The sequence below is a fragment of the Nocardioides sp. cx-169 genome, from assembly GCF_021083605.1.
Classification (GTDB): Bacteria; Actinomycetota; Actinomycetes; order Propionibacteriales; family Nocardioidaceae; genus Nocardioides.
Window position 1 is genome coordinate 393,845 of sequence record NZ_JAJNRO010000004.1, and the last position, 54,275, is coordinate 448,119.

63 protein-coding genes and 1 other RNA gene (2 of these 64 running past the window's edge) are annotated in these 54,275 nt (G+C 71.9%); 48 read left to right on the top strand and 16 right to left on the bottom strand.

Features of this window, described 5'->3' with window-relative positions:
• Positions 1 to 348: the 5' portion of a pyruvate carboxylase gene (locus tag LRP67_RS07610; protein WP_231269573.1), read on the bottom strand. 3,039 nt of this gene lie to the left of the window's left edge; 348 of the gene's 3,387 nt are visible here — the first part of the coding sequence; its start codon is at positions 346 to 348; its stop codon lies beyond the left edge, outside the window.
• A gap of 139 nt (positions 349 to 487) precedes the next feature.
• Between LRP67_RS07610 and prfB the strand changes: the two genes are divergently transcribed.
• Positions 488 to 1,606 (top strand): peptide chain release factor 2, encoded by a 1,119-nt coding sequence (gene prfB / locus LRP67_RS07615; protein WP_231269574.1) that lies wholly within the window; start codon positions 488 to 490, stop codon positions 1,604 to 1,606.
• Here the strand turns inward: prfB and LRP67_RS07620 are convergent.
• Positions 1,603 to 2,235, bottom strand: a complete 633-nt coding sequence (locus LRP67_RS07620) for a hypothetical protein (protein WP_231269575.1) — start codon at positions 2,233 to 2,235, stop codon at positions 1,603 to 1,605. The genes prfB and LRP67_RS07620 overlap by 4 nt on opposite strands.
• 114 nt (positions 2,236 to 2,349) lie before the next feature.
• On the opposite strand from LRP67_RS07620, the gene ftsE reads away from it, so the two are divergent.
• From ftsE to LRP67_RS07685, 13 genes are all read left to right on the top strand, one after another.
• Positions 2,350 to 3,042, top strand: coding sequence for a cell division ATP-binding protein FtsE (ftsE, locus tag LRP67_RS07625; RefSeq protein ID WP_231269576.1), 693 nt, complete (start codon positions 2,350 to 2,352; stop codon positions 3,040 to 3,042).
• Between the two features lie 2 nt (positions 3,043 to 3,044).
• Positions 3,045 to 3,956 carry a permease-like cell division protein FtsX gene (gene ftsX / locus LRP67_RS07630; protein ID WP_231269577.1) on the top strand — a complete coding sequence of 304 codons (912 nt, stop codon included), beginning with the start codon at positions 3,045 to 3,047 and terminating at the stop codon, positions 3,954 to 3,956.
• Positions 3,957 to 4,011: 55 nt separating this feature from the next.
• Positions 4,012 to 5,280, top strand: a complete 1,269-nt coding sequence (locus LRP67_RS21810; protein WP_231269578.1) for a M23 family metallopeptidase — start codon at positions 4,012 to 4,014, stop codon at positions 5,278 to 5,280.
• A gap of 37 nt (positions 5,281 to 5,317) precedes the next feature.
• Entirely contained in the window at positions 5,318 to 5,797 is a 480-nt protein-coding gene (smpB, locus tag LRP67_RS07640) for an SsrA-binding protein SmpB (protein WP_231244723.1), read from the top strand.
• Positions 5,798 to 5,820: 23 nt separating this feature from the next.
• Positions 5,821 to 6,705 (top strand): amidohydrolase family protein, encoded by an 885-nt coding sequence (locus LRP67_RS07645; RefSeq protein WP_231269579.1) that lies wholly within the window; start codon positions 5,821 to 5,823, stop codon positions 6,703 to 6,705.
• A gap of 299 nt (positions 6,706 to 7,004) precedes the next feature.
• Positions 7,005 to 7,289 carry a hypothetical protein gene (locus LRP67_RS07650; protein ID WP_231269580.1) on the top strand — a complete coding sequence of 95 codons (285 nt, stop codon included), beginning with the start codon at positions 7,005 to 7,007 and terminating at the stop codon, positions 7,287 to 7,289.
• A gap of 5 nt (positions 7,290 to 7,294) precedes the next feature.
• Positions 7,295 to 7,930, top strand: a complete 636-nt coding sequence (locus LRP67_RS07655) for a DUF222 domain-containing protein (protein ID WP_231269581.1) — start codon at positions 7,295 to 7,297, stop codon at positions 7,928 to 7,930.
• On the top strand, positions 7,927 to 8,229 hold the full coding sequence (locus tag LRP67_RS07660; RefSeq protein ID WP_231269582.1) for an HNH endonuclease signature motif containing protein: 303 nt from the start codon (positions 7,927 to 7,929) through the stop codon (positions 8,227 to 8,229). The genes LRP67_RS07655 and LRP67_RS07660 overlap by 4 nt, the downstream gene beginning before the upstream one ends.
• 84 nt (positions 8,230 to 8,313) lie before the next feature.
• Positions 8,314 to 8,820 carry a hypothetical protein gene (locus tag LRP67_RS07665; RefSeq protein ID WP_231269583.1) on the top strand — a complete coding sequence of 169 codons (507 nt, stop codon included), beginning with the start codon at positions 8,314 to 8,316 and terminating at the stop codon, positions 8,818 to 8,820.
• A gap of 63 nt (positions 8,821 to 8,883) precedes the next feature.
• Positions 8,884 to 9,254, top strand: a transfer-messenger RNA (tmRNA) gene (ssrA, locus tag LRP67_RS07670).
• Positions 9,255 to 9,433: 179 nt separating this feature from the next.
• Entirely contained in the window at positions 9,434 to 9,655 is a 222-nt protein-coding gene (locus tag LRP67_RS07675) for a hypothetical protein (protein ID WP_231244727.1), read from the top strand.
• A 93-nt stretch (positions 9,656 to 9,748) separates the two neighbouring features.
• On the top strand, positions 9,749 to 10,213 hold the full coding sequence (locus tag LRP67_RS07680) for a GNAT family N-acetyltransferase (protein ID WP_231269584.1): 465 nt from the start codon (positions 9,749 to 9,751) through the stop codon (positions 10,211 to 10,213).
• A 187-nt stretch (positions 10,214 to 10,400) separates the two neighbouring features.
• On the top strand, positions 10,401 to 11,483 hold the full coding sequence (locus LRP67_RS07685) for an ABC transporter permease (RefSeq protein WP_231269585.1): 1,083 nt from the start codon (positions 10,401 to 10,403) through the stop codon (positions 11,481 to 11,483).
• Between the two features lie 58 nt (positions 11,484 to 11,541).
• Here the strand turns inward: LRP67_RS07685 and arsM are convergent, their stop codons facing one another.
• On the bottom strand, positions 11,542 to 12,384 hold the full coding sequence (arsM, locus tag LRP67_RS07690; RefSeq protein ID WP_231269586.1) for an arsenite methyltransferase: 843 nt from the start codon (positions 12,382 to 12,384) through the stop codon (positions 11,542 to 11,544).
• A 93-nt stretch (positions 12,385 to 12,477) separates the two neighbouring features.
• Here arsM and LRP67_RS07695 point away from each other — a divergent pair, with 93 nt between their 5' ends.
• Positions 12,478 to 12,837: a helix-turn-helix transcriptional regulator gene (locus tag LRP67_RS07695; RefSeq protein WP_231269587.1), complete on the top strand. Its 360-nt coding sequence runs from the start codon at positions 12,478 to 12,480 to the stop codon at positions 12,835 to 12,837.
• A gap of 9 nt (positions 12,838 to 12,846) precedes the next feature.
• On the opposite strand, the gene LRP67_RS07700 is transcribed toward LRP67_RS07695, so the two are convergent.
• The gene (locus tag LRP67_RS07700; protein ID WP_231269588.1) at positions 12,847 to 13,635 is read right to left on the bottom strand and encodes a DUF5995 family protein; all 789 of its coding nucleotides are present in this window, start codon (positions 13,633 to 13,635) and stop codon (positions 12,847 to 12,849) included.
• Positions 13,636 to 13,708: 73 nt separating this feature from the next.
• The gene (locus LRP67_RS07705) at positions 13,709 to 14,698 is read right to left on the bottom strand and encodes a hypothetical protein (protein ID WP_231269589.1); all 990 of its coding nucleotides are present in this window, start codon (positions 14,696 to 14,698) and stop codon (positions 13,709 to 13,711) included.
• 108 nt (positions 14,699 to 14,806) lie between these two features.
• Between LRP67_RS07705 and LRP67_RS07710 the strand changes: the two genes are divergently transcribed.
• The 5 genes from LRP67_RS07710 (at position 14,807) to LRP67_RS07730 (ending at position 22,094) form a co-directional block, all read left to right on the top strand.
• Positions 14,807 to 15,367, top strand: coding sequence for a protein-L-isoaspartate O-methyltransferase (locus LRP67_RS07710; protein ID WP_231269590.1), 561 nt, complete (start codon positions 14,807 to 14,809; stop codon positions 15,365 to 15,367).
• A 48-nt stretch (positions 15,368 to 15,415) separates the two neighbouring features.
• Positions 15,416 to 16,990: a peptide chain release factor 3 gene (locus LRP67_RS07715; RefSeq protein ID WP_231269591.1), complete on the top strand. Its 1,575-nt coding sequence runs from the start codon at positions 15,416 to 15,418 to the stop codon at positions 16,988 to 16,990.
• A 40-nt stretch (positions 16,991 to 17,030) separates the two neighbouring features.
• Entirely contained in the window at positions 17,031 to 18,716 is a 1,686-nt protein-coding gene (locus LRP67_RS07720) for a ribonuclease J (protein WP_231269592.1), read from the top strand.
• A 158-nt stretch (positions 18,717 to 18,874) separates the two neighbouring features.
• Positions 18,875 to 20,275: a M15 family metallopeptidase gene (locus tag LRP67_RS07725; RefSeq protein WP_231269593.1), complete on the top strand. Its 1,401-nt coding sequence runs from the start codon at positions 18,875 to 18,877 to the stop codon at positions 20,273 to 20,275.
• A 34-nt stretch (positions 20,276 to 20,309) separates the two neighbouring features.
• Complete coding sequence (locus tag LRP67_RS07730; RefSeq protein ID WP_231269594.1) at positions 20,310 to 22,094, top strand: ABC transporter ATP-binding protein; 1,785 nt, start codon at positions 20,310 to 20,312, stop codon at positions 22,092 to 22,094.
• On the opposite strand, the gene LRP67_RS07735 is transcribed toward LRP67_RS07730, so the two are convergent.
• Positions 22,067 to 23,305, bottom strand: a complete 1,239-nt coding sequence (locus LRP67_RS07735) for an MFS transporter (protein WP_231269595.1) — start codon at positions 23,303 to 23,305, stop codon at positions 22,067 to 22,069. The two genes, LRP67_RS07730 and LRP67_RS07735, sit on opposite strands and share 28 nt — an antisense overlap.
• 74 nt (positions 23,306 to 23,379) lie before the next feature.
• Between LRP67_RS07735 and LRP67_RS07740 the strand changes: the two genes are divergently transcribed.
• The 3 genes from LRP67_RS07740 (at position 23,380) to LRP67_RS07750 (ending at position 25,700) form a co-directional block, all read left to right on the top strand.
• Positions 23,380 to 23,802, top strand: coding sequence for an HIT family protein (locus LRP67_RS07740; protein WP_374107407.1), 423 nt, complete (start codon positions 23,380 to 23,382; stop codon positions 23,800 to 23,802).
• A gap of 35 nt (positions 23,803 to 23,837) precedes the next feature.
• The gene (locus LRP67_RS07745) at positions 23,838 to 24,605 is read left to right on the top strand and encodes an SDR family NAD(P)-dependent oxidoreductase (protein ID WP_231269597.1); all 768 of its coding nucleotides are present in this window, start codon (positions 23,838 to 23,840) and stop codon (positions 24,603 to 24,605) included.
• Between the two features lie 87 nt (positions 24,606 to 24,692).
• Positions 24,693 to 25,700, top strand: a complete 1,008-nt coding sequence (locus LRP67_RS07750; protein WP_231269598.1) for a DUF3048 domain-containing protein — start codon at positions 24,693 to 24,695, stop codon at positions 25,698 to 25,700.
• Between the two features lie 5 nt (positions 25,701 to 25,705).
• Here LRP67_RS07750 and LRP67_RS07755 read toward each other — a convergent pair whose 3' ends face one another.
• Positions 25,706 to 26,389, bottom strand: a complete 684-nt coding sequence (locus tag LRP67_RS07755; protein WP_231269599.1) for a TetR/AcrR family transcriptional regulator — start codon at positions 26,387 to 26,389, stop codon at positions 25,706 to 25,708.
• Positions 26,390 to 26,476: 87 nt separating this feature from the next.
• On the opposite strand from LRP67_RS07755, the gene LRP67_RS07760 reads away from it, so the two are divergent.
• The 8 genes from LRP67_RS07760 (at position 26,477) to LRP67_RS07795 (ending at position 34,640) form a co-directional block, all read left to right on the top strand.
• Positions 26,477 to 27,034 (top strand): YqgE/AlgH family protein, encoded by a 558-nt coding sequence (locus tag LRP67_RS07760; RefSeq protein ID WP_231269600.1) that lies wholly within the window; start codon positions 26,477 to 26,479, stop codon positions 27,032 to 27,034.
• 218 nt (positions 27,035 to 27,252) lie between these two features.
• Positions 27,253 to 27,828 (top strand): M23 family metallopeptidase, encoded by a 576-nt coding sequence (locus LRP67_RS07765; protein ID WP_231269601.1) that lies wholly within the window; start codon positions 27,253 to 27,255, stop codon positions 27,826 to 27,828.
• A gap of 63 nt (positions 27,829 to 27,891) precedes the next feature.
• Positions 27,892 to 28,140: a DUF3039 domain-containing protein gene (locus LRP67_RS07770; protein ID WP_231270008.1), complete on the top strand. Its 249-nt coding sequence runs from the start codon at positions 27,892 to 27,894 to the stop codon at positions 28,138 to 28,140.
• Positions 28,141 to 28,253: 113 nt separating this feature from the next.
• A complete protein-coding gene (locus LRP67_RS07775) occupies positions 28,254 to 29,966 on the top strand; it encodes a DEAD/DEAH box helicase (RefSeq protein ID WP_231270009.1) in 1,713 nt (570 codons plus the stop codon).
• A gap of 39 nt (positions 29,967 to 30,005) precedes the next feature.
• Positions 30,006 to 30,641, top strand: a complete 636-nt coding sequence (locus LRP67_RS07780; protein WP_231269602.1) for an IclR family transcriptional regulator — start codon at positions 30,006 to 30,008, stop codon at positions 30,639 to 30,641.
• A gap of 63 nt (positions 30,642 to 30,704) precedes the next feature.
• A complete protein-coding gene (locus LRP67_RS07785) occupies positions 30,705 to 31,565 on the top strand; it encodes an ABC transporter ATP-binding protein (protein ID WP_231269603.1) in 861 nt (286 codons plus the stop codon).
• On the top strand, positions 31,562 to 32,536 hold the full coding sequence (locus LRP67_RS07790) for an iron-siderophore ABC transporter substrate-binding protein (RefSeq protein ID WP_231269604.1): 975 nt from the start codon (positions 31,562 to 31,564) through the stop codon (positions 32,534 to 32,536). Before LRP67_RS07785 ends, LRP67_RS07790 begins: the two co-directional genes overlap by 4 nt.
• A 1-nt stretch (position 32,537) precedes the next feature.
• On the top strand, positions 32,538 to 34,640 hold the full coding sequence (locus LRP67_RS07795) for an iron ABC transporter permease (protein WP_231269605.1): 2,103 nt from the start codon (positions 32,538 to 32,540) through the stop codon (positions 34,638 to 34,640).
• A 10-nt stretch (positions 34,641 to 34,650) separates the two neighbouring features.
• On the opposite strand, the gene LRP67_RS07800 is transcribed toward LRP67_RS07795, so the two are convergent.
• Positions 34,651 to 35,109, bottom strand: coding sequence for an Lrp/AsnC family transcriptional regulator (locus LRP67_RS07800; protein ID WP_231269606.1), 459 nt, complete (start codon positions 35,107 to 35,109; stop codon positions 34,651 to 34,653).
• Between the two features lie 82 nt (positions 35,110 to 35,191).
• Here LRP67_RS07800 and hppD point away from each other — a divergent pair, with 82 nt between their 5' ends.
• Both hppD and LRP67_RS07810 read left to right on the top strand, forming a co-directional pair.
• A complete protein-coding gene (gene hppD / locus LRP67_RS07805) occupies positions 35,192 to 36,385 on the top strand; it encodes a 4-hydroxyphenylpyruvate dioxygenase (RefSeq protein WP_231269607.1) in 1,194 nt (397 codons plus the stop codon).
• A 45-nt stretch (positions 36,386 to 36,430) separates the two neighbouring features.
• The gene (locus LRP67_RS07810) at positions 36,431 to 36,961 is read left to right on the top strand and encodes a DUF1697 domain-containing protein (protein WP_231269608.1); all 531 of its coding nucleotides are present in this window, start codon (positions 36,431 to 36,433) and stop codon (positions 36,959 to 36,961) included.
• Here LRP67_RS07810 and LRP67_RS07815 read toward each other — a convergent pair.
• The 3 genes from LRP67_RS07815 to LRP67_RS07825 all read right to left on the bottom strand — a co-directional run bounded on the left by LRP67_RS07815 (position 36,933) and on the right by LRP67_RS07825 (position 39,544).
• The gene (locus LRP67_RS07815; RefSeq protein ID WP_231269609.1) at positions 36,933 to 38,171 is read right to left on the bottom strand and encodes an MFS transporter; all 1,239 of its coding nucleotides are present in this window, start codon (positions 38,169 to 38,171) and stop codon (positions 36,933 to 36,935) included. The two genes, LRP67_RS07810 and LRP67_RS07815, sit on opposite strands and share 29 nt — an antisense overlap.
• Positions 38,168 to 38,668: a transcriptional regulator gene (locus LRP67_RS07820; RefSeq protein WP_231269610.1), complete on the bottom strand. Its 501-nt coding sequence runs from the start codon at positions 38,666 to 38,668 to the stop codon at positions 38,168 to 38,170. Before LRP67_RS07820 ends, LRP67_RS07815 begins: the two co-directional genes overlap by 4 nt.
• Positions 38,669 to 38,764: 96 nt before the next feature.
• Positions 38,765 to 39,544: an enoyl-CoA hydratase-related protein gene (locus LRP67_RS07825; RefSeq protein WP_231269611.1), complete on the bottom strand. Its 780-nt coding sequence runs from the start codon at positions 39,542 to 39,544 to the stop codon at positions 38,765 to 38,767.
• Positions 39,545 to 39,569: 25 nt separating this feature from the next.
• Here LRP67_RS07825 and clpS point away from each other — a divergent pair, with 25 nt between their 5' ends.
• Genes clpS through LRP67_RS21815 form a run of 8 tightly spaced genes read left to right on the top strand, consistent with a single transcriptional unit; the run spans position 39,570 to position 44,384 of the window.
• Positions 39,570 to 39,878, top strand: a complete 309-nt coding sequence (gene clpS, locus LRP67_RS07830; protein ID WP_374107399.1) for an ATP-dependent Clp protease adapter ClpS — start codon at positions 39,570 to 39,572, stop codon at positions 39,876 to 39,878.
• 2 nt (positions 39,879 to 39,880) lie between these two features.
• Entirely contained in the window at positions 39,881 to 40,465 is a 585-nt protein-coding gene (locus LRP67_RS07835; protein WP_231269612.1) for a DUF2017 domain-containing protein, read from the top strand.
• Positions 40,466 to 40,483: 18 nt separating this feature from the next.
• On the top strand, positions 40,484 to 40,951 hold the full coding sequence (locus tag LRP67_RS07840; RefSeq protein ID WP_231269613.1) for an NUDIX domain-containing protein: 468 nt from the start codon (positions 40,484 to 40,486) through the stop codon (positions 40,949 to 40,951).
• Between the two features lie 18 nt (positions 40,952 to 40,969).
• On the top strand, positions 40,970 to 41,404 hold the full coding sequence (locus LRP67_RS07845; protein ID WP_231269614.1) for a Mov34/MPN/PAD-1 family protein: 435 nt from the start codon (positions 40,970 to 40,972) through the stop codon (positions 41,402 to 41,404).
• A gap of 34 nt (positions 41,405 to 41,438) precedes the next feature.
• Complete coding sequence (locus LRP67_RS07850) at positions 41,439 to 41,711, top strand: MoaD/ThiS family protein (RefSeq protein ID WP_231269615.1); 273 nt, start codon at positions 41,439 to 41,441, stop codon at positions 41,709 to 41,711.
• Between the two features lie 5 nt (positions 41,712 to 41,716).
• Positions 41,717 to 42,271 (top strand): NYN domain-containing protein, encoded by a 555-nt coding sequence (locus tag LRP67_RS07855; RefSeq protein ID WP_231269616.1) that lies wholly within the window; start codon positions 41,717 to 41,719, stop codon positions 42,269 to 42,271.
• A 34-nt stretch (positions 42,272 to 42,305) separates the two neighbouring features.
• Positions 42,306 to 43,253 (top strand): PLP-dependent cysteine synthase family protein, encoded by a 948-nt coding sequence (locus LRP67_RS07860; protein WP_231244762.1) that lies wholly within the window; start codon positions 42,306 to 42,308, stop codon positions 43,251 to 43,253.
• A 30-nt stretch (positions 43,254 to 43,283) separates the two neighbouring features.
• Positions 43,284 to 44,384 (top strand): DUF3152 domain-containing protein, encoded by a 1,101-nt coding sequence (locus tag LRP67_RS21815; protein ID WP_231269617.1) that lies wholly within the window; start codon positions 43,284 to 43,286, stop codon positions 44,382 to 44,384.
• Here the strand turns inward: LRP67_RS21815 and LRP67_RS07870 are convergent.
• Complete coding sequence (locus LRP67_RS07870) at positions 44,381 to 45,400, bottom strand: alkaline phosphatase family protein (RefSeq protein WP_231269618.1); 1,020 nt, start codon at positions 45,398 to 45,400, stop codon at positions 44,381 to 44,383. The genes LRP67_RS21815 and LRP67_RS07870 overlap by 4 nt on opposite strands.
• A 79-nt stretch (positions 45,401 to 45,479) precedes the next feature.
• On the opposite strand from LRP67_RS07870, the gene murI reads away from it, so the two are divergent.
• A complete protein-coding gene (gene murI / locus LRP67_RS07875) occupies positions 45,480 to 46,304 on the top strand; it encodes a glutamate racemase (protein WP_231244765.1) in 825 nt (274 codons plus the stop codon).
• Complete coding sequence (locus LRP67_RS07880) at positions 46,301 to 47,059, top strand: MBL fold metallo-hydrolase (RefSeq protein WP_231269619.1); 759 nt, start codon at positions 46,301 to 46,303, stop codon at positions 47,057 to 47,059. The genes murI and LRP67_RS07880 overlap by 4 nt, the downstream gene beginning before the upstream one ends.
• Here LRP67_RS07880 and LRP67_RS07885 read toward each other — a convergent pair.
• A complete protein-coding gene (locus LRP67_RS07885; RefSeq protein ID WP_231269620.1) occupies positions 47,047 to 47,724 on the bottom strand; it encodes a response regulator transcription factor in 678 nt (225 codons plus the stop codon). The genes LRP67_RS07880 and LRP67_RS07885 overlap by 13 nt on opposite strands.
• Positions 47,721 to 48,881 (bottom strand): sensor histidine kinase, encoded by a 1,161-nt coding sequence (locus LRP67_RS07890; protein ID WP_231269621.1) that lies wholly within the window; start codon positions 48,879 to 48,881, stop codon positions 47,721 to 47,723. Before LRP67_RS07890 ends, LRP67_RS07885 begins: the two co-directional genes overlap by 4 nt.
• A 130-nt stretch (positions 48,882 to 49,011) precedes the next feature.
• Between LRP67_RS07890 and LRP67_RS07895 the strand changes: the two genes are divergently transcribed.
• Genes LRP67_RS07895 through rdgB form a run of 4 tightly spaced genes read left to right on the top strand, consistent with a single transcriptional unit; the run spans position 49,012 to position 52,159 of the window.
• Complete coding sequence (locus tag LRP67_RS07895) at positions 49,012 to 49,941, top strand: ABC transporter ATP-binding protein (protein WP_231269622.1); 930 nt, start codon at positions 49,012 to 49,014, stop codon at positions 49,939 to 49,941.
• The gene (locus LRP67_RS07900) at positions 49,938 to 50,774 is read left to right on the top strand and encodes an ABC transporter permease (protein WP_231269623.1); all 837 of its coding nucleotides are present in this window, start codon (positions 49,938 to 49,940) and stop codon (positions 50,772 to 50,774) included. The genes LRP67_RS07895 and LRP67_RS07900 overlap by 4 nt, the downstream gene beginning before the upstream one ends.
• Positions 50,775 to 50,817: 43 nt before the next feature.
• Positions 50,818 to 51,537 (top strand): ribonuclease PH, encoded by a 720-nt coding sequence (rph, locus tag LRP67_RS07905; RefSeq protein ID WP_231269624.1) that lies wholly within the window; start codon positions 50,818 to 50,820, stop codon positions 51,535 to 51,537.
• Positions 51,538 to 51,547: 10 nt separating this feature from the next.
• Positions 51,548 to 52,159, top strand: a complete 612-nt coding sequence (rdgB, locus tag LRP67_RS07910) for an RdgB/HAM1 family non-canonical purine NTP pyrophosphatase (protein WP_231269625.1) — start codon at positions 51,548 to 51,550, stop codon at positions 52,157 to 52,159.
• On the opposite strand, the gene LRP67_RS07915 is transcribed toward rdgB, so the two are convergent.
• Positions 52,129 to 53,007, bottom strand: coding sequence for a bile acid:sodium symporter family protein (locus LRP67_RS07915; RefSeq protein ID WP_231269626.1), 879 nt, complete (start codon positions 53,005 to 53,007; stop codon positions 52,129 to 52,131). The two genes, rdgB and LRP67_RS07915, sit on opposite strands and share 31 nt — an antisense overlap.
• A gap of 59 nt (positions 53,008 to 53,066) precedes the next feature.
• On the opposite strand from LRP67_RS07915, the gene LRP67_RS07920 reads away from it, so the two are divergent.
• Positions 53,067 to 53,645 (top strand): 1-acyl-sn-glycerol-3-phosphate acyltransferase, encoded by a 579-nt coding sequence (locus LRP67_RS07920; protein ID WP_231269627.1) that lies wholly within the window; start codon positions 53,067 to 53,069, stop codon positions 53,643 to 53,645.
• On the opposite strand, the gene LRP67_RS07925 is transcribed toward LRP67_RS07920, so the two are convergent.
• On the bottom strand, positions 53,642 to 54,275 hold the 3' portion of the coding sequence (locus LRP67_RS07925) for a PT domain-containing protein (protein ID WP_231269628.1). The gene runs 584 nt beyond the window's last position; only the last 634 of its 1,218 coding nucleotides appear in the window; the start codon falls outside the window, past its right edge; the stop codon is at positions 53,642 to 53,644. The two genes, LRP67_RS07920 and LRP67_RS07925, sit on opposite strands and share 4 nt — an antisense overlap.

The window sequence follows — 54,275 nt, forward strand, 5'->3', positions numbered from 1 at the left end:
GTTGCCGGTCAGCGTCAGGACGTCGGAGGTCGGGCCGATGAACGTGATACCCGCGTTGGCGCAGGCCTCGGCCAGTGCGGGGTTCTCGCTCAGGAAGCCGTAGCCGGGGTAGACCGCGTCGGCGCCGGCCTTCACCGCGGTCGCGACGATCGTCTCGGGGTCGAGGTAGGCCCGGACCGGGTGCCCCCGCTCACCGATCTCGTAGGCCTCGTCGGCCTTGAGCCGGTGCTCGGACCAGCGGTCCTCGTAGGGGAAGACGGCGACCGTCCGGGCGCCGAGCTCGTAGGCGGCCCGGAAGGCCCGGATGGCGATCTCGCCACGGTTGGCGACCAGCACCTTGGAGAACATGGGGATCACCCTATGAGGCCCGCCCCGTCGTCGTTGTGCCGCGCGTCACCCGTGGACAGCCCGAGGCCCACGAGGGCCGAGCCGCGGCCGGAGCGAGCGTGTCGAGACCCTGCGCACCCGTGACGTAATGTTGCTCATCGTGGCAGGACCCGATTACGACTCCGAGATCAAGCAGCTCCAGGCGACGATGCACACCATCGAGCAGGTGCTCGACATCGACAACATGCGCACCGAGATCGCCGACCTCGGTGAGCAGGTCGCCGCCCCCGACCTGTGGGACGACCAGGCCAACGCGACCCGGGTCACCGGCCGGCTCTCCGCGCTGCAGGGCGAGGTGGACCGCTTCGCCGCGCTCCAGAGCCGCATCGAGGACCTCGAGATCATGGTCGAGCTGGCCACCGAGGAGGGCGACGCCGACTCGCTCGCCGACGCCGAGCGCGAGCTCGGCCGGATCCAGAAGGCCGTCGAGCGGCTCGAGGTCCGCACGCTGCTCAACGGCGAGTACGACCCGCGCGAGGCGCTGGTGAGCATCCGCGCCGGCGCCGGCGGCGTCGACGCCGCCGACTTCGCCGAGACCCTGATGCGCATGTACGTGCGTTGGGCCGAGCAGCACGACTACCCGGTGGAGGTCTACGAGACCTCCTACGCCGAGGAGGCCGGCCTGAAGTCGGCCACCTTCGCCATCCACGCGCCGTACGCCTACGGAACCCTCAGCGTCGAGGCCGGCACCCACCGGCTCGTGCGGATCAGCCCCTTCGACAACCAGGGCCGCCGCCAGACCAGCTTCGCCGCGGTCGAGGTGGTCCCCGTGCTCGAGCAGACCGACGAGATCGACGTGCCCGACGAGGAGATCCGCGTCGACGTCTACCGCTCCGGCGGCCCGGGCGGCCAGTCGGTCAACACCACCGACTCCGCGGTGCGCCTGACCCACATCCCCACCGGCACGGTGGTCTCCTGCCAGAACGAGAAGAGCCAGCTGCAGAACAAGGCCAGCGCCATGGTGGTGCTCAAGGCCAAGCTGCTCGCCCTCAAGAAGGCCGAGGAGAAGGCCCACCTCGACGGGCTGCGCGGCGACGTGCAGGCCAGCTGGGGCGACCAGATGCGCAACTACGTGCTCAACCCCTACCAGGTGGTCAAGGACCTGCGCACCGGCTACGAGGTCGGCAACCCGACCGCGGTCTTCGACGGCGACCTGGACGGCTTCCTCGAGGCCGGCATCCGCTGGCGCCGCGGTGCCGACAAGGCCGAGGCCAACTAGGAGCGGCGCTCGGCCGCACTCGCGACGGTGACGCACCAGCGGTCGGCCCGCTCCTGCAGCGCGGCGGCCGCCACGGCCGCCGGCGCCGAGAGCTCGCAGGTGAGCCAGGCGTCGCCGAACAGCCCGCGGTAGGACTGCTGCCGGGTGCCGCCCCGCTCGCACTGCAGGGCGAGCGACGGCACGCCGTACGCCGGGGCGCCCGGGACGACCCGGCAGCCCCTGGTCTTGCGGGCGGCGGCGACCAGCGTGGCTGCGGTCTCGGCCGTGACCGGGGGAGCGAAGACCCAGGCCCGGGCCACCGTGCCGTCCTCGGCGCTCCAGGTGCAGCCGTACTCATGGGCCACATCGCGGACGCCGGCGGTCAGGTCGGTGCGCTCGCCGTTGCCGTACGACGTCTCGGCGACCGGCTCCGCGCCGAGGGCCTCGCGCACGGCCTCCTCGGGCACCCGGTCGCAGAATGCCCCACGCTCGGCGGTCAGGTCCGTGGTGTCGAAGTCCGTGAGCGGCACGCTGGGTGCGCTCGTCGGGGCGTCGTCGTCCTGCGCCGGAGCGCCGACCACGACCACGCCGACCGCGACGGTGAGGGCCGTCGCGCCGAGTGCGAGCGCGAGGACGCGGGGGACGGACACGCGCCCACGATACGGATCCGCGCGCGCGCCGCGGGAGCGACCTCCGCCACACCCCTCGGAGGCCGGGAGCGGGGGTCCGGGAAACGCACCGCGGGCTCGGCTACTGTCGATTCAGTGATTCGCTTCGAGAAGGTCACCAAGACCTATCCCGGTCCGGGAAAGCCTGCCCTGGACAACGTGTCCATCAACATCGAGAAGGGCGAGTTCGTCTTCCTCGTCGGGGCCTCCGGGTCCGGCAAGTCGACCGCCCTGCGGCTGGTGCTCCGCGAGACCCGCCCCACCGCCGGTCGCGTCCACGTCGCCGGCAAGGAGGTCAACCGCCTCGCCAGCTGGAAGGTGCCGCGGCTGCGCCGTCAGATCGGCACCGTGTTCCAGGACTTCCGGCTGCTCTCCGGCAAGACCGTCGCTGAGAACGTCGCCTTCGCGCTGCAGGTGATCGGCAAGCCCAGGGACGAGATCCGCGACGTGGTGCCGCGCACCCTCGAGCTGGTCGGCCTGCAGGACAAGGCCGACCGGCTCCCCGACGAGCTGTCGGGAGGCGAGCAGCAGCGCGTCGCGATCGCCCGCGCCTTCGTCAACCGGCCGATGATCCTCATCGCCGACGAGCCCACCGGCAACCTGGACCCCACCACGTCCGCCGGGATCATGAGCCTGCTCGACCGCATCAACGCCACGGGCACCACCGTGCTCATGGCCACACACGACAACTCCGTCGTGGACCAGATGCAGAAGCGCGTCATCGAGCTCGACCACGGCCGGGTCACCCGTGACGAGGCCACCGGCTCCTACGGCACCGAGGCGGTCTGAGCATGCAGCTGCGCCACACGTTCACCGAGCTCCGCCAGAGCCTGCGCCGCAACGTCTCCATGCACATCGCGGTCGTCCTCACCCTCTTCGTGTCGCTGACCCTGGTCGGCTTCGGCGCCCTGCTCAACCAGCAGGCCGTCGCCGCCGCGGACCAGTGGGGGAGCGAGCTCCAGATCACCGTCTACCTGTGTCGCGACGGCGACGACAACCCCGCCTGCGTCTCCGAGGTCACCGAGCCGCAGAAACAGGCGATCGAGGACGTGGTCGACGAGAGCCCCGAGGTCGACAACTGGTACCTCGAGTCCAAGGAGGAGGCCTTCGAGAAGGTCAAGGACCTCTACGGCGACGAGCGGTTCGAGGGCCCCGACGCCGCGCTGACGGCCGACGACATGGCCGAGTCGATCTGGATCACGCTCAAGGACCCCGACGAGTACGAGGGCATCACGAGCCAGGTCATCGGCCTGCCCGGGGTCGCCGGCGTCCAGGACCTGCGTGAGGTCGTGGGCCCCATCCTCAGCACCATCGACTGGATCAAGTTCGCCTCGTGGGCCATCGCCGGGTTCCTGGTGTTCGCCGCGCTCCTGCTGGTCGCCAACACGATCCGGCTCGCCGCGCTCGCGCGGCGCAAGGAGATCGGCATCATGCGCCTGGTCGGCGCCTCGACGCTCTACATCGCGCTGCCGTTCCTCATGGAGGCGCTGGTGACGGCGTTCCTGGGCGTGGCGCTCGCCGCCGGCGCCCTCGCGGCGCTGGTGAAGTGGGGCATCATCGGCGGACTCAGCGGCGACCTGTCGTTCATCCCGTGGATCGGCTGGCCGGAGTACGGCGTGGCCGTCGCGGTGATCGCGATCCTGGGCCCGGTGCTCACGGTGCTGCCGACACTCCTACTGACCCGGAAATACATCAAAGTCTGACCTCGGCCGCCTACGGTTGAATCGTTCACTTCCCCGAACATCAAAGGCAATACCTGTGCGCTTCTTCCCCAGCGCCTCTCGTCAGCGCGTCGTCGTGGCCTCCGTGGCCGCCGCCGTCGCCCTGGGCGGGACGGCGGTTCCTCTGGCCAACGCCTCCGCCCACGACCCGCTCAAGGACAAGCACAAGCACGTCGAGCAGCAGATCGAGCAGGCCCACGACGATCTCGGCGAGACCAGCAAGCAGGTCCAGCGGACCACCGCGCGGCTCAACGCCGTACGCGTCCGCCTGACCGCGGCCAAGACCCACCTGGACGGCGTCCGCGTCCGCCTGGCCGAGGCCCGCGCCAAGGACGCCGAGATGCAGCTCAAGCTGGTCGCGGCCCAGGAGGCGCTCGCGCAGGCCCGCCAGGACCTGCTGGACGGCCAGGAGGCGCTGGCGACCCAGCGGGTCGAGGTCGTCAACACCGTCAACGACATCTACGAGAGCGGCGACCCACGCCTGCTCGCCTTCGCCTCGCTGATGGCCGCCAAGACCCCCGAGGACGTCGTGCGGCAGATGGGCGCCACCGACGCGATCGTCGGTCGACAGGACCGGGCCTACGCCGGCCTGCACGCCGCCGAGATCGTCCTGCAGGCCCGGGAGGACCGGGTCGAGGCGGCCAAGCTGGACATGGAGACCAAGCGCGCCGACGCCGCCACCAACCTCGCCGCCGTCCGCGAGCTGGCGGAGCAGGCGCGCGTCGCCCGGGCCAGCGTCCTCGGCCTGCTGAGGAGCAACCGCAAGGCGCGCGACGAGGCCCTGAGCGCTCGCGCCCACGACCGCCAGGTGCTGCGCGAGCTGCGCAAGCGTGAGGCCCGCATCAAGCAGCAGATCCTCGCCGCGGCCGCCCAGAGCGGCGGCAAGGGCGGCTACAGCGGGGCGACCGACGGCGTGCTGCGGGCCCCCACCAGCAGCGGCTACGTCACCTCGCCGTTCGGCTACCGCACCCACCCGATCTACGGCTACTACGGCCTGCACGACGGCACCGACTTCGGCGTCGCCTGCGGGCAGTCCATGCTCGCCGTCGCCGGCGGCACCGTGATGGACACCTACTACTCCTCGGTCTACGGCAACCGGCTCTACCTCAACCTGGGCAACTACAACGGCAAGAACCTCACCGCCGTCTACAACCACCTGTCCGGGTACCGCGCCTCCGAGGGCCAGCGGGTCAGGAGCGGCGAGGTCGTCGGCTACGCCGGCTCCACCGGCTGGTCGACCGGCTGCCACCTGCACTTCACGATCCTGGTCAACGGCGACCCGGTCGACCCGATGAAGTACCTCTGACGTCAATCGCATTGACCGGCCCTGAGAGACTGAGCAGATGCCGAAGGAGCAGGGGCGCAAGATCGTCGCGCAGAACAAGAAGGCGCGCCACGACTACCACATCGAGGACACCTTCGAGGCCGGCATGGTCCTCCAGGGCACCGAGGTGAAGTCGCTGCGGATGGGTCGTGCCTCGCTGGTCGATGGGTTCGTGGACATCGACAACCGCGAGGCGTGGCTGCACGGCGTGCACATCCCGGAGTACACCCAGGGCACCTGGACCAACCACGCCGCCCGCCGCAAGCGCAAGCTGCTGCTCAACCGGGTGGAGATCGACAAGATCGAGCGCCGCGTCAACGAGAAGGGCCTCACGGTCATCCCGCTGTCGCTGTACTTCGTCGACGGCCGCGCCAAGATCGAGATCGGCCTCGCGAAGGGCAAGAAGACCTGGGACAAGCGGCACTCCCTCGCCGAGCGCCAGGCCACCCGCGAGGTCGAGCAGGCCGTCGGCCGCCGGCTCAAGGGCATGCAGGACTGAGCGACCGGCCCACGGTGGTTGAGGTGCGAGGGGAGCGACCACCCCACCGCGACACGACCGCCGTACGCGCCTTCTGGGAGGGGCTCGGCCTCCCGGGCCTCTTCGACGTCCACGTCCACTTCCTGCCCGAGAACATCCAGCGCGCGGTCTACGCCGTCTTCGACGCCGCCGGCCCGAAGATCGGGCGGGACTGGCCGATCCGCTACCGCGTCTCGCACGAGGAGCGGATCGAGATCCTGCGCGGCTTCGGCGTACGCCGCTTCTCGACGCTGCACTACGCCCACAAGCCGGGCGTCGCGGGCTACCTCAACGACTGGTCGCGCGACTTCGCCGCCGGGGTGCCCGAGGTCCTGCGCTCGGCGACGTTCTACCCCGAGCCCGAGGCGGCGTCCTACGTCGCCGACCTGGTCGCGGGCGGCGTCGAGGTCTTCAAGGTCCACGTGCAGGTGGGGGAGTTCCACCTCGACGACCCGCTCCTCGACCCGGTGTGGGGCGCTCTCGAGGACGCCGGGACGCCGGTCGTCATCCACGCCGGCTCCGGCCCGGTCGGCAACGCCTTCACCGGCCCCGACCCGCTGCGCCCGGTGCTCGAGCGATTCCCTCGCCTGACGGCGGTCGTGGCGCACATGGGCGCGCCGGAGTATGCGGAGTTCCTGGCCCTGGCCGAGACCTACGAGCGCGTCCACCTCGACACCACCATGGTCTTCACCGAGTTCTTCGGCGCCTATCCACCCGACCTCGTCCCGCGCCTGCGCGACGTCCAGCCCAAGGTCCTGCTCGGCAGCGACTTCCCCACCATCCCCTACCCCTACGCCGAGCAGCTCGCCGGCCTGTCCCGCCTCGACCTCGGCGACGACTGGCTCCGCGACGTCTGCTGGCACAACGCCACCCGCCTCTTCGCCCGGTGACCGCATCCCTCGACCGGTCGAGGTGCCCCTTTCGGTGGTCGAGGCGTGAGGAGCGCCAGCGACGAGCCTCGAGACCTGGTGAGCCGACAAGCAGCCCTGAGTACCCCGGTCAGGTCGCCAGTCACGTCACCAGGTCTCGAGGCTCAGGCGTTGCACGCCTTCGCACCTCGACCACCGGAGGGGGGCGCCAGGGCGCCTTCGCACTCGACCACCGAGAGACGAGAAAGTTCTCAGAACCCCTGTGGACAAAGGGGATTCTCGACCCACCCACTGTCGGTGGCGGGTGCTTCAGTGGACCTATGAGCAGCCCCGCCACCCCCACCGCGAGCCACCCCGTGGCCGCCGGAGTGGCGCGGCTGCGTGAGCAGGTCGCCGACCTCAACCAGACCCCGGTGTGGTCGATGACCCCCGCCGAGACCGCCCAGGCGCTGGGCGACGCGACCCGGCTGCGCGCCCAGGCCGACGAGCTGACGCTGCGCCTGGCCGCACACGCCGAGGCCACCCAGGTCGGCACCGAGACCGGCGCGACCTCGACCGCGGTCTACTGGGCCAACACACCCACCAGACCCCACGCGACACCGTGAGCAAAATGAAGCTCGCCCAAGCCCTCGAGCGCCACGACACCGTCGCGGCCGCGCTCGCGGCCGGGGTGATCCTCACCGACCAGGCCCAGGTCGTCGTCGAGGCCGTCGACGCCCTCCCCGACGATGTGCAGCCCGAGGTCCGCGCGCAGGCCCGTGCCCACCTGCTGGCCCAGGCCGCGCACCACGACGCCAGAGCGTTGCGGATCCTGGGCAGACGGATCCTCGACGTCCTCGCCCCCGAGGTCGGCGAAGCGCAGGAGGCCAAGGCCCTCGAAGCCGAAGAACGGCGTGCCGAGCAGAAGGCCCGGCTCACGCTGCACGACGACGGCCACGGCACCACCTACGGACGGTTCCAGGTCCCCACCCATGTCGCGGACCGGTTCCGCAAGCAGCTCGGCGCGATCGCGAACCCGAAAGCCGGCGGTGACGGGTCCAGCCCGCACGGCATGGGGCTCGCCCTGATCGAGTACGTGCAGCGCTACCCGACCGACCGGCTCCCGACCTCCGGCGGAATGGACGCCACCGTCGTGGTGACCATGACCCTCGAGACCCTCCTGGGCGGGCTCAGGCGGCCCAGCTCGACACCGGGACCCGGATCAGCCCCGCCCTGGCCCGCACGCTGGCCTGCCAGGCCGGCGTGATCCCGGTGGTCCTGGGTGGCAGGTCCCAGGTCCTCGACCTCGGCCGCAAGGCCCGGTTCCACACCAAGGCCCAACGCATCGCGCTCGCGGTCCAGCACGGCGGCTGCTACGCCGAAGGCTGCGAGAGACCCTCGGCGTGGTGCGAGGCCCACCACCTCACGCCGTGGTCCGAAGGCGGCGACACCACCGTCGAGGACGGCGCCCTGCTCTGCCGACGCCACCACACCCTGGCCCACCACCCCCACTACGACATGACCCACCTCCCCGGCGGCAAGGTCGCCTTCACCAAGCGCGAGTGAGCCACGGCGCGTGCGTCACCAGTAACCCGCCCGGGCACCGATCGCCCGAGGATTGACCAACCGCCCGCAGGGCAGGATCGCGCCATGTCGATGCTTGCTCTGCTCACGCTGCTGCCGCTGCTCGTCACGGGCGTCTTCGCCGTGATCCTCGTGGTGGTCCTCACGCGCTCCCGATCCCGCCCCGCAGCCCCGGTCCTGGCGCCCGCGCCGGGCGGCGGCTTCGCGCCGGCGCCGAGCACCTGGAACGTGCAGGTGCTGGGGTCGGGGGTGATCGGCGCCATGGGCGGCGCGCTCGGCTCGACGTACGGCACTCTCGCCCTCGACGCGGGGTGGCTGACCTTCACCCCGGACGGCGCCGCGGAGCCGCAGTGGCGCGTCTCCTGCAGTGAGCTGTGGGTACGCCGCCAGGGGGTCGGACCGTTCACCGTCGCAAGCGTGCGCCTGCACGGCCCGATGGGCGAGGTCGCGTGCAACGTCAGCCGGGAGCACATCAACCGCTGGTCCGCGAACACCTTGAAGGACTTCCGCGAGTCGGGCTACGCCGCGCAGTTCCTGGCCGCGGTGCAGGCGCACGGGGCTCGAGTGGGATGAGACCGGGGAATCCCGGCTGCGGACACGGCGTTGCACCCCGTAGACTGGACAGACAACTCAAGAGGGGCTGATCGGTTTCGACTTGGGACGTTAGTTCCAGGGGAAGCGGGTCGAGGAGCCAACGTCATCTCGTAAACGATCGTTGGAAACCTATAACTGCCAACACCAATCGCAGTTCCTTCGCTCTCGCTGCCTGAGCAGTGATCGAAGCGTCAGTCCGGGCACCTGCCTCCGTCCCGGGTCCTGGCGTCATCTAGGAGGCTTGCTGCTCAATCCGCGTCGCGGAGGTTGAGCGGGACTTTTCCGTGACTGAGCCTGTCGGGGACGTGTTCGTGCGAGCCCCGGGGCCGAGAAAAGCGACATCACGAACTGCACCCGGAGAAGACCTGGTTCGACGCTCGAGGACGCGGGTTCGATTCCCGCCAGCTCCACACACACAGGGGTCTTCGCAGAATAAAGGCGAAGTCTTCGCAGAATTGCCGGTCCCGGTGGGTCACCCCGCCGAGAGCCAGCCCTCTTGAACGAGAGCCGGCCTGACATCGTCAGGCCGGCCCTCGTTAACTGTCCCTTACGCCTGTGAGTAATGACCCGGCGAAGGACTAGCATCCAGCACGTGGGTGGTTCTCCGGAGGGATTCGAATACGTCCGCCGCGCCGACGGAAGCGTGGTCATCACGCACCACGGCCGAGTGGCGGCGAAGCTGCGAGGCGGCCGCGCCGCGGAGTTCCTCGCCGAGGTCGAGGACGATCCCCAGCTGGCCATGGCCCGGTGGACCGGGAACTACCGGCACGGCAACGAGCGGGTGGCTCGCCAGCATCCCCGCAACAGGCGCTGAACGGCCGGCTCTCGTGTGGCGACCGTGGCTGCCCTCGGCTGCCCGCTGGCCGGCGTGAACGCCGTGGCGAGTGTTCGTGGCACGATCCGCGTCATGACGGAGACAGACGGGTCGACCCGCCCGATGGGCGCCGATCGCCGGTACCGCTCGAGGGTCGGCGAGGCCGACGCCGAGCTCGACCAGACGCTCTCGGACGAGCTGGACAAGGTGAATGCGCAGGCGACCCGCGGAACTGCTCCGGCGCAGGAGCTGACGATCCGGATCGACGACGAAGCCGGCAAGCTGGCAGCGGGCATGAGCGGCTGGACCTGGGGCGTCGCTGCCGGTATCGCGATGACCTGGGTGCGTGACGACACCCGTGGCGCGGGTCTCGGCGCCAGCCTGCTGGCCGAGTTCGAGGCCGCGGCTCGCGCACGGGGATGCACCCACGTCTTCGTCACCTCTTTCACGTTCCAGGCGCCGGGCTTCTACGAGCGACAGGGCTACCGCGAGATCTTCCGCTGGGAGGACGTGCCGGTCCCGGGGGCTTCCGACGTGCACTTCCGTAAGGAGCTCTGAGTCGGGATCGGCCCGACCTGAGGGTGCTGCGAATCCGGGCACTTTGCCCGGGTCTTTGGACAGGTGTCACGAGGCGGGAGCCGCCCTACAGTCGACGTCAAGGGCGCTCGGGCTCCGGCAGCTGCTTTCGCCGTACGGCATCCGCGCCACGGTCGCGCGGAGCCCGCGCAACGGCAAGGGAGACGCCATGACAGCCCCACGGACCTCGCAGGACCCCGAGCGGCCCGGTCCCGCCACCAGTGCGGCTCCGCCGTCCCTGGCGATCGACCCACGGGGCTCGATGATCCGGGCCGTGGCCTGGGTCCTCGGCGTGCTGCTCCTGCAGTTCGCGTTCATCTTCAGCTACGTCGCCGCGTTCCATGACCCCACGCCGCACCAGCTCGAGGTGAAGGTAGTCGCGCCGCCGGGGGGCAGCAGTCAGGCCCAGCAGCTGGTCGACGAGCTCAACCGGCTCTCGGGGGACCCCCTGGACGCCTCGCTCGCCGACTCGGAGTCGGAGGCCCGCGAGGACGTCCGCGACGGGGACGAGGTCGCGGCCCTGGTGCTGCGCCCGGACCAGAGCAGCGACCTGCTGTTGGTCGCCTCCGGCGGCGGCACCTCGTTGGAGGAGGCCGCGACGGAGGCCCTCACCAAGGTGGTCGCGGAGCAGCAGCGGACCGTGGAGAAGGAGGACCTGGTGCCGCTGCAGAGCGGCGACGCCCGTGGGCTCACCGGCTTCTACCTCGTGGTCGGCTGGGCGGTCGGCGCCTACCTGTTCCCCACGGTGGTCGCGCTGGCGCGCGGGGACCGGCCCCGGTCGGTACGCATCGCGGCGCTCCGGCTGGCGGCGCTGGTGCCGTACGCCCTGGCCTCCGGGTTCGGGGGCGCGCTGATCGTCGGCCCGCTGCTGGACGCCCAGACCGGCCACCTCTGGCAGCTCGGCCTGCTCGGGACCGCGGTGTCGTTCTCCATCGCCGCGCTGGCGATCGGGCTGGAGGCGCTCTTCGGGGTGATCGGGATCGGAGTGACCCTGCTGCTGATCGTGATCATCGGCAACCCGAGCGCGGGCGGGGCGTTCCAGGCGGGGGTGATGCCCACCTTCTGGCGGGTGGTCGGCGACTGGATCCCGACCGGCGCCGGCGTGGACGGGGTGCGCCAGATCGTCTACTTCGACTCCGATGCGATGACCCGGCCGCTCCTGGTCCTGGCGGCGTACGCCGTGGCGGGCATCGTCCTCACGCTGCTGGTCTCCGGGCGGGGTCGGCGCCCGGAGCTCTTGATGAGCGCCTGAGCCAGTACGTCGGCAATGTCCAGGCGCCGACCCCGGCGAGGCGCGATATCCGGGGAGCTCAGCTGGATGACGCCATGCCGACCGGCTTGCTGGCGCGGATGATCGCGCCGTGCATGCCGGGGACCGCTTCGTGGGTGAACTCGACCTCGGCGTCGACGAACCCTGCGGCGCTCAGACCCGCGAGGTACTCGGCGCGGGAGAGGGCGCCGGCGATGCAGCCGACGTACGAGCCCCGCTCGGCGCGGTCCGCGGCGGTGAGGTGGTCCTCGGCGACGACGTCGGAGATGCCGATCCGCCCGCCGGGGGCCAGGACGCGGTAGATCTCGGTGATGACCTTCGGCTTGTCGACCGAGAGATTGATGACGCAGTTGGAGATGACCACGTCGACCGACGCGTCGGGCAGTGGGACGTCCTCGATGGTGCCCTTGAGGAACTCCACGTTCGTCGCTCCGGCCTTGGCGGCGTTGGTGCGAGCCAGGTCGAGCATCTCCTCGGTCATGTCGACGCCGTAGGCGAAGCCGGTCGGCCCGACTCGGCGCGCGGAGAGCAGCACGTCGATGCCGCCGCCGGAGCCGAGGTCGAGCACGCGCTCGCCGGCGCGCAGGTCAGCGACGGCGGTCGGGTTGCCACAGCCGAGGCTGGCCGCGACCACCTCGGCCGGCAGCGCAGCCTGGTCGTCGCTGCCGTACAGCCCCGCGCCGAACGCATCCTCGACGGTCCCGTTGCCGCCGCAGCACGAGGAGGTCCCGCAGCTGTCGTCAACGGTCTGCAGCTGGTCGTTGAGGGCAGCATTGCCGGTGCCGCCGACGACCGCGGTGGCGGCTTGGGCGTAGCGGTTGCGGACCTCCTCACGTACCTGGTCGGGGGTCTGTCCGGCGGTCTGCGCGCTGCTTGCGGTCATGGCGTCTTGCTCCTCGTTGGCATCGATAGTCTTCGATGTATCGAGGCTCGTCTATCCATCGACGGTTGTCAATATGTCTGGCAGGATGGGGCCATGGCCACCCGTACAGCTCCGCCCGTCCTGGACGCGACGACCGCGGCGGCGGCATGCTGCTCGACGGTCACCGGCGGCGTGCTGGACGTGGCGGAGGCGCAGCGGCTGGCGCGTATGTTCAAGGCACTGGGTGACCCGACGCGGGTCCGCCTGTTGTCGCTGATCGCGGCCCAGCCTGATCTCGAGGCCTGCATCTGCGATCTCACCGAGCCGGTGGGGCTGTCGCAGCCGACCGTGTCCCACCACATGAAGCAGCTGGTCGATGCGGGGCTGGTCGTGCGCGAGCAGCGCGGACGCTGGGCGTTCTACCGCCTCGTCGAGGACACCCTGAGTGCCCTCAGCGGCGCGCTCAAGCCCTGACGGGTCCAGCTATGAGGCGGCGCCCGCGAGGTGGGCCGCGGTCACGGTCTGCGTGAACTCGCCGGCCGCCAGGGCCCTGATGTTAGCGGCCACGTCCGTGCGCTCGCCGTGGCGCAGCACGTGCGCGAGGACCCCGTTTCCGACGATGACGTCCGCGACCAGCGACACCTCGTGGTCGCGGTGCGCCATGAGGGCCGGCTGCTCGTGCAGGGGGAGTGGCGCGAGGGTGCAGGCGAAGCCCCACGCCAGCTCGCGGGCCCGGTCCATGCCGAAGCCGAAGATCCGCTGCTCGCGCGCCGGCATGATGTGCGTCAGCAGCGCGAACTCCGGGCTGTCCTCGCCGAGCTCGGCCTCCACGACCGGGGTGAGGCTGGCCAGGACGTCGTTGATGCGGCCGAAGTCGTCCTTCAGCGCCGGCAGTGCGGCCCCGGGACAGGTCTGCGCGGCCGCGACCCCGAGGTCGAGGGCGATGTGGGCGTTCATGCCGACCAGGAGGTGCTGCAGCACCACAGGCCGTGAGCTCGACGCCACCTCGAAGGCCTTGAGCCAGGCGCGGCTCGGCAGCTGGCCGGCGCGCCATGCGTCGTAGGCGTCGAGGAAGCGGTTGGCGAACGTCACGTCCAGACGCTCCATCCGGGGCCCGTCGTCGAACTCCCCTGCGCGCACGCCCTCGCGTACGGCGATCGTGACCCGGTTGTACAGCGCGGCGAAGTAGCCGATCCGATCCTCGCGCGCCTCGGCGTCCTTGATGATCTCCTCGAGCCGGAGGATCACTTCGTCGATGGTCTGTGCCTGCATCGCGCGACTCTCGCAGGTTCCGTGACCCTGCGCGCCGGTATGGCGAAAAGACAGCGTCCTGGTGAGCCTGTTCCTAGGTCGGCTGCCGGTAGGGGCCCGCATGGCTCGTGGGGACGGAGACGGAGCCCGTGGTGGTCGCGCCGACCTGTCGGCAGGCGCCGCGCGGCACCGCGCACGAGGTCAGCAGGAGCCGCAGACCGGCGGAGCGCTCGATGAGGACCCGGCCGCTCGCGCCCCAGCCGAGGAAGCGGAACGCCTCGTCCGCGCGCGGCTTCGGCACCGGCACCCGACGTACGACGCGTCCGTCCCTCATCGAGCGGACGGTGCCCTCGCGGCCCACCACGTAGTGCCCGTCGGGGGAGACCGCGACCGGGTCGAAGCGCGCCCGCCAGGCCGGCGTGCCGGGCCCGGAGAGGCTGGTCGGGCCGACCAGGCCCGGGCGCTTGCGGGTGCCCACGAAGACGACGTCGTGCTCGGCGGCGACCAGGGCGGTCGGTCGCTGCACGACCCGGGTCACCGCGCCGGTCTCGTCGATCACCCGGGTGCCGCGGAAACCTTCGACGTACACCTTGCCGTCGGCCACGTCGGAGATCTCGCCGAAGAGGCTCTCGTACCAGGTGTTGAGCACCACGCGTCCCCGCAGGTCGACCACGCGGACGTAGAGCGCGTCGGCCTGGTCGGTCGACGCCGTCAGGATCCGGTTGCCGTCGTCGGAGAGGGCCTCCGTCACGTACAGATCGACCCGGTTTCGCCCGGCGATCCGCCGCACCTTGCCATCGGGTCGCACCAGGCGGAACGTGCCGTCCGACGCCACGACCCAGCCGGTGCGGACCGTGCCCAGAAGGACCGGAGCCTCGCCCGCGGTGCGGGGCAGGCGCATCACCTTGCCGCCGGAGAGGTGCAGGTCCCTGCCGACCAGGCTGACCGCGCGCAGCACCGGCGCCACGCGCTCGTCGGAGGAGTTGGCCACCGGGGCCGCGGCCTGCGCGGGGAGCCCTGTGAGCAGGGAAGCGAGCGCCGTGAGGGCGACGACGGCCGTGGCCGCGAGGGAGTGCCGGGTCATACCCCGCTACTACCCCCGCGGCCGTCCCGTCAATCCTCGACGCTCCAGGCGGCGAGGACTCCTCGTCGCTCGCCCCTCGCCGCGGGGACGCGTGCTTGAATCGAACGCGTGCCCGACCCGGTCGACGCCGCGTTCGAGGCCGCCCCGCGCGAGGGCTTCCTGCCGAGGTGGCTGCGCCGCCGCGCGTCGTACGACGGTCCGCTCGAGATCGGCCACGGCCAGACCAGCTCGCAGCCGCGGACCGTCGAGGCCATGCTGCGGCTGCTCGCTGTGCGCCCCGGCGACCGGGTCCTCGACGTCGGGTCGGGATCGGGGTGGACCACGGCGCTGCTGGGCCACCTGACCGGAGCCGCCGGCGAGGTGGTCGGGGTGGAGGTCGTGCCCGAGCTGGTCGCGTTCGGACGGGCCAACCTGGCCCGCCAGGAGCTCCCCTGGACGAGCATCCGCCCCGCGGAGCCGGGCGTGCTCGGGGTGCCGGACCGGGCGCCGTACGACCGGATCCTGGTGTCGGCCGAGGCGCGGCAGCTGCCAGACGAGCTGGTCGCGCAGCTCGCCCCCGGCGGCCGGATGGTGCTGCCGGTGAGCGGCACCATGCTGCTCGTGGAGCAGGCAGAGGGGCGCCCGCGGGTCACCCGGCACGGCGGCTACCGGTTCGTGCCGCTGGTGTGAGCGACGCCCGTTGGGGGTTTCGGCCCGCACCTGGGAGAGTTGACCCCGATGACCAGCTCCACCGACACCCGCCCGCGCCGTACGTTCGCGGTGATCAGCCACCCCGACGCCGGAAAGTCGACCCTCACCGAGGCCCTCGCGCTCCACGCCCGCGTGATCAACGAGGCCGGCGCGGTGCACGGCAAGTCCGGTCGCAGGGGCACGGTGTCGGACTGGATGGAGATGGAGCGCTCGCGCGGCATCTCGATCACCTCGGCCGCGCTGCAGTTCGACTACCGCGACCACGTGGTCAACCTGGTCGACACCCCGGGCCACTCCGACTTCTCCGAGGACACCTACCGGGTGCTCTCGGCCGTCGACTCCGCGGTGATGCTGGTCGACGCCGCCAAGGGCCTGGAGCCGCAGACGCTCAAGCTGTTCCAGGTGTGCGCGCACCGCGGCATCCCGGTCATCACCGTCATCAACAAGTGGGACCGACCCGGCCTCGACCCGCTCGAGCTCATGGACGAGATCGAGAAGGAGATCGGGCTCAAGCCGACCCCGCTCACCTGGCCGGTGGGGCAGTCCGGGGAGTTCCAGGGTGTCCTGGACCGCCGTCGCGGCCACTTCATCCAGTTCACCCGTACGGCGGGCGGTGCGACGCGCGCCCCCGAGCTGCACGTGGCCGCCGACGAGGCCGGTGCCGTGGCCGGCGCAGCGTGGGACGCCGCGCTCGAGGGCCACGAGCTGCTCGAGATGGACGGCGCCGACCACGACCAGGAGCGCTTCCTCGCCGGCCGGACCACGCCGGTGCTGTTCGCCTCGGCGCTGCAGAACTTCGGCGTCGCCCAGCTCCTCGAGGTCCTGCTCGAGCTGGCCCCGCCGCCCTCGGCGACGGAGACCGTCGACGGCACCCGGCGCGAGGTCGACGACGACTTCAGCGCGTTCGTCTTCAAGGTGCAGTCCGGCATGGACACCAACCACCGCGACCGGCTCGCCTACGCCCGGGTCTGCTCCGGGGTGTTCCAGCGCGGCATGGTCGTCAACCACGGCGAGACCGGCAAGCCGTTCGCCACCAAGTACGCCCAGGCCGTGTTCGGCCGCGAGCGGTCGGTCGTCGAGACCGCGCTGCCCGGTGACATCGTCGGCCTGGTCAACGCCGCCGCACTGCGGGTGGGCGACACGATCTACGAGGGCCGCGCCGTCCGCTACCCCCCGATCGCCAGCTTCGCGCCCGAGCACTTCATGTCGGCGCGCGCCGCGGACACCGGGCGCTACAAGCAGTTCCGCCGGGGCATCGAGCAGATGGACCAGGAGGGCGTCGTGCAGGTTCTGCGCTCCGACCTCCGCGGCGACCAGGCGCCGGTGCTGGCGGCGGTCGGCCCGATGCAGTTCGAGGTCGTGAGCGCGCGCATGGAGTCCGAGTACGGCGCCGCCATCCGGCTCGAGCGCCTCGACTACCAGCTCGCCATGCTCACCGACGCCGACGGCGTCGAGGCACTGAGCGCCGTACGCGGCGTCGAGGTGATGCGCCGCTCCGACGGCGCCTACCTCGCCCTGTTCCCGGACAAGTGGCGCGCGCACACCGCCAAGCGCGACAACCCCGACATCTTGCTCGAACAGCTGCCCGCGAGTGGCGGCTGACCATGGAGCCCTGCTCCACGACACCAGAACGGAGCTCTACGTGAGCCATCCCCATCCCGAGCTGCAGAAGCCGCCGAAGCTGGCCCAGGGCGCGCTGCGCGTGGTCGCACTCGGCGGCCTCGGCGAGATCGGCCGCAACATGACCGTCTTCGAGTTCGACGGCAAGTTGCTCATCGTCGACTGCGGCGTGCTCTTCCCCGAGGAGCACCAGCCCGGCGTCGACGTGATCCTGCCCGACTTCAGCTGGATCCGCGACCGCCTCGAGTCGATCGTCGGGATCGTGCTGACGCACGGCCACGAGGACCACATCGGCGGGGTGCCGTACCTGCTGCGCGAGCGCCGCGACATCCCGGTCATCGCCTCCAAGCTGACGCTGGCGCTGATCACCGAGAAGCTCAAGGAGCACCAGATCCGCCCGGTCCGCGACGAGGTCGTCGAGGGCGACCGCAAGTCGTTCGGGCCGTTCGACCTGGAGTTCCTCGCGGTCAACCACTCCATCCCCGACGGGCTGGCGGTCGCCATCCGCACCCCGGGCGGCACCGTGCTGCACACGGGCGACTTCAAGATGGACCAGTTCCCGCTCGACAAGCGCATCACCGACCTGCGCGGCTTCGCCCGCCTCGGCGAGGAGGGCGTGGACCTCTTCCTCACCGACTCCACCAACGCCGAGGTGCCGGGCTTCACCACCTCCGAGCGCGAGCTGACCCCCGCGATCGAGCAGGTCTTCCGTACGGCGCCGCGCCGGGTGATCGTCTCCAGCTTCGCCAGCCACGTGCACCGCATCCAGCAGGTGCTCGACACCTCCCACGAGCACGGCCGCAAGGTCTCCTTCGTGGGCCGCTCGATGGTGCGCAACATGGGCGTCGCGCAGGACCTCGGCTACCTCAAGGTGCCCAAGGACCTGATCGTGCCGCTCGCCCAGCTGGAGAAGATGCCAGCCCACAAGGCGACGCTGATCTGCACCGGCTCGCAGGGCGAGCCGCTCGCCGCGCTGTCGCGCATGGCGAGCCGGGACCACAAGATCCGCATCGGCGAGGGCGACACCATCCTCATGGCCAGCTCGGTCATCCCCGGCAACGAGAACGCGATCTCCAACGTCATCAACGGTCTCACCCGTTGGGGCGCCAACGTCGTCCACAAGGGCAACGCGAAGGTGCACGTCTCCGGTCACGCCAGCGCCGGCGAGCTCGTCTACTGCTACAACATCGTGCAGCCGAAGAACGTGATGCCGGTGCACGGCGAGTACCGCCACCTGCGGGCCAACGCCGACCTCGCGATCAGCACCGGCCTCGACCCCAAGAACGTCGTCCTCGCGGAGGACGGCGTCGTGGTGGACCTGCACCAGGGCAAGGCGACGATCACCGGCAAGGTCCAGGCGGGCAACATCTACGTCGACGCCCAGACCGTCGGCGGCGTCACCGAGGCGACGCTCAAGGACCGCCGTACCCTCGCCGAGGAGGGCGTGGTCACGGTGCTCGCGATCGTCGACGCCGACAGCGGTCAGCTCGCCGACCCGCCCGACTTCCTGGTGCGCGGCTTCGTGCACGAGCCGAAGGCCTTCGAGCCGGCCGTCCAGGTCATCGAGAAGACGCTCGCGCACGCGGCCCGCGAGGGCATCGGCGACGCCCGTCAGCTCGAGCAGATGCTGGCCCGCGACATCGGCCGATGGTCCCACAAGACCTTCCGCCGCAGCCCGTTGATCATCCCCATCGTCATCGACGCCTGACGCGCCGCCGACGGGTCACTCGCGCGGGGGGAAGACGCCGTTCAGGCAGATCGCTGGGGTCAGGCGGGGGTCGGGGCACGCCTCGCCCGTGCCTGTTTTCGACACGCCCGAGCGAGGTGCGCGCCGCAACCGCCGGGAGGTTGGGCAGACTCCTCCCCATGTCTTTCGGGCCCATGTCTTTCGGGCGGTGGGTGGTCGCGGTGGTGGTGTCGCTCCTGTTGGTGGTGACGGTGGCGCCTGCGTACGCCGCGGCGTCGGCCCCCACGGAGCTCACGCTCTCCGCGCCAGGGGGGTACGCCGAGGACACGACCTCGGTCGCGGTCGTGCTGACCCACAGTGGCGGGACCCCCCTGCCCGGTGTGCAGGTGGTCGTCGAGCGCCGGGTCTCCGGCGCCTGGCAGGCCGCCGGCACGGTCACCACCGGCGACGACGGCAGCGCCGCGCTGAGCCAGGAGCTGCGCCGGGTGGGCGACGACAACGTGTGGCGGGCGACCTACGCCGGCGCCGCGACGTACGCCGCGGCGGTGTCCGCGGACGTGCTGGCCCCCCTGCGGCGCCGCGAGAGCGTCGTGACCCTCTCGGGCCCGGGTCGCGTGGTCGACGAGAGGTCGGTGGCGCTCACGGTGCGGTGGCGCACGCGCTCCGGGGCGCCCGTCGCCGGGACCGTCTACCTGCAGCAGCGCGTGGCCGGCGCCGGCTGGCGGCGCGTGGCGACGCTGCGCACCAGCGCCGACGGGCGCACGCAGGCCCGGGTCGGCCCGCGCGTCGACACTCGCTACCGGGTGCGGGCCCAGGGGGTCGAGTGGGTCTACGGCGACCGGAGCCCGGTGCTGGCGATCGACAACGTGCCGCCGCGGTCCCCGGTCGCGCTGCCGAAGGGCGCACCTCGTCCGCGGATCACCCTGCCGCCGCAGCCCCGCGCCGTCGGCGAGGGCGCGAACGTGACGGTCGGCCGCATCCCGGACGCGGTGTGGCGCCAGATGGTCGGCGTGAGCTGGCACCGCGGCTGTCCCGTGGGCCGCGATGGCCTGCGACTGGTGCGCGTGAACTACTGGGACTACGAGGGCTACCGCCGTCGCGGCGAGGTCGTGACCGCCGCGGACGCCGCCGGAAAGATCGGCGGCGCCCTTGCGCAGATGTACCTGCGCGGGTTCCCGATCCGAGCGATGTACCGCATCGACCGCTTCGGCTACTCCCAGCGCCTGCACGGCGGCAACGACTACAAGTCAATGGCGGCCGGCAACACCTCGGCGTTCAACTGCCGCCACGTCGTCAACCGGCCCGGCGTGCGCTCGCCGCACTCCTACGGCCGCTCCCTCGATGTCAACACCTGGGAGAACCCCTACCGCTCGGCCACCGGCCTGGTGCCCAACACCTGGTGGCAGGCGCGCTCTCACCCGCTGGTGGCCTGGCGCTCCGGGAGTCACCCCGTGGTGCGGCTCATGCGCTCGCACGGGCTGCGCTGGACCTACGGCACCGGCGACAGCCAGCACTTCGACGCCGCCCGTCACGGCCGGGTCTTGCTGCCGCAGGTCTGTCTCGACGTGGTCTGCCACTGACCGACCGGTCCCGCCGGTAAGGCAGCCTTACCGGGTGGAGACCGCCCTGCCTGCCGCCCCGCTGCGTGAGCTGTGGCGCCGCTACCGCCGCTATCGCGCCCGTTTCGCCTGGGCGGTCGCCATGTCGGCGGTCAACAAGGTCGCCGACGTCGTCCCCGAGCTGCTCATCGGCGCGGCCGTCGACGTCGTGGTCCGCGGCTCCGACTCGCTCGCGGGCCAGGTCCTGGGGGTGGAGTCGCGCTACGCCCAGCTCGCCTGGCTGGCCGCGATCAACGCCGTCATCTGGCTCGTCGAGTCCGTCACCGAGTACGTCGCCGACGTGCTGTGGCGCGGGCTCGCGCAGGGCGTCGAGCACGACCTGAGGGTCGAGGCCTACGACCATGCGCAGCACCTCGACCTCGGCTGGCACGAGGCCCGGCCGGCCGGCTCGACGCTGGCCACGCTCAACGACGACGTCAACCAGCTCGAGCGGTTCCTCGACGTCGGTGCCCCCGCCATCCTGCAGACGGTGCTGAACGTGCTCCTGGTGGGCGCGGTGTTCGCCGCGTCGTCATGGACCCTGCTGGTGCTGGCGTTCCTGCCCATCCCCGCCATCGTCGTCGGCTCGCTGGTCTTCCAGCGCCGCCTGGAGCCGCTCTACGACCGCGTGCGCGAGACCGTGTCGGACCTGTCGGCCGCGCTGTCAGCCAACCTCGGCGGCATCGCCACGATCAAGGCCTTCACCGCCGAGGATCGCGAGCGCGACCGGATCACCGCCGTCTCGGCCGCCTACCGTGATGCCAACGCCCGCGCCATCCGCTCCTCGGCCGCCTTCGTGCCGCTCGTACGGGTGGCGATCCTCGCCGGCTTCACCTGCACCCTGCTGCTCGGTGGCTGGGCCACCCTGCGCGGCGACCTGGAGGTCGGCCTCTACTCGGTCCTGGTCTTCATGACCCAGCGGTTGCTGTGGCCCCTGACCGAGGTCGCCACCGTCCTCGACCTCTACCAGCGCGGGCGGGCCTCGGCCGGCCGGATCCTGACCCTCCTCGCCGTCCCCGTCACGGTCCCCGCGGGCAGCACCGTCCTGGCCCGGCCGGTGTCGGGACGCGTCGAGCTGCGCGGCGTGCGGGCCGGCTACGCCGACGGCCCCGACGTCCTGCACGGCATCGACCTGGTGGTCCCGGCGGGGGAGACCCACGCGGTCGTGGGGCCGACCGGCTCGGGCAAGTCGACGCTGCTGCGCCTGGTGCTGCGCTTCGACGACCCGCGCGCCGGGGCGGTGCTCCTCGACGGGCAGGACATGCGCGAGCTCGACTGGGACTCGTTGCGCGGCTCGATGGGCTATGTCGCCCAGGACGTCTTCCTGTTCGCGGGGACGATCGCCGACAACATCGCCTACGGCGCCCCGCACGCCTCACGCGAGGAGATCCGCCGGGCGGCGGCGCAGGCGGCCGCCCTCGACGTCGTCGACGCGCTGCCCGCGGGCCTGGACACCCCCGTCGGTGAGCGCGGCGTGACCCTCTCGGGCGGCCAGCGACAGCGCCTCGCGCTCGCGCGCGCCCTGCTGCGCGACCCGGCCGTGCTCGTGCTCGACGAGGCCACGAGCGCCGTGGACAACGAGACCGAGGCGGCCATCCAGCGCTCGCTGGCCGAGGTCGGCGCGCAGCGGACGGCGCTCGTGGTGGCGCACCGCCTCTCCACGGTGCGCCATGCCGACCGCATCTGGGTGATGGACGCCGGCCGCATCGCGGAGAGCGGCACCCACGACGAGCTGGTGGCCCTCGACGGCGCGTACGCCGCCCTGTGGCGGGTTCAGACGGGCGAGGCCGCGCTCGCCTGAGCGCGCGCGGTCAGCATCCGGTGCGCCGAACGCTGACCGGCCACGGCGATCAGCAGCGCGACGACGGTGGCGCCGACCGTCACCGCGAACGCCGCGGTGTGTCCCTCGGCGTCGGCCAGGCGCCCCGCCAGGGTCGACCCGACGGCGTACCCGATCCCGGTCGCCCCGGCGAGCAGGGTCATCGCCAGGCCGACGCGCGCCGGCGGCACCGCGCGCTCACCGATGCTGAAGACCCCGATCATGTACGGCGCCACGCCGAAGCCGAGCAGCAGGACGACGACGACGAGTGCCGTGACGGAGTCGACCCAGAGCAGCGGGAGCGCGAGCGGGAGCAGCAGAGCCGCGGACATCAGCACCCGGCGCTCGTGCCCGACCCAGGGCGGCAGGGCGACGGTCGCCAGTCCCGCCAGGACGCTGCCGACGCCCAGGCACGCGTGCACGATGCCGGCCAGCCCTGGCTGGCCGGCGTCGGTGGTGAGGGCGGTGGTGCCGGTCTGGATGGAGCCGAACAGCAGGCCGATGCACAGCTGCGCGCCCAGCAGGCCGACGAAGACCAGGCTGAGCAGCGGGCCGTGGCCGACCAGCGGTCCGGCAGCCCGGCCGGTCAGGCGCGCCGTCGGGTGGACGGCGAAGGCGCAGCCGAAGACGACCAGCAGCCCCGCCGCCACGAGCATCGCCGCTGAGGGCGACGCGGCGGCGACCAGGAGGCCGATGAGGGCCGGGCCGAACATGAACGACGCCTCGTCGGCGGCGCCCTCGTAGGAGAACGCGGCGTCCATGAGCCGCTGCTGGCGCCCGGTCTCGTGCCGGGTGAGCGGCCGCCAACGGACCCGCGCCATGGGTCCCACCTGCGGCAGCAGCAGGCCGGCCGCCGCCGCCGTGACGGTGAGCACGCCGGCCGAGGCGTCCGCACGGGTGAGAGTCACGAGCAGCACCAGACCGGCCGAGCCCAGCAGCGACTGCACGAGCACCACGGAGCGCTGTCCCACCCGGTCGGCGAGCTCTCCTGCCAAGGGCGAGCCCACGGCGTTCGCCACGGCGAGCGCGCCGGCCGCGAGGCCGCCGGAGCCGTAGCTCCCGGTGACGTCGGAGACCAGGAGCAGGGTGCCGATCTGGCTCATGCTCAGCGGCAGCCGGCCCAGGAAGGCGACGAGCACGTAGAGGGGGCCGGCCAGGTGGAGCAGGCGGCGGTAGGAGGCGAGCGGTGACAACGGAGTCCTCTGGGTATGCGAGACGGCGCGCCGAACCCACCTCCAAGACGCGCGAAACCCTGAGCGCCTCAAGGATACTGGGCGACATGGCCGAGTGCGTCTTCTGCGCGATCGTGGCCGGCGAGGCCGAGGCCGACGTCGTGCTCGACACCGATGACTTCCTGGCGTTCCTCGACCGGCGCCCGGTCTTCAAGGGCCACGTCCTGCTGGTGCCCCGCCGCCACGTCGTCACCCTCCCGGACCTGCCGGCCGAGCTGGGCGGCGGGTTCCTGGCCGCCTCCCAGCGCCTGGCGACCGCCATGGTGGAAGGGCTCGGCGCGCAGGGCAGCTTCGTCGCGATGAACAACATCGTGAGCCAGTCGGTGCCCCACCTGCACCTGCACGTCGTACCCCGCACCAAGGGCGACGGCCTGCGCGGCTTCTTCTGGCCCCGCACCAGGTACGCCGAGGGCGAGTCGGGCCAGTACGCGGCGCGGTTGCGCGCTTCTCTAGAGTGACGGGCGTTCCACCACCAGCGACACGAGGAGTCACCATGGGTCGGTTCGACGGACGCATCGCGGTCATCACGGGGGCCGCGCGCGGCATCGGCTTCGGGACCGCCACTCGCTTCGCCGAGGAGGGCGCGTCGGTCGCGATCGTCGACCTCGACGAGACCGCCGCCGCCGACGCGGCCGGCCGCCTGCCGCTCACCGAGGGCGCCAAGGCCGTGGGCATCGGCGCCGACGTCAGCGACGCGGCCTCGGTCGACGCCGCCGTGGCGCGCGTCGTCGAGGAGCTCGACGGCATCCACATCCTCGTCAACAACGCCGGGATCACCCGCGACAACCTGCTGTTCAAGATGACCGAGGACGACTGGGACCTGGTCATGGGCGTGCACCTCAAGGGCGCGTTCTTGATGACCAAGGCGGCCCAGAAGCACTTCGTCGAGCAGAAGTACGGCAAGATCCTCAACCTCTCCAGCGTCTCCGCGCTGGGCAACCGCGGCCAGGCCAACTACTCCGCGGCGAAGATGGGGATCCAGGGCTTCACCCGGACCCTCGGCATCGAGCTCGGCCCGTTCGGCATCAACGCCAACGCGATCGCGCCCGGCTTCATCGCCACCGAGATGACCGACGCCACCGCGGCCCGCCTGAAGATGGACGTCGAGGAGTTCCGTCGCCTCAACGCCGAGGCCAACCCGGTGCGCCGCGTGGGCTACCCCGAGGACATCGCGGCCGCCGCCGCGTTCCTGTGCAGCGACGAGGCGTCCTACATCACCGGCCAGACGCTGTACGTCGACGGCGGCGCCAAGCTCGGCTGACCGCGACACCCGGGCGCGCCTCCCAGGTCGGGGCCCGCCGCACGCAAGACTGAAGTCGAGTCGTTCACTACACGTTTGGAGTCACCCATGCGCTCTGCCCGCCTGCTCGCCAGCATCGTCGTCACCGGTTCCCTGCTGCTCGCCGGCTGCGGGGGCGACGACAAGGGCGGCGGCAAGGACGAGCCGGAGGCCCAGGGGTCGAGCTTGCCCGAGGCCCCGGACACCTGGCCCCTGACGGGCCTGCCGGTGCCGAAGGGACAGCAGGCCGAGCAGGAGCACCCGGTGATGGTGCTGAAGATGGACAACACCTCCTCCAGCGCGCCCCAGGTCGGGCTCGGCAAGGCCGATTTGGTGGTCGAGGAGCTCGTCGAGGGCGGGGTCACCCGCCTGGCGGCGTTCTACTACTCCACGATCCCCGGTGAGGTCGGCCCGGTGCGCTCCATGCGGGCCAGCGACATCGGCATCGTGGCCCCGGTCGACGCGGCCATGGTCACCAGCGGCGCCGCCCCGGTGACCATCGAGCGCATCAAGGACGCCGGGATCGACTTCTTCGCCGAGGGGGCCAAGGGCTTCTACCGCGAGGGTGGCCGCAGCGCGCCGTACAACCTCTTCACGGACATGAAGAAGACCGCGACCCTCGTGAAGCAGGACGCCGCCCGCCCCGATGACTACCTGCCGTGGGGCAAGGCCGCCGATCTGCCGAAGGGCCAGCCGGCCACCCGGATCGCGGCGAGCTTCTCCGGTGGGCACACCACCAACTGGGTCTTCCGCGACAAGGGCTACGTCAACGAGAACAGCTATGCCGCCGAGGGCGACGAGTTCCCGGCCGACACGGTGCTGGTGCTCCGGGTCAAGGTCGGCGACGCCGGCTACCGCGACCCGGCGGGCAACCCGGTGCCGGAGACCAAGTTCGAGGGCAAGGGCGCCGCGCTGCTCTTCCACCAGGGCCGCCTGGTCCGCGGGACCTGGTCCAAGAAGTCCCTCGAGGCCCCGCTGGAGCTCGCGACCAAGGCCGGCGAGCTGGTGGTCCCCACCGGCCGCACCTTCATCGAGCTGGTCCCCGCGGGCAACGGCGGCGACGTCAGCTTCGAGTAGGGCCGTCAGTCCTCGGCGAGGGCGTTGGGGAGCCGGACGTCGTTCTCGACGAGGATCTGGAAGCCCGAGAGGATGAAGCCGATCGCGGTCTCGACGCGCACGGCGGCGGCGACGGGGTCCTCGTCACCGGCGACGGCCTCGCCGGCCGAGGACATGGCACCGAAGAAGATCCGCGCGAAGGTCTGCTGCATGTCCTCGTCGAGCTCCCACTTGCCGGCCGCGAGGACCGACTGCACGATGTCGAGGACGTTGGCGAAGGTGGAGCGCTCCTCCTGCTCGCGGTAGCGCTCGTAGCCGAGGACGGCCGGTCCCTCCTGGATCACGATGCGCCGGTAGCGGGGCTCGCGCACGACCTCGAGGTGCGCGCGCAGACCGGCGCGCGCCTTGTCCCAGGGGTCCTCGTGCCCGCGTAGCGCGTTGCGCACCGAGCTCGCGGCGTCGCTCTCGACCCGCTCGAAGACCGCCTCGAACAGCGCCTGCTTGCCGCTGAAGTGGTGGTAGAGGGCGCCCTTCGTGACTCGGGCGCCGGCGACGATCTGGTCCAGCGACGCCGCGGCGTAGCCGTGGTCGGTGAAGAGCGTCTCGGCGACGTCGATCAGGGCCCGCTTGGTGGAGGCGGAGTACGCCGCCCGGCGGCCGGCCCCGACCGAGGGGACCTTGGGCACCAGCTTGGAGACGGATCTGCTCACCCCTCGACCCTACGTGTGACCTCGGTCTCGGGTGGTCGGGATCACCCGTCGAGGTGAGGGGGGCGTGACGTGCTGCATGATGGGAGCATGACCGGCGTCGAGGCGGGGGTGCTCCTGGTCGCGACGCCTGCCCTGAACGACCCGAACTTCGCCGACAGCGTGGTCCTCGTCCTCGACGCCGATGACAGCGGCGTGCTGGGGGTCGTGCTCAACCGCCCGTCCGGCCTGCCGGTGGCCGAGGTCCTCGACGCGTGGCGCGACGTGGTGACCGAGCCCGACGTGCTGTTCCAAGGTGGCCCCGTGATGGCCGAGGGCGCCCTGGCGGTGGCGCTGCTCCACGGCTCGCAGGAGCCTCCGGTGGGCTTCCGCGAGGTCACCGGCCAGCTCGGCCTGATCGATCTGGACACGCCGGTGGAGCTGCTCGGCGACAGCCTGGACGCGCTGCGGATCTTCGCCGGGTACGCCGGGTGGGGGGCCGGTCAGCTGGACGGCGAGATCGCCACCGGCAGCTGGTACGTCGTGCCGGCGCAGGCCGACGACGTGTTCCGCGAGGATCCCTCGGACCTGTGGCGCGACGTGCTGCGCCGCCAGCCCGGCGACCTCGCCTGGCACTCGACGCGCCCTGTCGACCCCGACCTCAACTAGCCCGTGTCGCGGCCCCGCGGCAAGCTTGGCGCGCCGAGCGGGGGCGTGACCTTCGTCGCTGTTTCGACCCCCGCTGAGCGGGGTAGCCCCCGTGACCCCGTGATCGGGGTCACGAGAACCCCCCTGGGGGATTTGAGACGAGTCCGGGAGCCTGGCTCACTCGTAGTGAAAGGCCGCCGACCCACGTCGGCGGCAGGTTCCACGAGAAAGCCAGTTCGTTGCGACTCAGCATCATCCATCTCCTCCTGGGCTCGACCATGGTGGTCGGTCTGCTCGGCACCACGTTCGCCCAGCCCGCCGCCGCCGCCGCGAGCGCGCCGGCCGCCTCGCCCGCGGCGGCCCTGCCGCCGTACGTCGTGCGCGAGGGGCACACCTTCACCCCCAAGCCCAAGATCAAGCGCTGGCACCTGCCGGTGACCGGCTACCGCCTCACGGGCCGCTTCGGAAACGCCGGCTCGATGTGGTCCAGCACCCACACCGGCCTGGACTTCGCGGCGCCGCTGGGCACGCCCGTCAGGGCCGTCGAGAGGGGCAGGGTCACCTCGACCGCCTACGACGGCGCCTACGGCAACAAGACCGTCGTGACCCTGGCCGACGGCACCGAGGTCTGGTACTGCCACCAGGACACCCAGCGGGTCTCCGTGGGTCAGGGCGTCGCCGCCGGCGACGTGATCGGGACCGTGGGGAGCACCGGCAACTCCACCGGCCCCCACCTCCACCTCGAGGTCCGTCCCGGAGGCGGCGATCCGGTGGACCCCGAGCGGGCTCTCGCTGCGCACGGGCGGCGCGTGTGAGGCCGATGTGCAGCCGGTGCCTCGGGGCATCGGTCCGGCGCTAGAGTTGGGGGCGTGACCTCCATCGGCTTCTCCACCACGACGGACATCGACGTCGACCAGGACCGCCGTACCGTCCCGACGGACGAGGGTGACCACGAGCGGTTCTCGCACTACGTCGACAAGGACAAGCTCACCGAGGCCATGGTGATGGGCACCCCGGTCGTCGCGCTCTGCGGCAAGGTCTGGGTCCCCAGCCGTGCCCCCGAGAAGTTCCCCGTGTGCCCTGAGTGCAAGGACGCCTGGGAGAGCTTCAAGGACGACGGCGAGTGACGGGCGGCGACCCCGAAGCCGCCGTCCACCTCACCCCCGCACTCACCCCGGCCTGGCCGGACCGTGCGGCCTGGGGCACCGCGCCATCCCTGCGTGCCTGGCAGACCGCGGCGATGGCCGACTACCTCGAGCGCGCGCCGCGGGACTTCCTCGCTGTCGCGACGCCGGGGGCCGGCAAGACGACGTTCGCGCTGTCGGTCGCCTCGGAGCTGATCGGGCGGCGCATCGTCGACCGGATCATCGTGGTCGCGCCCACCGAGCACCTCAAGCTGCAGTGGGCGGAGGCGGCGGCCCGCGCCGGCATCCCGATCGACCCGACCTACTCGGCGGGCTCGGGCAAGATCTCCAGCGACTTCCTCGGCGTCGCGGTGACGTACGCCGGCGTGGCGGTCAACCCGCTCGCCATGCGCATCCGCACCGAGCGGTTCAAGACGCTGGTGATCCTCGACGAGGTCCACCACGCCGGCGACGCCCTGTCGTGGGGCGAGGGAGTGCGGGAGGCGTTCGAGCCCGCGTCGCGCCGTCTCGCGCTCACCGGCACGCCGTTCCGCTCGGACATCAACCCGATCCCGTTCGTCACCTACGCCCCCGGGCCCGACGGGGTGCCGCGCTCGGTCGCGGACTTCACCTACGGCTACGCGCAGGCGCTGGCCGACCACGTGGTGCGGCCGGTGCTCTTCCTCGCCTACTCCGGGGAGATGCAGTGGCGCACCCGGGCCGGTGACGAGATCGCCGTACGCCTGGGGGAGCCGCTCACCAAGGACCTCACCTCGCAGGCGCTGCGCACCGCCCTGGACCCGTCCGGCTCCTGGGTCCCGTCGGTGCTCGAGGCGGCCGACACCCGGCTCTCGGAGGTGCGTCGCCACGTGCCGGACGCCGGTGGGCTCGTGATCGCCACCGACCAGGAGTCGGCCCGGGCCTACGCCAAGCTGCTCAAGAAGATCACCGGGGAGAGCCCCGCGCTGGTGCTGTCCGACGAGAAGGCCGCCTCGAAGAAGATCTCGAAGTTCGCCGCCGACGAGTCGCGCTGGATGGTCGCGGTCCGGATGGTCTCCGAGGGCGTCGACGTGCCGCGGCTCGCGGTCGGCGTCTACGCCACGACGACCTCCACGCCGCTGTTCTTCGCGCAGGCCGTCGGCCGCTTCGTGCGCGCGCGCTCCCGCGGCGAGACGGCCTCGATCTTCGTCCCGTCGGTGCCGGCGCTGCTCGGCTTCGCCTCGGAGATGGAGGTCGAGCGCGACCACGTCCTCGGGCGCCGGGTCAGCGACGAGGGCGACATCTTCGCGGCCGAGAAGGAGCTGATGGCGCAGGCGGAGGCGACCCAGACGGAGGGCGCGGACGAGGGCCTGCCGTTCGAGGCGCTCGGCTCCGAGGCGCGCTTCGACCGGGTGCTCTACGACGGCGGCGAGTTCGGCCATGCCGGCGAGGTGCACGTGGGCTCCGAGGAGGAGATGGACTTCCTCGGGATCCCCGGCCTGCTCGAGCCCGGTCAGATGCGCGAGCTCCTCCAGCAGCGGCAGAGCGACCGCGCGCGCCAGCAGAAGCGGGTCGCGGTCGAGTCGGACACGGTGGCCGCCCTTCGAGACGGCTCGTCCCTCGCCTCCTCAGGAGCCGGAATGATGGCGCACGAGCAGCTCGCGGTCCTGCGCCGCGAGCTCAACGGCCTGGTCGCGGCGTGGTACCACCGCACCGGGCAGGCCCACGGGATCACCCACGCCGCGCTGCGCAAGGAGTGCGGGGGGCCGGCGGCCGCGGTCGCCAACGCCGAGCAGCTGCACCTGCGGATCGACCGGCTGCGGGAGTGGGCGTCGCGCAAGTCGTCCTAGGAGCCCGGGCCGTGGCGGCCGGGTCGTAGGCTCGGCGACATGCCGGCCGAGACCTCCCAGACCCTCGACCGGGGGCTGCGCGTCCTCACCGTGCTGGCGTCCGCACCCGACGGGCTCACGATCACCGAGCTGGCGCTGCAGCTCGACGTCAACCGCACGGTCGTCTACCGGCTGGTCAGCACCCTCGAGCAGCACGCGCTCGTCCGTCGCAGCGCCCGCGGGCGGCTGCACGTCGGGCTCGGCATGCTGCACCTCGCCTCCGCCGTGCACCCGCTCGTGCGCGACGTCGCCGTCCCGGTCCTGCGCGGGCTGGCCGAGGCCGTCGGCTGCACGGCGCACCTCACGGTCGCCGAGGGCGACGAGGGGCTGGCCCTCGCTGTCGTGGAGCCGTCGTGGACGGACTTCCACGTCAGCTACCGGGTCGGCTCGCGCCACCCGCTCCACCAGGGCGCGGCCGGCAGGGCGATCCTCGCCGGTCGCGACGGTGACCTCGCGCCGTACGTCGTGACGGAGGGGGAGCTCCAGGCCGGCGCGCGGGGGCTGGCCGCCCCGGTGCCGGGGATCAAGGGGCTCGAGGCGAGCGTGGGCATCGTGACCCTCGGTGCGCTGGAGGAGGGCGAGGTGGGCCCCCGGGTCGTCGCCGCGGTCGCGGAGCTCACCGAGCGCCTCGGCTGACGGCGGGCGTCTCATCCGGTGACCCAGTGGTAAGGAGGGCCTAACTAAGGCTAGCCTCACCTTGTGACCACCCCTTCGGTCCCGGCACTGCGCGGCGACGGCCTCACGCTCGGCTACCGCGACACCGCCGTGGTGCACGCCGCGTCCCTGGCCCTCGTGCCGGGGCGGGTGACCGCGCTCGTCGGCCCCAACGGCAGCGGCAAGTCGACGCTGCTGCGCGCGATGGCGCGCCTGCACCGGGTCCAGGAGGGCTCCGTCCTCCTCGACGACGGCGCCTCGGCGTTGGCGCTCAGCGCCAAGGACTTCGCGCGGCGGGTCACCATGCTGTCGCAGTCGCAGTCGCGGCCGCACCCGTCTGGCCTGACCGTGCGCGAGGTCGTGGCGTTCGGGCGCCACCCCCACCGCCGGCGCTTCGGCGCGATGACCGACGAGGACCGCCGGGCAATCGCCCGGGCGACGGACGTCACCGGCATCACGCCGATGGCCGACCGGGCGGTCGACGAGCTCTCCGGCGGGGAGCTGCAGCGGGTGTGGCTCGCGACCTGCCTCGCGCAGGAGACCGGCGTGCTCCTGCTGGACGAGCCCACCAACCACCTGGATCTGCGCTACCAGGTCGAGATCCTCGACCTGGTGCGTGACCTCGCCGACGACCACGGCGTGGCCCTCGGCCTGGTCCTCCACGACCTCGACCAGGCGGCGGCGGTCGCCGACGCGGTCGTCCTGCTCCACCGGGGGCGTGTGCGCGCCTCCGGCGACCCGGCCGACGTGCTGACCGGCGGCCTCCTCTCGGAGGTCTACGGGCTGCCCATCGCGACCGTCATCGACCCCGAGACCGGGCACGTACGAACCCAGCCTCGCGGCCGGCACCACCGGCGCCGCACCCCTGCGGCGCCTGCACTCTCCGAAGACAGGAATGCTCGATGAGAAGGACCCTCACCACCGCCCTCGCCGCCACCTCGCTGCTCGTGCTCGCCGCCTGCGGGACCTCGCAGCCGTCGGCCGACGAGAGCGACGAGCCCAGCCCGGACTCCGGCCCGATCACGCTCACCGACGGTGCCGGCCGCACCGTCGAGCTCCCCGGGCCCGCCGAGAAGGTGGTCTCGCTCGAGTGGCAGATGACCGAGGACCTGCTCGCCCTCGGAGTGGACCCCGTGGGCGTCGCGGACGTGAAGGGCTACTCCACCTGGAACACCGCCGAGTCGCTCCCCGCCGACACCACCGACGTCGGCCTGCGCGGCGAGCCCAACTACGACGCGATCTACCAGTCGGACCCCGACCTCGTGGTGCTCGAGGTCTACGGGCCCGACGACGCCGTGGTCAAGAGGCTCGAGAAGTACGACGTCCCGGTGCTGGCCGTCCTCGGCGCCGACGCCAAGGACCCGCTCGCCCAGCTGAAGGAGACCTTCACCCTGATCGCGCAGGCCGTCGGCAAGGAGGGCGTGGCCGAGGACGTGCTCGCGGAGCTCGACCAGAGCATCGAGGACGCGAAGACCGCGGTCGCCGACGCCACGCCCGAGACCACCGACTTCGTCTACGCCGACGCCTACGCGCAGGGCTCGACGATCTCGATCCGGCCCTACGGGCAGGGTTCCCTGATCGGCGAGCTCGGGGAGACGATCGGGCTGACCAACGCCTGGACGGGCGAGGTGGACCCGGCCTACGGCCTGGGCTCCACCGACGTCGAGGGCATCGCCCAGGTCGGCGACGTCCACCTCTTCTACACCGGCACCGAGTCCGGCACGTGGCTCGACAAGCTGTCCGGCAACCCGGTGTGGGAGGCCGCGCCGTTCGTCACCAACGACCGGTTCACGCCGTTCCCCGAGGGGATCTGGACGTTCGGCGGGCCCCGCTCGGCCCAGCAGGTCGTCGACGCGTTCGTGGCGGGCGTCGCCTGACGTGACGCTGCTCGACCGCACCGCGCCCGCCACGGTCCCCGACGAGCCCCTCGGGGCGGTCGGGGCTCGGGGCGCGCTCGGTGCAGCCGGGGTCCTGCTGCTGGCGGCGGCCGGCCTCGTGGTGGTCGCCGGCTGGCACGTCACCCAGGGCACCTCGGGCATCGGCGCGGGCGACCTGCTGCGGCTGGTCGTGGGCCGCGGCGACGACGACACCTGGAACGTTCTGGTCGCCTCGCGGCTGCCGCGGCTGCTCGCCGGGCTGCTCGTCGGCGTGGCGCTCGGCGCGGCCGGCGCGATCTTCCAGTCGCTGGCACGCAACGCCCTGGCCTCGCCCGACACGCTCGCGGTCAACGCGGGCGCCTACTTCGCCGCGACGTTGGCCGCCGCGCTCGGGCTGACGCTGCCACTGGTCGGGGACAGCCTGGTGATCTTCGTGGGCGGTCTGCTCGCCGCCGGGCTGGTGCTGCTCCTCGCCGGAGGAGGGGCCGCCTCCACGACCCGGCTGATCCTGGCCGGCTCGGCCCTGGCCCTCGGCCTCCAGGCGGCCGCCGGGGCGATGCTGCTGCTCTTCGACCAGGAGACGACCGGCCTCTATGCCTGGGGCAACGGCACGCTGACCCAGCTCGGCCTGCAGGGCGTGCGGCAGATGGGGCCGGTGGTCGCGTTCGCGCTGGCCGCCGCGCTGCTGCTGTCGCGGCGCCTCGACCTGCTGGCGCTGGGCGACGACACCGCCTCGGTGCTCGGCGTGCGCGTACGCCGTACCCGCGTGGCAGGGACGGTGCTCGCCGTGGTCCTCTGCGCATGCGCGGTCTCGCTGGCCGGGCCGATCGGCTTCGTGGGCCTGTGCGCGCCGGCCGCGGTCCGGCTGCTCGGCCGGGTCGTGCCGTCGGTGCAGCGCCACGTCGTGCTGGTCCCGCTGTCGGCGCTCGCCGGCGCGCTGATCGTGCTGCTCGCCGACGCCGGCGTGCGCGCCGCGCTCACCGCCGAGTCGGCCCTGCGGGTGCCGACCGGCGTCACGACCACCATCCTCGGCGCGGTCGTGCTGATCGTGCTCGCCCGCCGGGCCCAGGACGCGGGACCCACGCGCCGCCCGTCCACCGCACGGGCCGGGCGCCGCCGCGGCCGGCTGCGCGCGGTGCTGGTGCTGGTCCTGCTGGCGGCGCTCACCGCCGGTGCCCTGCTGCTCGGGCTGATGGCCGGCTACACCTGGCTGCTCGTCGGCGACCTGGTCAACTGGGCGTCGGGCAACGCGGTCCCGGTCGTGGAGTTCGCCATGGACGAGCGGGCCCCCCGCGTCGCCGCCGCGCTGCTCGGCGGCGCGGCCCTCGCCCTGGCCGGCGCCGTGATCCAGGCGGTGTGCCGCAACCCGCTGGCCGAGCCCGGCATCCTGGGCATCACCGGCGGCGCCGGGCTCGGCGCGGTGATCGTCGTGACGGCGACGGCCGGTCTCGCCTCGACGTCACAGGTGTCCCTCGCGGCCGGGGCGGGCGCGCTCCTGGCGTTCGGCCTCGTCTACGGCCTGAGCTGGCGCCGCGGGCTCGACTCCGACCGGCTGGTGCTGGTCGGCGTCGGCGTCGCGGCCCTGACGGCCGCCGTGACGGCGATGATCCTGATCGAGGCCAACCCCTGGGACACGCCGAAGTTCTTCACCTGGATGTCCGGCTCGACCTACGACCGCCAGTGGGCGCAGGTGCTTCCGGTGCTGGTCGCGCTCGTCGTGGCCCTGCCCGCCGTCTGGCTGGCCCATCGGCACCTCGACCTGCTGTCCCTGGACGACGACACCCCGCGCCTGGTCGGCGTCCGTCTCGAGCGCACCCGCCTCGTCGCCCTCCTCGCCGCGGCGGTGCTGACCTCCACGGCCGTGTCGGCGGTGGGGGTGGTGGCCTTCGTCGGCCTGGTCGCCCCGCACGCCGCCCGCGCGCTCGTCTCGGGGCGGCACCGAAGGGTCGTCCCGGTCGCGGTCCTGCTCGGCGCCGTGCTGCTCAGCCTCGCCGACACGATCGGGCGTACGGCGATCGCGCCCGCGCAGGTGCCGGCCGGGCTGGTGGTCGCCGCGATCGGCGCGCCGTACTTCGTCTACCTGCTCTACCGCTCGCGCGCGTGAGCGGAGCCGCTCAGTCGACCTGGCCCACGAGCGGCAGCACCCGGTAGGGCACCTGGGTCGCCAGCGCCATCACGGTCGAGGCGCGCCGGACGCCGGAGGCCGCGACCACTCGGTCGATGACCCGCTGCAGGTCGGCGTTGGTGCGCGCGACCACACGGCACCACAGGTCGCCGGCCCCGGTGATCGTGTAGGCCTCGAGCACCTCCGGCACCGCCGCGAGCTGCTCGGCCACCGCCTCGTGGCCCGCGGACTGGCTGATCTCCAGCGTGAGGAACGCCGTGACCGGGTAGCCCAGGGCCTCCGGGGCCAGGTCGGGTCCCCATCCGGTGACGACGCCGGAGCTCTCGAGCTTGTCGAGCCGGGCCTGGACGGTGCCGCGCGCCACGCCGAGCCGGCGCGAGGCCTCGAGCACGCCGACGCGCGGCTCGGCGGCGAACAGCTCGATCAGCTTGCGGTCGAGATCGTCCACGCGGACCTCCAGAACTGGTCAGATTGCTCAATGCTGCGACGTACTGTTGCACAGATTGTGCGCGACCCCACACGCTGTGGTCATGACCCTCACCCCGGACGAGCTCAAGGCCGACCTCACCCTCGAGCAGCTCAAGGAGCTGGTGGGCCTGGTCGAGTACGACGCCAGCCGCGACGTCTTCCCCGTCACCGCCATGGACGCGGTCGGCTTCGTCGTCGGCAACGCGACCCAGACCGCGACCTTCTACCAGCTCGCTCTCGGCATGGAGCTGGAGGCCTACCGAGGCCCCGAGACCGGCACCCGGGACTCCAAGTCCTACGTGCTGCGCTCGGGCAGTGCGCGCTTCGTCTTCACCGGAGGCGTCACGCCCGACAGCCCGCTGCTGGAGCACCACCGTCGCCACGGCGACGGCGTCGTCGACCTGGCGCTCGAGGTGCCCGACGTGGACCGCTGCATCGAGCACGCCCGCGCGGTCGGCGCGAGGATCCTCGAGGAGCCGCACGACGTCACCGACGAGCACGGCACGGTCCGGCTCGCCGCCATCGCGACGTACGGCGAGACCCGGCACACGCTGGTGGACCGCGCCCGCTACTCCGGCCCCTACCTGCCCGGCTACGTCGCGCGCACCACCACCGTCGCGCGCCGGGAAGGTCACCCGAAGCGGCTGTTCCAGGCCGTCGACCACTGCGTCGGCAACGTCGAGCTCGGCCACATGGACGAGTGGGTGGAGTTCTACAACAAGGTCATGGGCTTCACGAACATGGCGGAGTTCATCGGCGACGACATCGCCACCGACTACTCCGCGCTGATGAGCAAGGTCGTCGCGAGCGGCAACCACCGCGTGAAGTTCCCGCTCAACGAGCCCGCCGTCGCCAAGAAGAAGTCGCAGATCGACGAGTACCTCGAGTTCTACGACGGCGCCGGCTGTCAGCACATCGCGCTGGCCACCAACGACATCCTGCGCTCGGTCGACATCCTGCGCGACCACGGCATCGAGTTCCTCGACACCCCCGACTCCTACTACGACGACCCCGAGCTGCGCGAGCGGATCGGCCAGGTGCGGGTGCCGATCGAGGAGCTGAAGAAGCGGCGGATCCTGGTCGACCGCGACGAGGACGGCTACCTCCTGCAGATCTTCACCAAGCCCATGGGCGACCGTCCGACCGTCTTCTACGAGTTCATCGAGCGCCACGGCTCCCTCGGCTTCGGCAAGGGCAACTTCAAGGCCCTCTTCGAGGCCATCGAGCGCGAGCAGGACGCCCGCGGCAATCTGTGAGCCGTCTCGAAATCTCATGCACCTGCGCGAAGGCATGATGTCCCCATGGCGACGTACGTGGCGTTCCTGCGGGCGATCAACCTCGGTGCGAACCGGAAGTTCCCGAAGGGCGCGATCGTCGCGGCCACCGAGGCCGCGGGCTTCGGCGACGTCGAGACCTACATCAACACCGGCAACGTCCGCTTCGATACGGCGATGAGGTCGCGAGCGCGGATCGAGGCGGCCCTGGAGCAGGCCTACCGGGAGTCGCAGGGCTTCGAGGTGCCGACGATCGTCTTCACCCGGGCCGAGCTGCGTCGTGTCGCCGACGACGCCGACCGGCTCGCCGCGGACCACGCCGGCCGGCACTACGTCTCGCTGCTCAAGGACGAGCCGTCGGCCGCGACGGCCCGCGTGCTCGAGGAGCGCAGCAGCGAGCAGGAGCGGGTGCACGTCGAGGGCCGGGCGGTGCACCTGCTCGTGGGGGAGAGCTATCTCGGGGCGAGCACGAGCAACGTGGCCGTGGAGAGGCTGCTCGGCGTGGCCACCAACCGCAACGTCACGGTGATCAGGGCGCTGCGGGAGAAGTGGGGCTGACCCGCTGCAGGCCGCGCACCGACCGCGACGTGAGCGCCAGGGCGACGATCGCGGCGTAGCCGATGCCGCCCACGAGGATGACCTGCTGCACGCCGAACGCGGCGCCCAACGGGCCGAAGAGCAGCTGGCCCACGGGGATCGCGACGAACGAGCCGAGGGCGTCGTAGGAGTAGGCACGCGAGAGCACGTCGTCGGGGATGTGCTCCTGCATCGCGAGGTTCCACCCGAGGTTGAAGATCTCGGTCCCGGCGCCGGCCAGGACCATCACCGCCATGACGGCCGCGACCTGCGGGTACAGCCCCAGCATCAGCATCGGCAGCGACAGCGCGCCGATCCCGAGCATGCCGAAGAGCAGTGGGCGCTCCAGCCGGACGCGGCTCATCACCAGGGTCATGGCGAGCAGCCCGACGGCCTCGGCCGACAGGATCAGGCCCCAGCCGCGCTCGCCGATGTCGCTCTGCTTGGCCAGGACCGGGCCGAGGGTGAAGATCGTGCCGGCGTGGATGGCGTTGAGCGCGGAGAAGGTGAGCACCACGACCCAGAGCCAGGTGGTGGCGCGAAAGACGGTCCATCCCTCCCTGAGCTCGACCATGATCGAGGGCTGGTCCTCACGTCGAACGGGCGCGGGGATGTGCACGCGCAGCAGCAGCGCGGCGGCGCCGAGGTAGGACACCCCGTCGACCGCCAGGGCCCAGCCGGGCCCGACGGTGACCACGAGGATGCCGGCGACCGACGGGCCGATCACCGTCAGGCTCCCGCGCATCATCGAGATCAGCACGTTGGCCTGCTGCAGCTGATCGCGGGAGACGAGCTGCGGCAGCACGCTGGCGAGTGCCGGGAAGCCCATGGCCGACGACGTACCGATCACTGCGGCGAGGCAGACGAGCTGCCACACCTGCGCATGGCCGCTGAGCACCAGCGCGGCGATGCCCAGCTGGCACAGGCCGGAGACCAGGTTGGACGTCTGGATCACCAGGGTGCGGCCGAAGCGGTCGGCGACGACCCCGCCGACCAGGAGGAAGATCACCAGGGGGATGCTCATCGCCGCCAGCACGGTGCCGAGCGCGCTGGGGGAGTCGCTCACCTCGAGCACGGCGAAGGCGAGCGCGACGCTCGCCATCGTCGCGCCGACCATGTTGACCAGTCGGGAGAGGAAGTACCAGCGGAAGTTCTGCTCGCGCAGGGGCGCCAACGCCGGCGGGCGGCTCACGGCGTCATCCCGAACGCCGCGATGGTCAGGCCGACCGGGCGGGTGCCCTCGGTGCGCGGGGGCCTGGCCTCGGCGTGCACGAGCTCGGATGCCTCCACCAGCAGGCGCACCGCCCGCTCCCAGACCTCGGGCGCGACCCACAGCTCGGCGTCGGTGAAGTTGGCCTGCGGCGCGCCGTCGCGCAGCTCCATCCGGCGGACCATCTCGTGGGCCATCGTCCGGGCATCCACCCCGCGGGCGTGCCCGGCGTGATCCTCCTGGCGCCAGGGGTGCCGGTAGCGCTTGGCGACGCCGCCGCGGATCCGCTCCTCGCCGGCCTCGACGATCTCCTCGGCGTCGAGCAGCACGCGCAGGTGGTAGGACGCGTTGGCGTGCGTGAGGCCCAGCTCTCGCGCCACCTCCGCCGCGCTCAGCTCGGTGCTGGTGAGCAGCGACAGGATCCGCAGCCGGACCGGGTGCGCCGCGGCCCGCAGTGCCCGCACCTCGTCGTCGGACATGTGACCTCCCAATGGTTGTTGGGGAGTCTGGTCGACGACGGCCGTGACTGTCAAGTGATTGTTGGGGGGTGGGTGGCGGGATCCATCCACCCGCCGCTACTCGCCGCGGAAGACCGGCCGCCGACCCTCGCCGAAGGCGCGCATGCCCTCGGCGGCGTCGGCGGTGCGCATGAGCAGGCTCTGGCCGGTGCGCTCGCGCTCGAGGGCCGGCTCGAGCTGGGTGAGCGTGGCGGCGTTGATCGCACGCTTGGTGGCGGCCAGCGCGAGGGGTGGGCCGGCCGCGAGTCGCCGCACGATCCGCTCGACCACCGCCGGGAGGTCCTCGTCGGTCGCGAGGTGGGTGACCAGCCCGGCGTCGTACGCCTCCTGCGCGGAGAGCGGCTCGGCGAGCAGCCCCATCCGCATCGCCCGGGCCCGGCCGATGGAGGCGGCGACGCTCGCCGAGGCGCCGCCGTCGGGCATGAAGCCGATCCGGGCGAAGGCCAGCAGGAAGGTCGCGGAGTCCGCGGCGACCACGAGGTCCGAGGCCAGCGCGACCGAGCAGCCGACGCCCGCGGCGATGCCGCCCACGGCCGCGACGACCGGCTTGTCCAGGGCGACGACGGCGCGGATGATCCGGTTGGCCGCGTCCATGGCGCGCACGTCGAACCGCTCGTGGGCGTCCGCGCCGGAGATGTCGGCGCCGGCGCTGAACGCGGCGCCGGCGCCGGCCAGGACCACGACCCGCACGTCCTCGCGTCCGACCGCCTCCTCGAGCAGTCGCGCCAGGTCGCCGGCCATCGTGGGACTCATCGCGTTCAGGACGTCGGGCCGGTCCATCGTGAGCCAGAGGGCGCCGTCGTCGAGGCGGACCTGCAGGTCCTTGTCTGAGGCCATGGCGGGAGTGTGCCACCATGGATCCGTGTCCGCTCCCAGTCCCGTCGAGGTCGAGCCAGACACCGAGAAGGATCTCGTTGCCGACGAGATCACGGTCCTGGCCACACCGTGGGTGACCGTCGTCTGGAACGATCCGGTCAACCTGATGTCCTACGTCACCTACGTGTTCCAGAAGTACTTCGGCTATGACAAGTCCAAGGCCGAGAACCTGATGATGGAGGTCCACGAGGACGGCCGCTCGGTCGTCAGCACGGGCACCCGCGAGGAGATGGAGCGCGACGTCCAGGCCATGCACGAGTACGGCCTGTGGGCCACTCTCCAGAAGTCCGAGTAGGGGTGAGCGGCTTCACGCGGCACCGGCGCAGCAGGCTGGTCATCGCGAACTTCACCGGCTTCGAGGCCGACCTGCTGCGCTCCCTGGCCTCCCAGCTGGTCGAGCTCCTGCGCAACGAGTCCGCCGTACCTCGCGAGGACCGGGACCCGTTCGAGGCGATGCTGGACTTCTCCGGCCCGACCACGGAGCCCGAGGACCCGGTCCTGGCGCGGCTCTTCCCGACGGCCTACCCCGCCGACGAGGAGGCGGCCGCGGAGTTCCGGCGGTTCACCGAGGGCGCCCTGCGCGACGGCAAGGCCGCCGCGGCGTGCACCGTGATCGACACCCTCGAGGAGGCGGGGCTGCCCGAGCAGCTCACCGAGGACGGGCTGATGATCGACGTCGAGCTCGACGAGCCGACCGCCGAGACCTGGATGCGCTCCTTCACCGACGTCCGGCTCGCGCTCGCCAGCCGGCTGGGGATCGAGGACGGCGACGAGGCGTACTGGTACGAGCTGCCTGAGGAGGACCCGCGCTCTCAGGCGCACGACATCTACGAGTGGGTGGGCTACCTCCAGGAGACCTTGGTCGACGCGCTCAGCCGCTGATGGGCGAGGATCGGGGGCATGCCGATCCCACCCTTCGTCCTCGAGCTGCGCGCGATGGTCGGCGACCACCAGCTCTGGCTGCCCGGCGTCACCGCGGTCATCGTCCGCGACGACCACCTGCTGCTCACGCTGCGTGCCGACAACGGCCAGTGGGCCCCGGTGACGGGCATCGTGGACCCAGGTGAGGAGCCCGGGGTCGCGGCACGTCGCGAGGCCCTGGAGGAGACCGGTGTGGAGGTCAGCGTCGACCGTCTTGCCTCCGTGAGCGTCAGCCCGCCGATCACGCACGCCAACGGAGACAGGGGCATCTACCTCGACCTGACCTTCGCCTGCACCTGGCTCGCCGGCGAGGCCCGTGTCGCCGACGACGAGAACACCGACGTCCGGTGGTGGCCGCTCGACGGGCTCCCCGAGATGAGCCCGTGGCTGACGAGCCGCATCGAGGCCGGGCTGTCGGGTGAGACCGGGGCCCGGTTCGTCTCCTGAGCCCTCTACCCTGGAGCGGTGCTGACCATCGACCAGGCGACGTACGACGCGATCGTCGCGCACGCCAAGCGGGACCACCCCGACGAGGCGTGCGGCATCGTCGCGGGCCCCGAGGGCAGCGACCGTCCCGAGCGGCTCGTAGAGATGGTCAATGCCGCCGGCAGTCCGACGTTCTACGAGTTCGACTCCACGGACCTGCTGCGGCTCTACCGCGACATGGACGCGCGTGACGAGGAGCCCGTGGTGATCTACCACTCGCACACCGCCACCGAGGCGTACCCCAGCCGCACCGACATCGGACTGGCGCAGGAGCCGAACGCCCACTATGTGCTGGTCAGCACGCGCGAGCACGGGAATAACGACGGCGCCGTGGAGTTCAGGTCCTACAGGATCATCGACGGCGACGTGACCGAGGAAGAGGTCGTCGTCGTCCCCCAGCTCACCACCATCTGAAACGTCGAACAGCACCTCCCGAGGAGTCTCACCCATGGCCATCGAGGTCCGGATCCCCACCATCCTGCGCACCTACACCGACGGCGAGAAGGCCGTCACCGGTGAGGGCGCGAGCCTGAGCGCGCTGATCGACGACCTCGAGGCGAGCCACCCCGGGATCAAGGACCGGCTGATCGATGACGGCGACCTGCGCCGCTTCGTCAACGTCTACATCAACGACGAGGACGTCCGCTTCATCGGCGGCCTGGAGGCCGCGCTCAGCGACGGCGACCAGGTCGTCGTGCTCCCCGCGGTCGCCGGGGGCTGATCCCCGTGCCGGGCCGTCGTACCTTCGTCCTCGTCGACGGGGAGAACATCGACGCCACGCTCGGCAACTCCCTCCTCGGCCGGCGGCCGCTGCCCGAGGAGCGCCCGCGCTGGGAGCGCGTCACGGCCTACGCCGAGGCCGAGTGGGGCCAGCCCGTCGTCGGGCTGTTCTTCCTCAACGCCACCAACGGCCAGCTGCCCGGCAGCTTCATCCAGGCGCTTCTGGCGATGGACTACCGGCCGATCCCACTGGCCGGGCGCAGCGACCAGAAGGTCGTGGACGTCGGGATCCAGCGCACCCTCGAGGCCTTGGTCGGTCACGACGACGACGTCCTGCTCGTCAGCCACGACGCCGACTTCGTGCCGCAGATGTCGCAGCTGCTCGGCGGCGAGCGCCGCGTCGGGGTGGTCGGGCTCGACGAGTACGTCAGCATCCAGTACTCCGACCTCGACATCGAGGTCCACGACCTCGAGGACGACGTCCACGCCTTCAACGTGCCGCTGCCGCGCGTCCGGATCATCGACCTCGAGGACTTCGACCCCGAGCGCTTCCTGCGCTAGTCGCTCCGCCACACCGAAGGGCATCCTGAGAACCATGCGCTACGACAACCTGCTGGCCTCAGTCGGCAACACGCCGCTCGTCGGCCTCCCGCGGCTGTCGCCGAGCCCCGACGTACGCCTGTGGGCCAAGCTCGAGGACCGCAACCCCACCGGCTCGATCAAGGACCGCCCGGCCCTGAAGATGATCGAGGAGGCGGAGAAGGACGGCCTGCTGCGCCCCGGCTGCACCATCCTCGAGCCGACCTCGGGCAACACCGGCATCTCGCTGGCCATGGCCGCCAAGCTCAAGGGCTACCGCATCGTGTGCGTCATGCCCGAGAACACCTCGGAGGAGCGCCGCCAGCTGCTGCGGATGTGGGGCGCCGAGATCATCTCCTCACCGGCCGCCGGCGGGTCCAACGAGGCCGTGCGCGTGGCCAAGCAGGTCGCCGCCGAGCACCCCGACTGGGTGATGCTCTACCAGTACGGCAACGACGCCAATGCCCTCGCGCACCAGGAGGGGACCGGCCCGGAGCTGCTCGCCGACCTGCCGTCGATCACGCACTTCGTCGCGGGGCTGGGCACCACCGGGACGCTCATGGGCGTCAGCCGCTACTTCCGCGAGGCCAAGCCCGAGGTCCGCATCGTCGCCGCCGAGCCCCGCTACGGCGAGCTCGTCTACGGCCTGCGCAACCTCGATGAGGGCTTCGTCCCCGAGCTGTACGACGCCTCGCTCATCGACTCCCGCTTCTCGGTCGGCCCACGCGACGCCGTGCGTCGCGTGCGCGAGCTGCTGGAGCTCGAGGGCATCTTCGCGGGCATCTCCACCGGGGCGATCCTGCATGCGGCGCTCGGCCAGGCGGCCAAGGCGGTCAAGGCCGGCGAGAGCGCGGACATCGCGTTCGTCGTCTGCGACGGCGGCTGGAAGTACCTCTCCACCGGCGCCTACGAGGGCACCGTCGACGAGGCCGAGGACCGTCTCGAGGGCCAGCTCTGGGCGTGAGCGGCCCCCCAGCCGGGTTAGCGTGATCAGGTGCTCCTCCGTGCCGCTCTGCTCTCGGTCGTGACCACGCTCGGCCTGCTCGTGCCGGTCGCGGCGCACGCCGACCCGGTGGTCAACGCGACACCGCCCGAGGTGGTGGGGGAGGCCGTGGTGGGCACGGTGGTGACGTCGACGCCGGGCACCTGGGTGCCCGAGGACGTGAGCGCCGCCTACCGGTGGCTGCGCGACGACCGACTCATCCCCGGCGCGGCGGCCCGGAGCTATCGGATCCGTCCCGAGGACCTGCGCCACCGCCTCACGGTGCGGGTGGTCGCCACCGACGCCGACGGGCACTCGGAGGTGGCCACCTCGCAGCCGACGGCTCCGGTGGCCCGGGGCCGCCTGGTCAGCCGCCGCCCGCCGGCTGTCGTCGGCACCCAGCGGTTCACGCGCACGGTCGAGGCATCGCGCGGGCACTGGTCCAGCGAGCCCGGCCGCACGACGTACCAGTGGCTGCGCGGCGGGAGGCCCATCCCCGGTGCCACGGCTCGTCGCTACACCTACGCACCCGAGGACGTCGGGCGTCACGTCCGCGTCCAGGTCACCGTGCGTGCGGTCGGCTACCACCCGGCCGCCGCGCTCTCTCCCCGCACGCGGCCGGTGGGCCACCGCGTCGACGTCCGCCGCACCGTGACCTACCACGTCGAGACGCGGGGCGCGATCACGACGAGCCTGCGGGACTTCCGCCGGCTGGCCCAGGAGACCTACGAAGACCCGCGCGGCTGGCGTGGCAAAGGCGTGCGGTTCCTGCCCGTGGCGCGGGGCGGCTCGTTCACGCTGGTGCTGGCCGAGGCGTCGCGGGTGCCGGCGTTCTCGCCGGTCTGCAGCAGCCAGTGGAGCTGCCGGGTCGGCCGCTACGTCGTCATCAACCAGCTGCGCTGGAAGCACGCGTCGCCCGCGTGGAACCGCGCGCACGGCCCACTACGCGGCTACCGGCACATGGTGGTCAACCACGAGACCGGCCACTGGCTGGGCAAGGGGCACGCCGGCTGCCCGGGCCGAGGCCGACCGGCGCCCGTGATGATGCAGCAGTCGAAGGGCCTCGACGGCTGCCGGTTCAACCCCTGGCCGACGGCCGGCGAGCTGCGCTAGTCCGCCAGGACCCGCAGGCGCTGCCGGACGTTGAACTGGCTGCCGGGCACGGGGCCCAGCCCGAGCAGGTCGGTGACCAGGTTGGGCAGGTCGCCATTGCGGACCGGCTGCCGGCCTACCGGGCGCGGGCGTGTGCGCCGCGGGTTCGCGTACGTCGGGTTCATGGCGTACAGGTCGCCGTGCTGGACGCCGGGGCCCCAGACCACGAAGGGGATCCGGTAGTCGCCCAGCTGGGCGACCTGGAAGTGGCTCGGCCCGAGGCCGCCGTGATCGGCGGTCAGCACGACGACGCCGCCGACCTTCCGCCCGATCGCCCGGAGCAGTCGGCCGAGCAGCGCGTCGGCACGGTCGACGGCACGCAGGTAGGCCGGCGACATGAAGCCGTGGGCATGGCCGGCCTGGTCGGCCAGCCCGAGGTGCACGAAGGTGAAGGCCCGGCGTCGGGCGACCAGGTCCGCGGCGGCCGCCTTCGTCACGGCGAGGTCGTCCTGCTCGCGCACGAAGATCCGGTCCACGCCCGCGGGCCAGGAGCGCTTGAAGAGCCGGAACTTGCCCTTCGTCGAGAACAGCGCGCTCGACCCGCCCGCGCGCCGCACGACGCTGAAGACCGAGTGGACCGGCTCGCCGGCCGCCTTCTGCACCGTGGCGGCTCCGCGCTCGTAGTTCCACCTCACGCCGTGCCCGCCCGCGCGCCGGGCGATCCGGCGCCCGGTGACCATGCTCGTGTGGTTGGGCAGCGTCTTGGTCAGCTCGTACTGCGTGCGCGCGTTGAGGGTCGTGGCGCCCTCGTCGAGCAGGCGCCAGAAGTGCGGTAGCGCCGTGCGGCCCAGCCGGGTCAGGGCGGTGGGGTTCAGCCCGTCGATGGAGACGGCCAGCACCCGCACGCCCGGCGTCACCGCCGCCGTCTCCTCGACCGCCGTACGGGAGGCGCTCGGGTGCGTGGTCGTGGCCGCCGGCACGAGGGCCAGCAGCGGCACGACGAGGAACGAGGCGACGAGTCTCGCCCGAGCGGGCATGATCCGAGCCTAACCGCCGTGACGTGACCTCCGTCGCCAGTTCGTGCGGTGAGCCATCGCAGCACCTACGCTCTGTGTCGTGCCGCCACTCACCGACGTCGACCCGCGCGAGGGTCCCATCGGGATCTTCGACTCGGGCTTCGGCGGGCTCACGGTCGCGCGGTCGGTGATCGACCAGCTGCCGCACGAGTCGATCCGCTACGTCGGCGACACCGCGCGTCAGCCCTACGGCCCCAAGCCCATCGGCGAGGTGCGTGAGTACGCGCTGGAGTGCCTGGACCACCTGGTCGACGAGGGCGTCAAGGCCCTGGTCATCGCCTGCAACTCCGCCAGCGCCGCCATGCTGCGCGATGCCCGCGAGCGCTACAGCGTGCCGGTCGTCGAGGTGATCTACCCGGCCACCCGTCGTGCGGTCGCCGCCACCCGCACCGGCCGGATCGGGGTCATCTGCACCTCGGCCACCGCGGAGTCGATGGCCTACGACGACGCCTTCGCGGCGGCGCCGCACGTCCAGCTCACGACGCAGGCCTGCCCCCGCTTCGTCGACTTCGTCGAGGCCGGGGTGACCGGCGGCGACGAGCTGCTGGCCGTCGCCCACGAGTACCTCGACCCGCTGTCGGCCGCCGGCGTCGACACCTTGATCCTTGGCTGCACCCACTACCCGCTGCTCACCGGCGTCATCTCCTACGTCATGGGCGACGACGTCACGCTCGTGAGCAGCGCCGAGGAGTGCGCCAAGGACGTCTACAAGATGCTGGTCGGCACCGGCCTGATGCGCGAGAGCGGCACGCCGTCGTACTCGTTCGTGACGACCGGCTCCCCGGACGAGTTCGAGACGATCGGCCGTCGCTTCCTCGGCCCGGAGATGGTGGCCGCCAGCCAGTTCGCCGGGGGGCTCGCGTGAAGCTGACCGTCATCGGCTGCTCCGGGTCGTATCCCGGACCCGACTCCGCTGCCTCCTGCTACCTGCTCGAGCAGGAGGCGCTTGGCCGGACCTGGCGCGTCCTGCTCGAGCTCGGCAACGGCGCCCTGGGGCACTTGCACCGCTACGTCGACCCGCTCGGCATCGACGCGGTGCTCGTGAGCCACCTGCACGCCGACCACTGCCTCGACCTGTGTGGCTACTACGTGATGCGCAAGTACCACCCCACCGGTCCGCAACCGCGCATCCCGGTCTTCGGTCCCGACGGCACTGCCGACCGCATGGCCCGCGCCTACGACCTGCCGACCGACCCGGGGATGACCGAGGAGTTCGACTTCCGCGCCTTCACCGAGGAGCCGTTCGAGGTGGGGCCTTTCTCGGTCGTCGCCGTCCCGGTGGAGCACCCGGTGACCGCCTACGGCCTGAGGATCACCGCCGGCGGCGCGACGGTCGGCTACAGCGGGGACACCGGTCCGTGCGAGGGCCTGGACCGGGTCGCCTCGGAGGTGCAGCTGCTGCTCGCCGAGGCCTCCTTCCGCTCGGAGGACGACAACCCGCCCGACCTGCATCTCACCGGCACCGACTGCGGCGCCGCCGCCACCCGCGCCGGCGCCGAGCGCCTCGTCCTCACCCACATCCCGCCGTGGTTCGACAGGCAGACCGCCCTCACCGAGGCCCGCACGTCCTACGCCGGTCCGGTCGAGCTGGCCCGCCCGGGCGCCGTCTACGAGCTCTGACCCTCGTCGAGGGCCCCGGCGTCGTGGACGCAGATCGCGATCTGCACGCGGTTGGTGGTGCCGAGCTTCTCGAACAGCCGGGACACGTGCGCCTTGACCGTGGGGACCGACAGGTGCAGGCAGGTGGCGATCTCGGCGTTGCTGAGACCGCGGCCGACGGCGAGGGCGACGTCGCGCTCGCGGTCGGTGAGCAGGGCGAGCCGCTGTTGGGCCTCCGCGGCGCGGCCGTCGGCGGACTGGGTGCGGACCCGGTCGATCAGGGTGCGGGTGGCCGAGGGCGACAGGATCGGCTCGCCGGCCGCTACCGTGCGGATCGCGTCGAGGATCTGGGCGGGCGGGGTGTCCTTGAGCAGGAACCCGTCGGCCCCGGCGGCGACCGCGCCCAGCACGTGCTCGTCGGCGTCGAAGGTGGTCAGCACGATGACGCGCGGTGGTGACGCGTCGGCGCGCAGTGCCTGGGTGGCGTCGAGCCCGTTGAGGCGCGGCATCCGGATGTCCATCAGGACGACGTCGGGGCACAGCTCACGTGCGAGCGCGACGCCGGCCCGCCCGTCGGCGGCCTCGCCGACGACCTCGACGCCCGCCTGCCCGCCCAGCATCAGGCCCAGGGCCGAGCGGACGAGAGGGTCGTCGTCCACGACGAGGACGCGCACCGGGGGAGTCATGCGGCCCACGGTAGCCAGGCGCGGAGCTCGAAGAAGCCGCGGTCGGTCCGATGCTCCAGCCGACCGCCGCCCAGGGTGGCTCGCTCGGCCAACCCCACCAGCCCGAGCCCCGCGCCCGGGGTGGCTGTCGGCCCGAAGCCGATCGGGTTGCGCAGCGTGATGTCGACGCCCTCGTCCGGACCTCCGGACACGGTGATCGTCAGCCGCGAGCCGGGGGCGTGCTTGCGGGCGTTGGTGATGCCCTCCTGCACGATCCGGTAGAGCGTTCGCCCGACGGCGTCGGGCACCTGCTGCTCACCCGTGACCCGGTCCACGAGCGTCACCGCCAGGCCCTCCGCGCGGCAGTCGGTCACGAGGCCGGGCACGTCGGCGTACGTCGGCTGCGGCGCGCTCAGCGCCGTCCCGGTGTCGTCGCGCAGCACCCCGAGCACGCCGCGCAGGTCGGTGAGGGCCTCGTGGGCCTGGTCGCGGATCACCGCGGCGCTCTCGCGCATCGCGTCGGCGTCCAGGTCCCCGCGGAAGCTCAGGGCGCCGGCGTGCATGGAGATCTGCGAGATCCGGTGGGCGAGCACGTCGTGCATCTCCCGGGCGATTCGGGCGCGCTCGGTGGCGCGGGACTGCGCGACCCGCAGCTCCTGCTCGGCCTCGGCCCGCTCCGCGCGCTGGCGCAGCGTCCAGAGCAGCTCGCGGCGCGAGCCGATGAACATGCCCCAGCCCATGCTGGCCGCGATGGCGAGCACGGCGGCGACCAGGGAGACCCACAGCGGGTCGTTGGTGATGCTCGGCTGGGTCTCGGTGTAGATCACGGACGTCACCAGACCCAGCACGGCGACGAGGGCGACGTGCCACAGCACGCGTCGGGTCGCCAGCGACACGGAGGCGAGGGTGGCCGGTCCTTGGGCGATGCCGGACACGGCGCCCATGACGTTGGTGACCAGCGCGATCGAGAGTGGCCAGCGCCGCCGGAAGAACATCAGCACGTATGCGGCCACGCCGACCGCCACGTCGACGTAGAAGAGGATCGGCACCTGGGTGGCCTGCGTCTCGGCGTAGGCCACCCAGACGGCGGCGCTGAGCGAGAGCGTCACGAGCAGTCGCCAGGTGTGCCCCCACCAGGTCAGCGGCGGCTGATAGGTCTCCGGTGCTGGCCCCTCCACACCGGCAGCGTAGGCGGCACCGCGGGCGACGGCAGGAGGCCGGGGTCGCGCCGCACCCCCTACTTTGGTCATCGCCGGGGCGCCGCGTGGCCGATACCGCCGCGGTCCGGCATGCGGCAGGGTGGGGCTCATGATCTCCGTAGAACATCTCACCAAGAGGTACGGCGCCTTCACCGCCGTCGACGACGTCAGCTTCGTAGCCCAGCCCGGTCGCGTGACCGGCTTCCTCGGGCCCAACGGCGCCGGCAAGACCACCACCATGCGCGTGATGGTCGGCCTGACCCCCGGGACCCAGGGCCGGGTCACCATCGGCGGGCACCGGTACGAGGACATCCCCAACCCCGGCCTGCACGTGGGGGTGCTCCTCGACGCCTCCGCCCAGCACGCCGGGCGCACCGGGCGCGAGATCCTCACCTTGGGCGCCACCACCATGGGCCTGCCCTCCTCGCGCGTCGACGAGATGCTCGCGCTCGTCTCGCTCAGCGACGAGGAGTCGAAGCGGCGGCTGCGCAACTACTCCCTGGGCATGCGCCAGCGCCTCGGCATCGCGCACGCCCTGCTCGGTGACCCGTCGGTGCTGATCCTCGACGAGCCGGCCAACGGCCTGGACCCGGCCGGCATCCGCTGGATGCGCGGCCTGCTGCGCGGCTACGCCGAGCGCGGCGGCACGGTCCTGCTCTCGAGCCACCTGCTGCACGAGGTCGAGCAGATCGCCGACGAGATGATCCTCATCGGCCGCGGCCGGATCGTGGCCCAGGGCGACAAGAAGACGCTGCTCGCCGACGGCGCCGCGGCCTCGACGCTGGTGACGTCGCTCGACAACGACAAGCTGGCGGCCGCCCTCGGCGCCAAGCAGCTGTCGGTGTCGCCGGCCGGCGACGGCCTGAGGGTCGGCGCGGAGGCGGTCGAGGTCGGCCGGACGGCCATGGAGCACGGCATCGTCCTCACCGACCTGCGCTCTGGTGGCGCCGGCCTGGAGGACCTCTTCCTCGAGCTCACCTCCGACACGCAGCGCGAGGGTCACCCCGACGCCGCGACCCAGCTAGGAGCCACCGCATGAGCACCATCGAATCGGGCCGGCCGGCCCCCGCCCCCACGCCCACTCTCGACATCAGCCAGACCGCCCCCGTCCCGTTCAGCCGCCTGGTGCGGGTGGAGTGGCGCAAGATGGTGGACACGCGCAGCGGGTTCTGGCTCATGATCGCCACCGGGATCCTGCTCGTCCTCACGGTCGCCCTCGTCCTGCTGGTGGTCGGCCTCACCGAGGACGACCTCACGATCGGCGCCGACGGCTTCTCCCAGATCCTGACGATCCCGCTCTCGCTGCTGCTCCCGGTCTTTCCGATCCTCGCGGTGACCAGCGAGTGGAGCCAGCGCACCGGTCTCGTGACCTTCGCGCTCGAGCCGCACCGGGTCCGCGTCCTGCTCGCCAAGGTCGGCGCGGTGGTCCTCCTCGCCGTCGCGACGATCGTCGTCGCGCTGGTCCTGGGGGCTGTGGGCAACGTCGTGGCCGCAGCCATGGACGGCAACAGTCCCGAGTGGAACCTGGACCTGGAGATGCTCGCGCTGACGATCCTGAGCCAGCTCCTCTACTTCCTCATGGCCTACGCGTTCGGCACCGTCCTCCTCAGCACCCCCGCGTCGATCGCCGTCTTCTACGTCGTCGCGCTGCTGCTGCCCCTGCTCGTCTACAGCACGCTGTACGCGCTCTTCGACTGGGCGCAGGACCTGATCCCGTGGATCGACATGCAGTACGCGATGGGGCCGTTCCTCGACCCCGGCGACGACGCCACGGCGATGGACGGCCTGAGGCTGCTGGTCACCGTGCTGATCTGGGTGGTCACGCCGCTGATCATCGGCACCCGGCGGGTGCTGGCCTCCGAGCCGAAGTAGCCGCCTCCTCGTCATGCGCCCGGCCCCCACTAGGGTCGGGCGCATGACGTCTCTCCCGCACCCGCCCCGCGTCGACGGCCGCGCCGACGACGAGCTCCGCCCGGTCACGATCACCCGCAACTGGCTCGACCACGCGGCCGGCTCGGTGCTCATCGAGTTCGGCAGGACCAAGGTGCTGTGCGCGGCGTCGGCCTCGACCGGCGTACCGCGCTGGCGCAAGGGGTCGGGCCTGGGCTGGGTCACGGCGGAGTACGCGATGCTCCCGGCGGCGACCAACACCCGCTCGGACCGCGAGTCGGTCAAGGGCCGCATCGGCGGTCGCACCCACGAGATCAGCCGGTTGATCGGCCGCTCGCTGCGCGCCGTGATCGACTACCAGGCGCTCGGGGAGAACACCATCCAGATCGACTGCGACGTGCTGCAGGCCGACGGCGGCACCCGCACCGCCGCGATCACCGGCGCCTACGTCGCGCTCGTCGACGCGTGCGCGCACCTCGGTGTGCCGCAGGCGCTCACCGGCTCGGTGGCCGCCATCAGCGTCGGCATCGTCGACGGGGCCCCGCGCCTGGACCTGCCCTACGTCGAGGACGTCCGCGCCGAGACCGACATGAACGTCGTCATGACCGGCGACGGCAGGTTCGTCGAGGTGCAGGGCACCGCCGAGGGTGCGCCGTTCGACCGGGCCGAGCTCGACGGCCTGCTCGCACTGGCCGAGAAGGGCTGCGCCGACCTGACCCGCATGCAGCTCGACGCGCTGGCATGAGGGGACCGGCATGACCCGGGTGTTCCTGGCCTCGCGCAACGCCAAGAAGCTGGAGGAGATGCAGCGCATCCTCGCCGAGCACCTCGGTGAGGTGGAGGTCGTCGGCCTCGACGACGTGCCGGCCTACGACGAGCCGGTCGAGGACGCGCCGACCTTCACGGGCAACGCGCTGCTCAAGGCGCGGGCCGGCGCCGCGGTGACCGGCCTGCCCACGATCGCCGACGACTCCGGCCTGTGCGTCGACGCGCTCAACGGCATGCCGGGTGTGCTGTCCGCCCGCTGGTCCGGGCCCCCCAAATCCGACGCCCGCAACAACGAGCTCCTGCTGGCCCAGCTCTCCGACGTACCCGACGATCGGCGTGGCGCGCACTTCGTCTGCGCCGTGGCGTTCTGCCACCCGGACGGCCGGGAGCTGGTCGTCGAGGGGCGGATGGACGGGCGGGTCATCCGCGAGACGCGGGGGAGCGGGGGCTTCGGCTACGACGTGCTCTTCGTCGCCGACGACCATCCCGGGCGCACGACCGCCGAGCTCGACCGCGCCGCCAAGGACGCGATCTCCCACCGGGGACGGGCGCTGCGCGAGATCGCCCCTCAGCTGGCGACCCTGCTCGCCTCCCGCTGACCCACCCGGCGGCTGATCAGCACGCCCCACGCGGCCGCCAGGAAGATCATGATGAGCGAGTAGATCGCGCCAGGGATCGCGATCGCGTTCACCTCCAGGATGTTCTCCGCGACGAAGATCGCGAGCGTCCCGTTGTGGACACCGATCTCGAACGACGACGCGATCGCCTGGCCCTCGGTGACGCCGAAGGCGCGCGGGACGACGTACCCGACGACGAGGCTGATCGCGCAGAACACCGCCGCGATGAGACCGACGTCGGCGAAGTAGCCGCCGACGTTGTCCTTCTCGGCGAGCAGGATGCCGAGCACGAGGACGGCGAGGATGACCGCGGAGGCGAGGCGGACGGGCCTGTCCATCGCCGCCGCGAACGACGACCGGCGGGCGCGGGTCAGCATCCCGAGGCTCGTCGGCACCAGGATCAGCGCAAAGACCTTGACCACCTCCTCGAGCGGCATGGAGACCGTCTCGTTCTCGTCGAAGTAGTCGATCGCGAGGTTGGTGATCAGCGGCAGCGTCGCGATGGCGACGATCGAGTTGATCGCGGTCAGCGTGATGTTGAGCGCCACGTCGCCGCGGAAGAGGTGGCTGAACAGGTTCGCGGTCGTGCCGCCGGGTGACGCGGCAAGCAGGAGCATGCCGATGCCCAGGAACGGCGAGAGGTCGAAGAGCACGACGAGCCCGAAGCAGACCGCCGGCAGCAGCACGAGCTGGCAGCCCAGCGCGACGAGGACTGCCTTGGGGTGCTTGCCGACCCGGCGGAAGTCGGAGAGCGTGAGGTCCAGCCCGAGTCCGAACATGACGATGGCGAGGGCGATGGGCAAGCCGATCTCGGTCAGTGCGGAGTCCATGCGCGGACCCTAGCGGGGTGTGGCGCTCGTCACACCGGATCGAGCGGTACGTTCTCGAGATGGGTCGACCCTTTCTCCTCCGCAGGACGTTCGCGCGCGTGGCCCTGAGGGCGGCCCGCTGGAAGACCGTCGGGCAGGTGCCGAGCCGGGGGATCCTGGTCGGCGCCCCGCACACCTCCAACTGGGACTGGGTCCTCACGATGCTGCTCGCCTGGGACAGCAGCGTCCAGATCCGGCTACTCGTCAAGCAGTCGTTCTTCAAGGGCCCGCTCGGCGTCCTCATGCGCGCCACGGGCGCCGTGGCCCTCGATCGGGACAACCCCGGCGCCACCATCCGCGCGCTGCTGGCCGACGCCGCGAGTGACGAGGCGTTCCTGCTCGGGCTCGCCGCCGAGGGCACCCGTGGTCGCGCCGACTACTGGAAGTCCGGCTTCTACCGGATCTCCCGACAGACCGGCATCCCGGTGACCCTCGCGTTCGTCGACGCACCCAGCCGCACGGTGGGCTGGGGCCCGACCTTCGAGCTCAGCGGGGACGTGGTCGCCGACATGGACCGGGTCCGCGCCTTCTATGCCGACAAGACCGGGATCCACCCCGAGCTGGCCACCGAGCCCCGGCTGCGCGAGGAGGGCGTCTAGGTCGTCCAGGTCCAGGTCTCGAGCAGCTCCTCGAAGGCCGCCTGGGCGTCCTTGTCGCCCGCCTGCGTGGACAGGATCACCGAGTAGAGGTCGCCGTCGTGGATGGTGAGGTAGCCGAACTGCTCGATCGGGACGTCGTTCTCGTTGATCCGGGCGATCAGCACCCCGACCGCGGTCTCGCCGTCGATCTCGGTCGTGCCGTTGTCCTCGGGGGTGGCGCCGGTGGCGCCGGCCATGTTCCGCTCCCAGGTCGGGCGGAGCACCTCGGGGTCGGTCTCGCCGCCGGCGAAGCCGGTCTCGACGATGATGTTGGCGCGCGCGGCGTCGAAGGAGTTGCCCCACCCGAGCGCCACGTCGGTCTGGCCCGCGTCGTCGCGGGCGACGACCTCGTCGGTGACGTCGGTCCAGCGCTCGGGCGGCGTGAAGTAGTAGCCGCTGCCCTCGATCGCTCCCGCCGGCACCTCCGTGGGCACCTCGGTGGGCTCGTCGGTGGGCTCGTCGGTGGGCTCGACCGTCTGGTCGGTGGTGGGCTCGCCGGTGCTGCTGGTCTGGTCGTCGGCCGAGTCCTTGCCGTCGTCGTCACCCGAGACCAGCAGTACGGCGGTCAGGACCCCGGCCACGACGACGAGC

Excerpts from the sequence above, each read along its gene's own strand:
- ftsX (WP_231269577.1), top strand. The coding sequence starts at position 3,045 with ATGCAGCTGCGCCACACGTTCACCGAGCTCCGCCAGAGCCTGCGCCGC.
- smpB (WP_231244723.1), top strand. The coding sequence starts at position 5,318 with ATGCCGAAGGAGCAGGGGCGCAAGATCGTCGCGCAGAACAAGAAGGCG.
- LRP67_RS07650 (WP_231269580.1), top strand. The coding sequence starts at position 7,005 with ATGAGCAGCCCCGCCACCCCCACCGCGAGCCACCCCGTGGCCGCCGGA.
- LRP67_RS07655 (WP_231269581.1), top strand. The coding sequence starts at position 7,295 with ATGAAGCTCGCCCAAGCCCTCGAGCGCCACGACACCGTCGCGGCCGCG.
- LRP67_RS07665 (WP_231269583.1), top strand. The coding sequence starts at position 8,314 with ATGTCGATGCTTGCTCTGCTCACGCTGCTGCCGCTGCTCGTCACGGGC.
- LRP67_RS07680 (WP_231269584.1), top strand. The coding sequence starts at position 9,749 with ATGACGGAGACAGACGGGTCGACCCGCCCGATGGGCGCCGATCGCCGG.
- LRP67_RS07685 (WP_231269585.1), top strand. The coding sequence starts at position 10,401 with ATGACAGCCCCACGGACCTCGCAGGACCCCGAGCGGCCCGGTCCCGCC.
- arsM (WP_231269586.1), bottom strand. The coding sequence starts at position 12,384 with ATGACCGCAAGCAGCGCGCAGACCGCCGGACAGACCCCCGACCAGGTA.
- LRP67_RS07695 (WP_231269587.1), top strand. The coding sequence starts at position 12,478 with ATGGCCACCCGTACAGCTCCGCCCGTCCTGGACGCGACGACCGCGGCG.
- LRP67_RS07700 (WP_231269588.1), bottom strand. The coding sequence starts at position 13,635 with ATGCAGGCACAGACCATCGACGAAGTGATCCTCCGGCTCGAGGAGATC.
- LRP67_RS07705 (WP_231269589.1), bottom strand. The coding sequence starts at position 14,698 with ATGACCCGGCACTCCCTCGCGGCCACGGCCGTCGTCGCCCTCACGGCG.
- LRP67_RS07715 (WP_231269591.1), top strand. The coding sequence starts at position 15,416 with ATGACCAGCTCCACCGACACCCGCCCGCGCCGTACGTTCGCGGTGATC.
- LRP67_RS07725 (WP_231269593.1), top strand. The coding sequence starts at position 18,875 with ATGTCTTTCGGGCCCATGTCTTTCGGGCGGTGGGTGGTCGCGGTGGTG.
- LRP67_RS07745 (WP_231269597.1), top strand. The coding sequence starts at position 23,838 with ATGGGTCGGTTCGACGGACGCATCGCGGTCATCACGGGGGCCGCGCGC.
- LRP67_RS07750 (WP_231269598.1), top strand. The coding sequence starts at position 24,693 with ATGCGCTCTGCCCGCCTGCTCGCCAGCATCGTCGTCACCGGTTCCCTG.
- LRP67_RS07760 (WP_231269600.1), top strand. The coding sequence starts at position 26,477 with ATGACCGGCGTCGAGGCGGGGGTGCTCCTGGTCGCGACGCCTGCCCTG.
- LRP67_RS07775 (WP_231270009.1), top strand. The coding sequence starts at position 28,254 with ATGGCCGACTACCTCGAGCGCGCGCCGCGGGACTTCCTCGCTGTCGCG.
- LRP67_RS07780 (WP_231269602.1), top strand. The coding sequence starts at position 30,006 with ATGCCGGCCGAGACCTCCCAGACCCTCGACCGGGGGCTGCGCGTCCTC.
- LRP67_RS07790 (WP_231269604.1), top strand. The coding sequence starts at position 31,562 with ATGAGAAGGACCCTCACCACCGCCCTCGCCGCCACCTCGCTGCTCGTG.
- hppD (WP_231269607.1), top strand. The coding sequence starts at position 35,192 with ATGACCCTCACCCCGGACGAGCTCAAGGCCGACCTCACCCTCGAGCAG.
- LRP67_RS07810 (WP_231269608.1), top strand. The coding sequence starts at position 36,431 with ATGGCGACGTACGTGGCGTTCCTGCGGGCGATCAACCTCGGTGCGAAC.
- LRP67_RS07820 (WP_231269610.1), bottom strand. The coding sequence starts at position 38,668 with ATGTCCGACGACGAGGTGCGGGCACTGCGGGCCGCGGCGCACCCGGTC.
- LRP67_RS07825 (WP_231269611.1), bottom strand. The coding sequence starts at position 39,544 with ATGGCCTCAGACAAGGACCTGCAGGTCCGCCTCGACGACGGCGCCCTC.
- LRP67_RS07840 (WP_231269613.1), top strand. The coding sequence starts at position 40,484 with ATGCCGATCCCACCCTTCGTCCTCGAGCTGCGCGCGATGGTCGGCGAC.
- LRP67_RS07850 (WP_231269615.1), top strand. The coding sequence starts at position 41,439 with ATGGCCATCGAGGTCCGGATCCCCACCATCCTGCGCACCTACACCGAC.
- LRP67_RS07860 (WP_231244762.1), top strand. The coding sequence starts at position 42,306 with ATGCGCTACGACAACCTGCTGGCCTCAGTCGGCAACACGCCGCTCGTC.
- LRP67_RS07870 (WP_231269618.1), bottom strand. The coding sequence starts at position 45,400 with ATGCCCGCTCGGGCGAGACTCGTCGCCTCGTTCCTCGTCGTGCCGCTG.
- LRP67_RS07885 (WP_231269620.1), bottom strand. The coding sequence starts at position 47,724 with ATGACTCCCCCGGTGCGCGTCCTCGTCGTGGACGACGACCCTCTCGTC.
- LRP67_RS07895 (WP_231269622.1), top strand. The coding sequence starts at position 49,012 with ATGATCTCCGTAGAACATCTCACCAAGAGGTACGGCGCCTTCACCGCC.
- LRP67_RS07900 (WP_231269623.1), top strand. The coding sequence starts at position 49,938 with ATGAGCACCATCGAATCGGGCCGGCCGGCCCCCGCCCCCACGCCCACT.
- rph (WP_231269624.1), top strand. The coding sequence starts at position 50,818 with ATGACGTCTCTCCCGCACCCGCCCCGCGTCGACGGCCGCGCCGACGAC.
- rdgB (WP_231269625.1), top strand. The coding sequence starts at position 51,548 with ATGACCCGGGTGTTCCTGGCCTCGCGCAACGCCAAGAAGCTGGAGGAG.
- LRP67_RS07915 (WP_231269626.1), bottom strand. The coding sequence starts at position 53,007 with ATGGACTCCGCACTGACCGAGATCGGCTTGCCCATCGCCCTCGCCATC.
- LRP67_RS07920 (WP_231269627.1), top strand. The coding sequence starts at position 53,067 with ATGGGTCGACCCTTTCTCCTCCGCAGGACGTTCGCGCGCGTGGCCCTG.